At 70.7% G+C, this 57,173-nt stretch carries 51 protein-coding genes (2 of these 51 cut by a window edge); 17 read left to right on the top strand and 34 right to left on the bottom strand.

All coding sequences use genetic code 11. The annotated features are described in order from the left end of the window. The 3 genes from FNV62_RS27975 to FNV62_RS27965 all read left to right on the top strand — a co-directional run. Positions 1-624: the 3' portion of an ABC transporter ATP-binding protein gene (locus tag FNV62_RS27975; protein ID WP_275902436.1), read on the top strand. It extends 342 nt beyond the left edge of the window; 624 of the gene's 966 nt are visible here — the last part of the coding sequence; its start codon lies off the left edge, out of view; the stop codon is at positions 622-624. Continuing rightward, positions 621-2,246 carry an ABC transporter permease gene (locus tag FNV62_RS27970; RefSeq protein WP_144315687.1) on the top strand — a complete coding sequence of 542 codons (1,626 nt, stop codon included), beginning with the start codon at positions 621-623 and terminating at the stop codon, positions 2,244-2,246. Before FNV62_RS27975 ends, FNV62_RS27970 begins: the two co-directional genes overlap by 4 nt. Before the next feature lie 68 nt (positions 2,247-2,314). Continuing rightward, a complete protein-coding gene (locus FNV62_RS27965; protein WP_143627474.1) occupies positions 2,315-2,554 on the top strand; it encodes a hypothetical protein in 240 nt (79 codons plus the stop codon). Here the strand turns inward: FNV62_RS27965 and FNV62_RS27960 are convergent. From FNV62_RS27960 to FNV62_RS27925, 8 genes are all read right to left on the bottom strand, one after another. Beyond that, positions 2,538-3,803: a cytochrome P450 gene (locus FNV62_RS27960; protein WP_143627473.1), complete on the bottom strand. Its 1,266-nt coding sequence runs from the start codon at positions 3,801-3,803 to the stop codon at positions 2,538-2,540. The genes FNV62_RS27965 and FNV62_RS27960 overlap by 17 nt on opposite strands. Positions 3,804-3,938: 135 nt before the next feature. Continuing rightward, on the bottom strand, positions 3,939-4,613 hold the full coding sequence (locus tag FNV62_RS27955; RefSeq protein WP_054231357.1) for a response regulator: 675 nt from the start codon (positions 4,611-4,613) through the stop codon (positions 3,939-3,941). Continuing rightward, positions 4,610-5,959: a sensor histidine kinase gene (locus tag FNV62_RS27950; RefSeq protein WP_179858232.1), complete on the bottom strand. Its 1,350-nt coding sequence runs from the start codon at positions 5,957-5,959 to the stop codon at positions 4,610-4,612. The genes FNV62_RS27955 and FNV62_RS27950 overlap by 4 nt, the downstream gene beginning before the upstream one ends. Positions 5,960-6,071: 112 nt before the next feature. Beyond that, complete coding sequence (locus FNV62_RS27945) at positions 6,072-6,746, bottom strand: response regulator (protein ID WP_143602428.1); 675 nt, start codon at positions 6,744-6,746, stop codon at positions 6,072-6,074. Next, complete coding sequence (locus tag FNV62_RS27940; RefSeq protein WP_373559501.1) at positions 6,743-8,149, bottom strand: sensor histidine kinase; 1,407 nt, start codon at positions 8,147-8,149, stop codon at positions 6,743-6,745. The genes FNV62_RS27945 and FNV62_RS27940 overlap by 4 nt, the downstream gene beginning before the upstream one ends. 9 nt (positions 8,150-8,158) lie before the next feature. Then, positions 8,159-9,370 (bottom strand): acyltransferase family protein, encoded by a 1,212-nt coding sequence (locus FNV62_RS27935; protein WP_143627471.1) that lies wholly within the window; start codon positions 9,368-9,370, stop codon positions 8,159-8,161. 130 nt (positions 9,371-9,500) lie between these two features. Then, a complete protein-coding gene (locus FNV62_RS27930) occupies positions 9,501-10,544 on the bottom strand; it encodes an alpha/beta hydrolase (RefSeq protein ID WP_375336769.1) in 1,044 nt (347 codons plus the stop codon). Between the two features lie 271 nt (positions 10,545-10,815). After that, positions 10,816-11,694 (bottom strand): alpha/beta hydrolase, encoded by an 879-nt coding sequence (locus tag FNV62_RS27925; protein ID WP_054231354.1) that lies wholly within the window; start codon positions 11,692-11,694, stop codon positions 10,816-10,818. Between the two features lie 184 nt (positions 11,695-11,878). On the opposite strand from FNV62_RS27925, the gene FNV62_RS27920 reads away from it, so the two are divergent. After that, positions 11,879-12,559, top strand: a complete 681-nt coding sequence (locus tag FNV62_RS27920; RefSeq protein ID WP_079090315.1) for a TetR/AcrR family transcriptional regulator — start codon at positions 11,879-11,881, stop codon at positions 12,557-12,559. A gap of 55 nt (positions 12,560-12,614) precedes the next feature. On the opposite strand, the gene kynU is transcribed toward FNV62_RS27920, so the two are convergent. The 11 genes from kynU to FNV62_RS27865 form a co-directional block, all read right to left on the bottom strand. Further along, positions 12,615-13,853 (bottom strand): kynureninase, encoded by a 1,239-nt coding sequence (gene kynU, locus FNV62_RS27915; RefSeq protein ID WP_144315686.1) that lies wholly within the window; start codon positions 13,851-13,853, stop codon positions 12,615-12,617. Beyond that, a complete protein-coding gene (locus FNV62_RS27910) occupies positions 13,846-14,694 on the bottom strand; it encodes a tryptophan 2,3-dioxygenase family protein (RefSeq protein WP_054231351.1) in 849 nt (282 codons plus the stop codon). The genes kynU and FNV62_RS27910 overlap by 8 nt, the downstream gene beginning before the upstream one ends. Before the next feature lie 216 nt (positions 14,695-14,910). Next, the gene (locus FNV62_RS27905; RefSeq protein ID WP_054231350.1) at positions 14,911-15,324 is read right to left on the bottom strand and encodes a DUF3151 domain-containing protein; all 414 of its coding nucleotides are present in this window, start codon (positions 15,322-15,324) and stop codon (positions 14,911-14,913) included. A gap of 100 nt (positions 15,325-15,424) precedes the next feature. Beyond that, complete coding sequence (locus tag FNV62_RS27900) at positions 15,425-16,942, bottom strand: MFS transporter (RefSeq protein WP_143627469.1); 1,518 nt, start codon at positions 16,940-16,942, stop codon at positions 15,425-15,427. Positions 16,943-17,068: 126 nt separating this feature from the next. Next, a complete protein-coding gene (gene fbaA, locus FNV62_RS27895) occupies positions 17,069-18,091 on the bottom strand; it encodes a class II fructose-bisphosphate aldolase (protein WP_060901612.1) in 1,023 nt (340 codons plus the stop codon). Positions 18,092-18,275: 184 nt separating this feature from the next. Continuing rightward, positions 18,276-18,824, bottom strand: coding sequence for an orotate phosphoribosyltransferase (pyrE, locus tag FNV62_RS27890; RefSeq protein ID WP_054231347.1), 549 nt, complete (start codon positions 18,822-18,824; stop codon positions 18,276-18,278). A gap of 10 nt (positions 18,825-18,834) precedes the next feature. Continuing rightward, positions 18,835-19,623 carry an aldose 1-epimerase gene (locus tag FNV62_RS27885; RefSeq protein WP_143608801.1) on the bottom strand — a complete coding sequence of 263 codons (789 nt, stop codon included), beginning with the start codon at positions 19,621-19,623 and terminating at the stop codon, positions 18,835-18,837. 95 nt (positions 19,624-19,718) lie between these two features. Then, entirely contained in the window at positions 19,719-20,576 is an 858-nt protein-coding gene (locus FNV62_RS27880; RefSeq protein ID WP_143602424.1) for an SRPBCC family protein, read from the bottom strand. 68 nt (positions 20,577-20,644) lie between these two features. After that, the gene (locus FNV62_RS27875; RefSeq protein WP_143627467.1) at positions 20,645-22,288 is read right to left on the bottom strand and encodes a polyamine aminopropyltransferase; all 1,644 of its coding nucleotides are present in this window, start codon (positions 22,286-22,288) and stop codon (positions 20,645-20,647) included. A 193-nt stretch (positions 22,289-22,481) separates the two neighbouring features. Next, the gene (locus FNV62_RS27870; protein WP_054231344.1) at positions 22,482-23,003 is read right to left on the bottom strand and encodes a DUF2617 family protein; all 522 of its coding nucleotides are present in this window, start codon (positions 23,001-23,003) and stop codon (positions 22,482-22,484) included. Positions 23,004-23,397: 394 nt separating this feature from the next. Continuing rightward, positions 23,398-23,559: a hypothetical protein gene (locus FNV62_RS27865; protein ID WP_164657643.1), complete on the bottom strand. Its 162-nt coding sequence runs from the start codon at positions 23,557-23,559 to the stop codon at positions 23,398-23,400. Between the two features lie 235 nt (positions 23,560-23,794). Between FNV62_RS27865 and FNV62_RS27860 the strand changes: the two genes are divergently transcribed. The 3 genes from FNV62_RS27860 to FNV62_RS27850 all read left to right on the top strand — a co-directional run bounded on the left by FNV62_RS27860 (position 23,795) and on the right by FNV62_RS27850 (position 28,467). Then, the gene (locus tag FNV62_RS27860; RefSeq protein ID WP_164331766.1) at positions 23,795-25,846 is read left to right on the top strand and encodes a PA14 domain-containing protein; all 2,052 of its coding nucleotides are present in this window, start codon (positions 23,795-23,797) and stop codon (positions 25,844-25,846) included. Positions 25,847-25,946: 100 nt separating this feature from the next. Then, on the top strand, positions 25,947-27,161 hold the full coding sequence (locus FNV62_RS27855) for a pyridoxal phosphate-dependent aminotransferase (RefSeq protein WP_143627463.1): 1,215 nt from the start codon (positions 25,947-25,949) through the stop codon (positions 27,159-27,161). A gap of 106 nt (positions 27,162-27,267) precedes the next feature. Beyond that, positions 27,268-28,467, top strand: coding sequence for a hypothetical protein (locus FNV62_RS27850; protein ID WP_376224618.1), 1,200 nt, complete (start codon positions 27,268-27,270; stop codon positions 28,465-28,467). Positions 28,468-28,482: 15 nt separating this feature from the next. Here FNV62_RS27850 and FNV62_RS27845 read toward each other — a convergent pair whose 3' ends face one another. Then, positions 28,483-29,019: a YbjN domain-containing protein gene (locus FNV62_RS27845; RefSeq protein ID WP_054231341.1), complete on the bottom strand. Its 537-nt coding sequence runs from the start codon at positions 29,017-29,019 to the stop codon at positions 28,483-28,485. A gap of 173 nt (positions 29,020-29,192) precedes the next feature. Beyond that, the gene (gene clpB / locus FNV62_RS27840; RefSeq protein ID WP_054231340.1) at positions 29,193-31,778 is read right to left on the bottom strand and encodes an ATP-dependent chaperone ClpB; all 2,586 of its coding nucleotides are present in this window, start codon (positions 31,776-31,778) and stop codon (positions 29,193-29,195) included. Positions 31,779-31,922: 144 nt separating this feature from the next. Between clpB and FNV62_RS27835 the strand changes: the two genes are divergently transcribed. Continuing rightward, positions 31,923-32,336 carry a pyridoxamine 5'-phosphate oxidase family protein gene (locus FNV62_RS27835; RefSeq protein WP_164331764.1) on the top strand — a complete coding sequence of 138 codons (414 nt, stop codon included), beginning with the start codon at positions 31,923-31,925 and terminating at the stop codon, positions 32,334-32,336. A 414-nt stretch (positions 32,337-32,750) separates the two neighbouring features. Here the strand turns inward: FNV62_RS27835 and FNV62_RS27830 are convergent, their stop codons facing one another. Beyond that, entirely contained in the window at positions 32,751-33,047 is a 297-nt protein-coding gene (locus tag FNV62_RS27830) for a (2Fe-2S)-binding protein (protein WP_054231338.1), read from the bottom strand. Between the two features lie 345 nt (positions 33,048-33,392). On the opposite strand from FNV62_RS27830, the gene FNV62_RS27825 reads away from it, so the two are divergent. Together FNV62_RS27825 and FNV62_RS27820 are read left to right on the top strand one after the other, a co-directional pair. Next, positions 33,393-34,376: a helix-turn-helix transcriptional regulator gene (locus FNV62_RS27825; protein ID WP_097285591.1), complete on the top strand. Its 984-nt coding sequence runs from the start codon at positions 33,393-33,395 to the stop codon at positions 34,374-34,376. Positions 34,377-34,399: 23 nt separating this feature from the next. After that, on the top strand, positions 34,400-35,419 hold the full coding sequence (locus FNV62_RS27820) for a helix-turn-helix transcriptional regulator (RefSeq protein ID WP_097285590.1): 1,020 nt from the start codon (positions 34,400-34,402) through the stop codon (positions 35,417-35,419). Here the strand turns inward: FNV62_RS27820 and FNV62_RS27815 are convergent. After that, positions 35,352-36,416, bottom strand: a complete 1,065-nt coding sequence (locus FNV62_RS27815; protein WP_082416918.1) for a helix-turn-helix transcriptional regulator — start codon at positions 36,414-36,416, stop codon at positions 35,352-35,354. The two genes, FNV62_RS27820 and FNV62_RS27815, sit on opposite strands and share 68 nt — an antisense overlap. Positions 36,417-36,776: 360 nt before the next feature. On the opposite strand from FNV62_RS27815, the gene FNV62_RS27810 reads away from it, so the two are divergent. From FNV62_RS27810 to FNV62_RS27800, 3 genes are read left to right on the top strand one after another with little or no spacing between them, the layout of a single operon-like run. Further along, entirely contained in the window at positions 36,777-38,366 is a 1,590-nt protein-coding gene (locus FNV62_RS27810) for a circularly permuted type 2 ATP-grasp protein (protein ID WP_143627459.1), read from the top strand. Then, positions 38,363-39,295 carry an alpha-E domain-containing protein gene (locus FNV62_RS27805; RefSeq protein WP_054231334.1) on the top strand — a complete coding sequence of 311 codons (933 nt, stop codon included), beginning with the start codon at positions 38,363-38,365 and terminating at the stop codon, positions 39,293-39,295. The genes FNV62_RS27810 and FNV62_RS27805 overlap by 4 nt, the downstream gene beginning before the upstream one ends. A gap of 5 nt (positions 39,296-39,300) precedes the next feature. Next, on the top strand, positions 39,301-40,155 hold the full coding sequence (locus tag FNV62_RS27800; protein ID WP_225900399.1) for a transglutaminase family protein: 855 nt from the start codon (positions 39,301-39,303) through the stop codon (positions 40,153-40,155). Positions 40,156-40,188: 33 nt separating this feature from the next. Here FNV62_RS27800 and FNV62_RS27795 read toward each other — a convergent pair whose 3' ends face one another. Beyond that, the gene (locus FNV62_RS27795) at positions 40,189-40,836 is read right to left on the bottom strand and encodes a Uma2 family endonuclease (protein WP_143627457.1); all 648 of its coding nucleotides are present in this window, start codon (positions 40,834-40,836) and stop codon (positions 40,189-40,191) included. Positions 40,837-41,044: 208 nt separating this feature from the next. After that, positions 41,045-41,584, bottom strand: coding sequence for a hypothetical protein (locus FNV62_RS27790; RefSeq protein ID WP_225900398.1), 540 nt, complete (start codon positions 41,582-41,584; stop codon positions 41,045-41,047). A gap of 47 nt (positions 41,585-41,631) precedes the next feature. Between FNV62_RS27790 and FNV62_RS27785 the strand changes: the two genes are divergently transcribed. After that, positions 41,632-41,967: a hypothetical protein gene (locus FNV62_RS27785; protein ID WP_143627455.1), complete on the top strand. Its 336-nt coding sequence runs from the start codon at positions 41,632-41,634 to the stop codon at positions 41,965-41,967. Between the two features lie 153 nt (positions 41,968-42,120). Here the strand turns inward: FNV62_RS27785 and FNV62_RS27780 are convergent, their stop codons facing one another. The 6 genes from FNV62_RS27780 to FNV62_RS27755 form a co-directional block, all read right to left on the bottom strand. After that, complete coding sequence (locus tag FNV62_RS27780; protein ID WP_054231332.1) at positions 42,121-43,248, bottom strand: sugar ABC transporter substrate-binding protein; 1,128 nt, start codon at positions 43,246-43,248, stop codon at positions 42,121-42,123. A 567-nt stretch (positions 43,249-43,815) separates the two neighbouring features. After that, positions 43,816-44,262, bottom strand: coding sequence for a heat shock protein transcriptional repressor HspR (locus FNV62_RS27775; RefSeq protein WP_054231331.1), 447 nt, complete (start codon positions 44,260-44,262; stop codon positions 43,816-43,818). Between the two features lie 4 nt (positions 44,263-44,266). After that, positions 44,267-45,451: a molecular chaperone DnaJ gene (gene dnaJ / locus FNV62_RS27770; RefSeq protein WP_054231330.1), complete on the bottom strand. Its 1,185-nt coding sequence runs from the start codon at positions 45,449-45,451 to the stop codon at positions 44,267-44,269. Positions 45,452-45,484: 33 nt separating this feature from the next. After that, positions 45,485-46,153, bottom strand: coding sequence for a nucleotide exchange factor GrpE (grpE, locus tag FNV62_RS27765; protein WP_060897053.1), 669 nt, complete (start codon positions 46,151-46,153; stop codon positions 45,485-45,487). Next, on the bottom strand, positions 46,150-48,000 hold the full coding sequence (gene dnaK, locus FNV62_RS27760) for a molecular chaperone DnaK (RefSeq protein WP_054231328.1): 1,851 nt from the start codon (positions 47,998-48,000) through the stop codon (positions 46,150-46,152). The genes grpE and dnaK overlap by 4 nt, the downstream gene beginning before the upstream one ends. A 95-nt stretch (positions 48,001-48,095) precedes the next feature. Next, positions 48,096-49,163: an MraY family glycosyltransferase gene (locus FNV62_RS27755; RefSeq protein ID WP_054231327.1), complete on the bottom strand. Its 1,068-nt coding sequence runs from the start codon at positions 49,161-49,163 to the stop codon at positions 48,096-48,098. A gap of 280 nt (positions 49,164-49,443) precedes the next feature. Here FNV62_RS27755 and FNV62_RS27750 point away from each other — a divergent pair, with 280 nt between their 5' ends. Then, a complete protein-coding gene (locus tag FNV62_RS27750) occupies positions 49,444-51,711 on the top strand; it encodes a (Fe-S)-binding protein (RefSeq protein WP_143627453.1) in 2,268 nt (755 codons plus the stop codon). A 175-nt stretch (positions 51,712-51,886) separates the two neighbouring features. On the opposite strand, the gene FNV62_RS27745 is transcribed toward FNV62_RS27750, so the two are convergent. Continuing rightward, positions 51,887-53,518: a subtype B tannase gene (locus FNV62_RS27745; protein ID WP_143605510.1), complete on the bottom strand. Its 1,632-nt coding sequence runs from the start codon at positions 53,516-53,518 to the stop codon at positions 51,887-51,889. Positions 53,519-53,865: 347 nt separating this feature from the next. Here FNV62_RS27745 and FNV62_RS27740 point away from each other — a divergent pair, with 347 nt between their 5' ends. Further along, a complete protein-coding gene (locus FNV62_RS27740) occupies positions 53,866-55,200 on the top strand; it encodes an FG-GAP repeat domain-containing protein (RefSeq protein WP_143627451.1) in 1,335 nt (444 codons plus the stop codon). Positions 55,201-55,334: 134 nt separating this feature from the next. After that, entirely contained in the window at positions 55,335-56,351 is a 1,017-nt protein-coding gene (locus FNV62_RS27735) for a Yip1 family protein (RefSeq protein ID WP_079089577.1), read from the top strand. Positions 56,352-56,515: 164 nt separating this feature from the next. On the opposite strand, the gene FNV62_RS27730 is transcribed toward FNV62_RS27735, so the two are convergent. Both FNV62_RS27730 and dcd read right to left on the bottom strand, forming a co-directional pair. Continuing rightward, positions 56,516-57,031, bottom strand: coding sequence for a phosphoribosyltransferase (locus FNV62_RS27730; protein ID WP_143627449.1), 516 nt, complete (start codon positions 57,029-57,031; stop codon positions 56,516-56,518). Between the two features lie 23 nt (positions 57,032-57,054). After that, on the bottom strand, positions 57,055-57,173 hold the end of the coding sequence (gene dcd, locus FNV62_RS27725; RefSeq protein WP_054231394.1) for a dCTP deaminase. The gene runs 457 nt beyond the window's last position; 119 of the gene's 576 nt are visible here — the last part of the coding sequence; its start codon lies off the right edge, out of view; the stop codon is at positions 57,055-57,057.

Raw genomic sequence — 57,173 nt, 5'->3', positions numbered from 1 at the left:
CGGCTGCGCGGGGGGCTCGACCGGGCGCGCCGGGCGGAACTGATCGAGCGCTTCGAACTCGACCCCACCAAGAAGGGACGCACCTACTCCAAGGGCAACCGGCAGAAGGTCGCCCTCGTCGCCGCCTTCGCCTCGGACGTCGACCTGCTGATCCTCGACGAGCCCACGTCGGGTCTCGACCCGCTGATGGAGGAGGTCTTCCAGCGGTGCGTCGAGGAGGAACGCGACCGCGGCCGGACCGTCCTGCTCTCCTCGCACATCCTCAGCGAGGTGGAGGAGCTGTGCGACCGCGTCAGCATCATCCGCAAGGGCCGCACCGTCGAGAGCGGCACCCTCGCCGACCTGCGCCATCTGACCCGTACCAGCGTCACCGCCGAACTCGCGGGACCGCCCAACGGGCTGGCGCACCTGCCCGGCGTGCACGACCTGGACATCCAGGGCCACCGGGTCAGGCTCCAGGTCGAGACCGACAAGCTGGACGCCGTACTGCGCTCGCTCACCGACTCGGGCGTACGGTCGCTGACCTCGACGCCGCCGACCCTGGAGGAACTGTTCCTTCGGCACTACCAGGACGACGTCCAGGACGACGTCCGGGTGAACGGCGAAGGGACGATGGCGCGATGACCACCGCGACCACCGCGACCGCTGCCGTACGGGGTGGGGTACGAGCCCGGAGTTCCCGCCAACTCGCGGGGACCGGCACACTGTTGAGGTTCTTCCTCCGCCGCGACCGGCTGATGATGCCGCTGTGGGTCGGCGTGATCGGCCTGCTGGTGCTGTCCATGCCGAACTCCCTGAAGTCCGTCTACGGCACCGCCGCCGAACGCGCCGACCTCGCCCGCCAGATGCTCACCAACAGTTCCCTGCGCGCCACGTACGGGCCGGTGTTCGACGACTCGCTCGGCGGACTCACCGCCTGGCGCATCGGCGGCTACGCCGGTCTGTTCGCCGGGATCATGAGCCTGCTCGTAGTCGTACGGCACACCCGCGAGGAGGAGGAGAGCGGGCGCCAGGAACTCCTCTCGTCGGCGATGGTGGGGCGCCGGGCCCCGCTGACGGCGGCGCTGCTGGCCGCCCTCGTCGCCAATGGCGTGCTCGCGCTGCTCATCGCGGGCGGGCTGGCAGGGCAGGGCGGTGCCGGGGCGTTGGCCCTCGGGCTCGGCGTCGGGGGCGTCGGCATGGTCTTCGCCACCATGGCGGCGATCGTCGCCCAGCTCACCGAGAGCGCGCGGCTCGCCAAGGGGCTGACGGGCGGGCTGCTCGGCGCGGCGTTCGTGCTGCGGGCGGCGGGCGACTCGTCGACGAGCGACGGTTCCTCCGTGCTGACCTGGGTGTCGCCGCTGGGGTGGCTGGAGAACGAACGCCCCTTCGCGCATGAGCGGTGGTGGGTGCCGGCGCTGTTCGTCGCGGCCATGGTGATCCAGGGCGCGGTCGCCTACGAACTCGCCGGGCGGCGCGACGTCGGGATGAGCTTCCTGCCGACCCGGCCGGGGCCCGCACGGGGGCGGCTCGGGTCGGCCGGGGCGCTGGCCTGGCGACTGCAGCGGGGGGCCGTGCTGGGGTGGAGCCTCGGGTTCCTCGCCGCGGGGGCCGCCTTCGGCGGGATCACGAAGGGGGCCGCCGATCTCGTCGGGAGCAACGCCAAGACCCGGCAGATCATCGAGCGGATGGGCGGTCAGTCCGGGATCACGGACGCGTTCCTCGCGGCGATGGTCGGCATGCTCGGGATGGTGGCCGCGCTGTACGTCGTCTCTTCGGTGCTGCGGTTGCACGGTGAGGAGACCTCGCAGCGGGCGGAACCGGTGCTGGCGAACGCGGTGGGGCGGCTGCGGTGGGCCGGCGGCCATCTGGTCGTCGCCTTCGGCGGCGCGGCGCTCATCATGACGCTGGGCGGGCTCGGCCTCGGACTCGGGTACGGCCTTGAGCTCGGGCCCGTGCTCGGCGCCTGCCTCGTCCAGGTCGCGGCGGTCTGGACACTGGGCGGACTTGCGGTCCTTCTCTACGGGGTCTCGCCCCGGCTGGCCCCCGGCGCCTGGGGCGCGGCCGGGGTCGCCCTCCTGCTGGGCTGGATCGGCCCCGCCCTGAACGTCCCCCAGGCCGCCATGGACCTCTCCCCCTTCGGTCACCTCCCCAAGCTGCCGGGCGGGGAGATGACATGGACACCGGTACTGATCCTGACGGCGATCGCGCTGGCCCTGACCGCCACGGGGCTGGCGGCGTTGCGGCGACGGGACATGAGCACCTGAGGGCGGGCGCGCGTGCCTGGTGCGGGGACCCGGGAACCCCGGGTCCCCGCACCACGTCCATGAGGGTCATGGGGCAACGGATGCAGGCCGCGGGCGGATGTCTGATCGCTGCCGTCGGCGCGGGGGCGGGGCTGGCGGTCTGGGCCGTCAACAGCCGCGACCGGTTCCAGCGGTTCGAGCAGGGCCCCGACTGGAGCGTGCTCTATGCCGAGCTGCCCCTGACGGTCCTCGGCGGGACGGCCGCCGCGCTGGGACTCTGGGCCCTCGGACTCCGCCCCCTCGGCCGACGGGTCAGAGCACGACGCTGAGCCCCTCGAGCCCGCGGATCACGAAGTTCGGCTTGCGCTCCGGCTCCGCGGCAAGGGCGAGCGTCGGCGCCTTCTCCAGCAGAGCGCCCAAGGACGCCGCCAGTTCGAGGCGGGCCAGCGGGGCGCCGATGCAGTAGTGGATACCGGCGCTGAAGGAGATGTGGGGGTTGTCGGAGCGGGAGAGATCCAGACTCTCCGGGGACGCGAAGACCTTCGGGTCGTGGTTGGCGGAACCGAAGAGCAGCGCGATCTCCGCACCCCGGGGAACGGTCGTGCCGTCGATCTCGATGTCCTCCAGAACCCACCGCTCGAAGAGCTGGAGCGGGGTGTCGTAGCGCATCAGCTCCTCCACCGCCGTGGGGATCAGCGAACGGTCGCCACGCAGGGCCGCCAACTGGTCGGGGTTGCGGAACAGCGCCCACCACCCGTTCACCGTCGCGTTCACCGTCGCCTCGTGCCCCGCGTTCAGCAGCAGGACACAGGTGGAGATCATCTCCTGTTCGGTCAGGCGGTCGCCCTCGTCGTGCGCGGCGATGAGCCCCGAGATCAGGTCGTCGCCCGGCTCCTTGCGGCGCGCGGCGATCAGTTCCCGGAGGTACTCGGTGAACTCCACCGACGCCCGGACCGCCTTCTCCGCCGTCTCCTCGGAAGGGTTCAGCTCGTACATCCCGCAGATGTCCGCCGACCACGGCCTGAGCGGCGCCCGGTCCGACTCCGGGATGCCCAGCATCTCGGCGATCACGGCCACCGGGAGCGGCTCGGCGACATCGGTGAGCAGATCACCGCCGCCGGCCGCCACCAGGCCGGCGACCAGCTCGTTCGCCAGCCGGTCCACGTACGGCCTGAGCTGCTCGACCGTGCGCGGCGTGAACGCCTTGGAGACCAGCCGTCGGATCCGCGTGTGGTCCGGCGGCTCCAGGTCCAGCATTCCGTGGTCGTTGAGGACGTGGAACGGCTCGTGCTCGGGCGGAGGTGCCGTCCGCCCGAAATCCTCGTGCGTGTAACGGTGCTGGTAGGTCCGGCCCAGCCGCCGCTCCCGCAGCAGCGCCGACACGTCCGCGTGGTGCGGGACCAGCCACTGGTCGGTCGGCTCGTAGTAGTGCACCCGGCCACGCTCGCGCAGCTCCGCGTACGCGGGGTACGGGTTCGCCACGAACTCCGGGTTCCAGGGATCGAAGGCCGACGGTGTCCGCGGAGACTGCGGAGGCTGCGAGGACTGCGAGGACTGCGGGGTGTGCGAGGCTGCCATGGGCGGACGCTAGCCCGACTCGGCCCCGCTGAACAGGGGTGTCTCGGCGGCCGAGCCGTCGGCGGGGACCCCCGTACCCCGCCATCGGCCCGGCCGCCGCGCTCCCCCGGTCAGAGGCCACCTGGGCCACCCGGGTCACCTGGGTGTGATCAGCCGCGCCTCGTACGCGAACACCGCCGCCTGCGTGCGGTCCCGCAGGCCCAGCTTCACCAGGATCCGGCTCACATGGGTCTTGATCGTGGACTCGGCGACGAACAGCCGCGAGGCGATCTCCGCGTTCGACAGACCCTGGGCGATCAGGACCAGCACCTCCGTCTCCCGCTCGGTCAGCTCGCCGTAGGCCGCCTGGGCCGTGGCCGAGAGTCTCGGAGCGTCCGAGAGCTTGGAGAACTCGGTGATCAGCCGCTTGGTCACGGACGGGGCGAGCAACGCCTCCCCGGCCGCCACCACCCGCACCCCGTCGGCGAGTTGACGCGCCGAGGCGTCCTTGAGCAGAAAGCCCGAGGCTCCCGCGCGCAGCGCCTGGTACACGTACTCGTCGAGGTCGAAGGTGGTCAGCACCAGCACCTTCGCGGCGCTGTCCGCCGCGACGATCTCCCGGGTCGCCTCGATGCCGTTCATCTCCGGCATGCGGATGTCCATCAGCACGACGTCCGGCCCGAGCTCACGGACCCGCTCGACCGCGTCCCGGCCGTTGACCGCCTCGCCGACCACCTCGATGTCCGGCATCGCGCCGAGCAGCACCGAGAAGCCCTCGCGGACCATCACCTGGTCGTCGGCTATCAGGACGCGGATGGTGCCGTTCGTCATCCGGATTCCTCCGCCGCCCGCAGCGGCACCGGCAGGAAGACCGTCACCTCGTAGCCCCCGTCGTCCGTCTCGCCCGTCGTCATCTCGCCGTCCAGCATCGTGACCCGCTCGCGCATCCCGGTGATGCCGTGCCCCGCGCCGTGGGTGGACTTCACCAGGGTGGTGGTCTGCGCGGGGCCGTTGACTATGCGCAGGCCGAGCCCGCCGAGAACGTAGCCGATCTCGACGCGGGCCGTCGCGCCCGGCGCGTGCCGCAGGGTGTTGCTCAGCGCCTCCTGGACGATGCGGTACGCCGACAGCTCCACGCCCTGCGGGAGTTCGCGCACCGCGCCCGTGACCGTCTTCTCCACGCTCAGACCCGCCTCCCGCACATTGGCGAGGAGCGCGCCGAGGTCGGCGAGGGTGGGCTGCGGGGCGTCCGGAGCCTCGTAGTCCGCGGCCCGTACGACACCGAGGACACGGCGCAGCTCGGTGAGCGCCGCCACCGCGTTCTCGCGGATCGTGACGAAGGCCTGCTCCAGCTCGGGCGGTGGGTTCTCCACCCGGTAGGGCGCGGCCTCCGCCTGGATGGCGACCACCGACATGTGGTGGGCGACCACGTCGTGCAGCTCGCGGGCGATCGTGGTGCGCTCCTCCAGGAGGGTGCGCCTGGAGCGCTCCTGCGCCGTCTCCGACTGGTGGGCCGTCACCTCCTGCTCGGCCGTGCGGCGTACGTGCAGGACGGTGACGACCAGGAGGGCCAGGGCGGAGAGGAACAGCAGCGGAGCCGCGTTGCTCCCCATGTGCCCGGCGCCGAAGAGGGACTCGGACATGAATCCGTACCACGCGGTCAGCACCCACATCCAGGCGGCGGTGCGCGGCCGCGTCCGCAGCGCCACGACCGTCAGCACCACCAGGTGGGTGAGGAAGGCACCCGGCGGCCACGGCCACTCGCCCCAGCTGCCGCTGAACACGGCCGCGAACGGTGTCGCCGCCAGGGAGAACCAGAAGGCTCCGACCGGCCGGACGAGCGTCAGCAGGACCGGGAGCAACGCCAGGAAGCCGGGCACCAGACTCTCGATACCGGGGCCGCCTTGGTTCGCGGTGCTCGCGACGGCCATCGCGAGCAGTCCACACGCCGTGATCACAGCGTGCGGAGTCCAGGCCGCGTACTCCCTGACGCGCTCGGGGAGGCGCCGGGCGAGCGGACCGTCCACCCGCATCCGCGGCAGCGGGCGGTAGGCGAAGGCGTCGTGGAACAGGTCCTGCCGCAGCCCGCGCAGGGCGTCCGCGGCCAGCCGGAACTCCGGGCTGCGGGGCTTGGCCCCGCCCGGCGGCTTCATCTGCGTCTGGGTCGTCTCGGTCACGTTCAAAACGGTAGGCCGCCTGCCGGGTCGCGGTCGTCACCAGTGAGAAGGGTCCTGCGGGATCCGTCTCAAGTACTACGGGTATCCCCCGGGAGGGAGCGGGGTGGCGGGCTCAGTAGCCGGACGGACGCACCAGGCCAGACTCGTAGGCGAAGACCGCGGCCTGGGTGCGGTCGCGCAGGCCCAGCTTCACCAGGATGCGGCCCACATGGGTCTTCACGGTCTGCTCGGCGACGACCAGGCGCTCGGCGATCTCCGCGTTCGACAGGCCCTGCGCGATGAGGGCCAGCACCTCCGTCTCCCGCTCGGTCAGCTCCCCCACGCGCTGCTTGAGCGGGGCGCGGGGTGTGGAGTCCAGGCGGGAGAACTCGGCGATGAGACGGCGGGTGATCCCGGGGGCGAGCAGCGCGTCGCCCGCCGCCACCACCCGTACCGCCTCGGCCAACTGGTCGGCGGACGCGTCCTTGAGCAGGAACCCGGAGGCGCCGGCCCGCAGCGCCTCGTACACGTACTCGTCGAGGTCGAAGGTGGTGAGCACCAGCACCTTGATGTGCGGGGTCTCGCCGGTGATGCGTCTGGTCGCGTCGATGCCACCGAGCTCGGGCATACGGATGTCCATCAGCACGACGTCCGGGGCGAGTTCGGCGACCTTGGAGATCGCGTCCAGGCCGTCGACCGCCTGGCCGACCACCTCGATGTCGGGCTGGGTGTTCAGCAGCACGGTGAAACCCTGGCGGACCATCTGCTGGTCATCGGCGATCAGTACGCGGATGGTGCTGCTCGTCATCGGCTCTCGTCTCCTGTGCGGCCCGAACGATCGACGTCGGTGAAAGGGGGAGGGGAAAGGTCGGTGGAAGGGGCGTCGCCCGTGACCGCGCCGTCGCGCGGCAGGAAGGCCGCCACCACGAATCCGCCGTGCGCGGTCTCGGAGGTCACGAGGGTGCCGCCCAGCATCGCGGCGCGCTCCCGCATACCGAGCAACCCGTGCCCCGCGCCCGGGGACGGCGGGGCGGGACGCTCCGGTCTGGAGTTGATCACCCGCACCTGAAGCCCCCGCGGGAAGTGCCACAGCTCGACACGGACCGCCGAACCGGGCGCGTGCCGCAGCGCGTTGCTCAGCGCCTCCTGGATGATCCGGTACGCCGACAGCTCCACGCCGGGCGGCAGTGGGAGCTGCTCGCCGGTGATCTCCGTGGTGACCTGGAGACCGGCGGCGCGGGTGTTCTCGACGAGGGCGTCGAGGCGGTCGAGCGTGGGCTGCGGGGAGTTGGGGGCGGTACCGGTGCCTGCACCGAGGCCGTACGGGTCCTCGGGGTTCTCGGAGCGCAGCACGCCGAGCACGCGGCGCAGCTCGGTGAGCGCCTCCAGGGCGTTCTGCCGGATGCCCTCCAGGTTCTCCTTCAGTTCCTCGGAGGGGTTCTCGACCAGGTGCGGGGCGACCTGGGCCTGGATGGAGATCACCGACATGTGGTGGGCGACGACGTCGTGCAGCTCGCGCGCGATCCGGCTGCGCTCCTCGAGGAGGGTGCGGCGGGCGCGCTCCTCCTCGGTCTGCGAGGCCTGTTCGACGAGCTGGGTGCGGGCCTCGCGGCGGCCGCGCTGGGCGATTCCGAGGAGGACCACCGCGGCGAAGACCACGACCGCCAGGAACCCCGTCGAGTGGTACAGCTGTCCGCCGACCACGCCCTGCATGACGTACGTCAGCAGGGCGGTCACGGACAGCGCGCCGATGGCCACCCGTGCGGGCAGCCGCAGCGCCAGCAGGAAGAGCACCAAGGCCTGTGCGATCAGCGCGGGCGTACTCCACGGCCAGTCGGGGCGCGACGCCGGGATGTCCGCCATCATGTGCGCCCTGGCCCCGGCGGCGGCCAGGAGCGTGGCACCCAGCGACAGCCACCACGCCGGCACGGGCCGCCGCAGGGCGAGGGCGATCGCGACGCCCTGCGCGGCCCCGGTCACCTCACCCAGCGGGAACCCGAGTCGATAGGTGTCGTTGAGCTCGGCCACGCCCGCGAGTGCGAGCCCGAGCGCGATCAGGTACAGCACCACGTGCGGCAGTCGGCGCAGCCAACGGGGCCGGGACAGCGGGGGCAGCGGGGCCACCGACGGTGACGCGAGGTCGGTGAGGACCTCGCGCAGGAGGGCGCGGATCGGCTCGCTGTCCGGGGGCCTCGGCTCGGCGCTGGTCACGTGATCACCCTAGGCACGGCGGGCCGTTCGCGACCCCGCCGGACCACCACGACGGTGGACGCGGACGACCCGGGAGGGACGACCGGACCGGCGGCGCGGACCCTGCTCGTAGGAGCGAAAGGCGACCCAGCAGACGCCGAGCGCGAAGGCGAAGACCGGAAGCCAGGCGAGGCGGGCAGCCACCCAGCCCAAGCCGTCGGGAACCGTGTGCAGACCGGGCAGCCTCCCCAGCAGCAGGCCCACGGCGGTGACCGCCATCATGGACGTCTGGTGCCAGAGGAATATCGTCATCGCCGACAGATTGACCAGGGCCACCGCGGCCCACGCCAGGGGCCGCCGCAACCACCGGCGCAACGGCTCGCGCAGCAGAAGGGCGAGGCCGCACTGGGCCACGCCGAAGGTGACGGCGGCCAGCGTCGGCGGGTTCAGGTTCGAGACCGCCGCACCCGGCACGCCGACCATCGACGCCGGGTAGCCGGCCCACGTCACCAGCACCACGGTCGCCGCCGCGCCGCACAGGAGCAGCACCCAGCCCGCACGCCGCCGGTCCAACTCACCGCGCGTCCAGGCCGCGCCCAGCGTGTACGGGACCATCCAGCCCGCAGCCACGTTCACCCAGCCGAGCCAGGACGGGCCGCCCAGTCCGAAGCGCATCAGGTCCACGTGGAGAACGACGGCCAGCGGCCACAGCGGGTTGAGCCGGGTGAGCAGGGGCGTCGCGGCCGTCAGTCCCGCGAAGACCAGGAGGAACCACAGCGGGGACAGGGCGAGTTTGACGAGGGTGTGGACCGTGTCGACTCCCGTGCCCGACGCGAGCAGGCCGACGGTGGCCACCGTCCAGAGGGTCAGTACCGCGGCCACGGGTTTGAAGAGCCGCGTGAGACGGGCGCGCAGCCACTGTCCGTACGTCGTGCCACGCGCCCGCGCCGACGCGTAGCTCTTCGTCGCCACATGGCCGCCGACCAGGAAGAACACCGCGAGCGTCTGGAAGACCCAGGAGATGGGGGCCAGCCACGGCATGTGCTGCAACGGGCTCGCCGTGTGCAGCGCGCCGCCGTCCGCGACCAGGGCCGTCACCAGCCAGTGGCCCAGGACCACACCGAGGATCGCGAAGGCGCGCAGGGCGTCGACCGCGCGGTCCCGCTCCGCGGGGGTGGCGGCGTCGACACGGCGGGCGCCGTCTCCTATGGCGTGGGTGGCGGTGCGCAGGGCGGCGGACATGCGGGTGGGGGTGGGGCGTATGGGGGTGGAGGGGGGTGTGCGTGGCTTCGGTGCGGTCGATGCGGTCGGTGGGGTCAGTGGGGTCGGTGGGGTCGTTCGGCGGGTGGCTGCCTCTTCATGAACCGTCGACTCACGCACGGGATACCTCCGAGGTGTCTCCGAGGACGATCCGGGCGAGGTTGTCCAAGGACACGGTGCCCGGTTTGAAGTAGTCGCTGTGGCCGCCGGCGCCCGCCGCGAAGACATGGGCGCCGAAGGCCGGGGACACCGGGTCGGCGCCGAAGCCGACGGTGGTGCCGAAGAGATCGGCGTGGACGTGCGGCACGTTCACGATCCAGTCGTCGGCGCCTCGGGCCGCCCAGATCCGGGCGGAGGTGCGCAGTGCCGACACGGAGTCCGCGCCGGTGCCAGGGCTGCCGATGAGGGCGATGTCGTCCACGTCCAGCCCGCGTGCCGCGCGGCCGCAGACGACCGTTCCGTACGAGTGGCACAGCAGGGAGACGTGCGCCTTCTCGCCGACGACGCCCCGCAGTTCGCGTATGAACCGCGTCAGCGGCGGGGCCGCGTCCTCGGCGCGGCCGGTCGTCAGGACCGTGGTGCTGACCGTGCCCGGTGTCTCGTAGCCGAGCCAGGCGATGACCGCCGTGTGCGGACGTGAGGTGGATCCGTGGGTCCCGTGGGTTCCGTGGCGATGGCCGAGGCTGTTGAGGCGGGCTTGGAGGGCTGCCGCTCCTGCTCGGAAGCGGCCGTAGGTCTCCAAGGTCGTGTCGGAACCCGGGACCAGGACCGCGACGCGGTCGGCGTGGGCGAGGTCGCCGAGGACCTCGACGGCCAGGCCCTGGCCGCGGCCGTCGAAGGTGAGGAAGTGGCGTGAGGGGGCGGCCATGGCGCGGTCCGCGGCGGCACGGGTGCGGTCGCCGTGGGCGGCGGCCATGCGGGACGCCTCCGCGGCGTTCGCCCGGTTCGCCGTGTATGCCTTGTCCAGCGTCGCGGTCGTCGGCGGGGCGAGGGCGGCGGGGGTCGGGGCGGGGATCCGGGGGCGGGCCGCGGCGGAGACGGGGACGACCACGGCGGCCGTGACCAGGGCGGCGAGCAGGGTGCGGCTCAGGCGCCGGAGGAATCGGACGCGAAGGGTGGGGGGTAGGAGCTCTCCCGGTTGAACCGAGTGTGCCAACGGGGCCAACGGGACCGGCTCGGCCGGCTCGGATGGCTGAGGTGGACCGGGCCGCTCAAGAGCCGGATCGGATGGTGGTGTTCGGGTGGCTTGCGCCCTTCCCGCCGCGGTCGGCTTCCCCCGGAGCTCCATGGCGTCCTTCCCATCCGGTCCGCCCGCTCATCGGGCGCCTCTGGATGGGAAGTTACGGATCGTGACGTGTCGCTCGCGTCCCGCCAGGGAGCTCATCTTGGAGGTAGCTCTCAGGTACTACGGGTATGACCGGGGAGCGCTACCAAGCCAGTTGGGCGATCTCCTCGGCCACCACCGCGCACGCGTCCGCCGCCGGGTCGATCAGCGGGAAGTGGCCCACGTCCTCCAGGAGCGTCAGACCGACCACCTCGCCCGCCCTCGCCGCCGCCTCCGCGTACGACTCGGCGACCGCCTCCGGGACGATGACGTCGGTGCGGCCCTGCACGAGGGTCGTGGCGATGCCGGTGGGGAGCAGGAACGCCGGGTCGGCGTACGGCTGTCGCTCCGCGAACCTGGCCCCGCCACCGAGGAGTTGGCGGGAGGCGCCGGAACAGACGTTCAGTTTCTCGGCGACCGTGAAGTCCGCGATCGGAGCGAGGGCCACGACACCGCGCAGCGGGGCGGGGCGGTCGGTGCGCCAAGGAGCGTCGGCGGGCAGGACGTGACGCGCGGCGGCCCACAGGGCGAGGTGTCCGCCGGCCGAGTGGCCGGTGATCACCGTGCGGCGGAGGTCCGCCTTCGGCAGGTGCTCACGGGCGAGCGCCGGCAGCGCGTCGAGTGCGGCCGCGATGTCGTCGAAGGTGTCCGGCCAGCGGCCCGCGACCGGGCCTTCGCCGCCCTGCGCGGGGATCGTGGCGCCCCGGCGGTACTCCACGTTGGCCACGGCGAAGCCCCGGCGGGCCAGGAAGTCCGCGAACGGGGTGATGTGGCGACGGTCGTACGGGGCGCGCCAGGCGCCGCCGTGCAGGACGATCACCAGTGGGGCGGGGACCTCGGGGTCGGGTTCGCGCGGGGTGTAGAAGTCGATCACCTGGTCGGGATGGTCGCCGTACGTGGCGGTGACGTCGGGGTCGACCGGCGGGTGGGAGAAGGCCGAGGCCTCCTCGGCGGCGTCCCGTGCTGCGGCGTCGTCCGGCATGCTCCAACCTCTCAGCGGTGAAACGGATTTGGCGGACCAGGAGTGAATTCGGCCGTTGGCGGGGACGGTATCAGGCCCGTGACGTGCGTCTACACCCGGATGTCACGCTCGGTGAGGGGTAAACGGATCTGGTGTTTCGTTACGCTGGTGGGGTTACTCGAACGGCGTTGCTGAGGAGTCCGTCATGTCCGCCGAGTCCGGCACCGTGGGTCGTGGCGAGCCTGGCACCACGGGTTCTGGTGAACCCGGCACCGTAGGTCCTGGTGTACCCGGCACCGTACGTCCTGGTGGGCGTACCGCCCGGGTTCGTGCGGCCGTGTTGCGTGCCGCGGGGGACGTACTCGCCGAGGAGGGGTTCGCGCATCTCGATCTCGCCGACGTGGCGCGGCGGGCGGAGGTCGGGAAGACGACGGTGTACCGGCGGTGGGGGTCGGTCACGGGGCTCGTCGCCGATCTGCTGAGTGACATGGCGGAGCAGTCGTCGCCGCGTGCGGAGACCGGGTCCGTACTCGGTGATCTGCGGGCCAACGCCGCGTTGGTGCGGCGGACACTGGCTGATCCTCGGCAGGGGGCGTTGTTTCGGGCCGTGATCGCCGCGGCGACGTGCGATGTGCGTACGGCGGAGGCGTTGCGGCGGTTCTATGACGTGCGGGTGAGTGAGTGGGTGCCGTGTGTCGAGGAGGGGGTGGCTCGGGGGGAGTTGCCCGTGGGGACCGATGCGGCGATGGTCGTACGGGCGGTGTCGGCGCCGCTGTATTACTCGCTGCTGACTGTTGGGGTGGTGCCGGACGAGGGGGCGGCCGAGCGGGCGGCGGAGGGGGCGTTTGCTGCGGCGGTGGCGGGGGTGTACGTCGTTGGGGAGTGAACCGGCGTGGGGGACGGCCGGGGGTTGATCGCCCCGGCCGCCCCCTCGCTCGCCGTCAGGTCACCGTTTGCCCCAGCACCCGCGCCGCCCGTTCCGCGTCACCGAAGCCCACGTAGAGGGGGGTGAAGCCGAAGCGGAGGACGTCGGGGTGGCGGAAGTCGCCCACGACGCCCCGTTCGATCAGGCGCTTCATCACCTCGCCCGCGTCCGCGCAGCGCAGGGCGACCTGGCTGCCGCGTTCGGCGTGGTGGGAGGGGGTCAGGGACTCGACGCGACCCCGGGGGACGTACGCCTCGACGCATTCCAGGAAGAAGTCGGTCAGGGCGAGGGACTTGGTGCGGACGGAGTCGATCGAGACGCCCTCCCACACCTCCAGCGCGGCCTCCAGGGCCAGCATGGACAGGATGTCCGGGGTGCCGACGCGGCCCCGCAGGGCGCCCGGGGCCGGTTCGTAGGCGGGGCTCATGCCGAAGGGATCGGCGTGGGAGTTCCAGCCGGGGAGCGGGGAGTCGAAACGGGGCTGGAGGTCGGCGCGGACGTAGAGGTACGCCGGGGAGCCCGGGCCTCCGTTCAGGTACTTGTAGGTGCAGCCGACGGCCAGGTCGACCCCATGCGCGTCGAGGTCCACCGGCAGTGCCCCGGCACTGTGGCACAGGTCCCAGACCGCCAGGGCGCCCGCGTCGTGGATCGCGGACGTGAGGGCCGGCAGGTCGTGCAGACGGCCGGTGCGGTAGTCGACGTGGTTCAGGAGGACCGCCGCTGTGCGGGGGCCCAGCGCGGAGGGGACTTCCGCCGGATCCAGGGGGCGCAGTTCGCAGCCTGTCAGGCGGGCCGCGGACGCCGCGATGTAGCCGTCCGTCGGGAACGTCGTCGCGTCGACGATGATCTCGTCACGCCCGTCGGAGGTCAGGGCGGCCAGGCGGACCGCTCCCACCAGGGCCTTGAAGACGTTCACGCTCGTGGAGTCGCCCACCACGATCTGGCCGGGAGCCGCTCCGACCAGCGGCGCGATGCGGTCGCCGATCCGTTCCGGCGCCGTCCACCAGCCGCTCTCCTCCCAGGAGCGGATGCGCATTTCGCCCCACTGGCGGCGTACGACGTCGTCGACCCGGCCGGGGACCGACGCCGGGAGCGCGCCGAGCGAGTTCCCGTCGAGGTACACCACGTCGTCCAGGACGAACTGCGCGCGCAGTTTGGCGAGTTCGTCGGAGGCGTCCAGCTCGGCGGCCCTGACACCCAGTTCGGACCGCAGTTCGGACCGCAGTTCGGATCGCAGTTCAGACCGCTCAGACATGGGACCTCGCCGTCCACAGCTCGGGGAACACGTTCTTCTGCGCCCGCTTCTCCAGCCAGGCCACCCCGGCGGAGCCGCCCGTGCCGGTCTTCGCGCCCATCGCGCGGCGCGTCGCGACGAGATGGTCGTTGCGCCATCGCCACACCAGTTCGGCGACGTCCGTCAACGCCTCACCGAGGCGGGCGAGTTCGTCGTGCTCGTCGCCCGCGTACAGGGCCGTCCACACCGCCTCCACCTCCGGCGAGGACTCGTAGCGCCGGGACACGTCCCGGACCAGCACGGACTTGGGGACCGCGTGGCCGCGGCGCGCGAGCAGCCTCAGGACCTCGTCGTAGAGGCTCGGTTCGTGCAGTGCCTTCTCCAGTTCCGCGTGCACGCGCGGCGCGCCCCGGTGCGGCACCAGCATGGACGCGGACTTCTCGCCGAGCAGGAACTCCATCCGGCGGTACATCGCGGACTGGAAGCCGGAGCCCTCGCCGAGGGCCGAGCGGTACGAGTTGAACTGGGCGGGGGTGAGTTGGGCGAGGGGCCGCCAGGAGGCGTTCAGCGCCTCCAGCTCCCGTACGGACCGCTTCAGCGCGGCCACCGCGACCGGCACCCGGTCCTCGCGGAGCGCGTTCGCCGCGGTCTCCCACTCGTGGACGATGACCGTGAACCACAGCTCCATGACCTGGGTGGTGACCAGGAAGACCATCTCTCCGGGGTCGTCGGAGAGGGTGTGCTGGAGGTGGGTCAGAACGTCCGCCTGGACGTAGTCCTCGTACGGGGTCGTTCCTTGGAAGTCGAGATGCGGGGTCTCGGGCTCCTGAGCCTCGGCGGGCTGAGCCTGCTGGGACGACATCGCTGTCTCCTGATGCGTACTCCGGGTAGCGGTCCGCCCCTGCCGTTTTCGACACGGGGGCCCCGGTCCCCACCGGGCATCCTCCACAATCGTCACCCGAAACCGCAAGGTCCGCCCGGTCACATCGACCAGGCGGACCCGTACGACCTGCGAGTACACCCGGACGCCCACACGGCGGGTACACCCTGGGAGGGCTCGGCCGTCCCCGGGGAGGACTCAGCCCAGGGTCTGCGCCGCCGTCGGCGAGGAGTCCTTCAGGAACTGGCTGCAGCGCTCGTACTCCTCCTGCTCGCCGATCGCCTGCGCGGCGCGGGCGAGGGCGTGCAGGGCGCGCAGGAAGCCGCGGTTCGGCTCGTGCTCCCAGGGCACCGGGCCGTGGCCCTTCCAGCCGCCCCGGCGCAGGGAGTCCAGGCCGCGGTGGTAGCCCGTACGGGCGTAGGCGTACGACTCGACGACGCTGCCTCGCTCGAACGCGTCGTCGGCCAGCTGGGCCCAGGCGAGCGAGGAGGTGGGGTACTTGGCGGCGACATCCGCGGGCGCCGTGCCGTTCGCGAGGAGCTCGCGCGGCTCCGGGTCGTCGGGGAGGTGAGTCGGGGGCGGGCCCCCGAGGAGGTTCTCGTGAATCGTCATACGTTCCAGTCTGCGGCACTCTCCGGGGGTTGTGCCGTACGGGGTACCCGGTGCCCGAGCAGCCGCCCCGGAGCCACGACGGGCGGCCCCGCCTGCCGCTTCACTGGGGCTGGGGCGGGCGGGGGCGCGAAGGCTCCAGTGGCGGGGCCGTCACACAGCCGTGCGTACGGCACTGGGGGCGCCGGCAGTCGGGGGCCGGGCGGCGCACGGTCGTGAAGGCCAGCACCGCCCCGACGACCAGCACCCCGGCGCACAGGGGCATCGCACGCCGGAAGGCGGCGTTGAAGGCGTCCGCCGAGCGGTACGCCTCCGGGCCCATCCCGGCCAGCAGGGGCAGCGCGGCCACCGCGATCAGTCCGGCCGCGCGGGCCGCCGCGTTGTTGATCCCGCTGGCCAGGCCCGCCCGCCCGGCGTCCACGGAGGCGAGGACGGTCGCGGTCAGGGGCGCGACCAGGGCCACCATGCCCGCGCCCATCACCACCAGCGCCGGAAGCACATCTCCGAGGTACGAGGCGTGCGGGCCCACCCGCAGCATGAGCAGCATGCCCGTCGCACACAGCAGCGGGCCGACGGTGAGGGGGATGCGCGGGCCGATGCGCTGGGCGAGCTCGCCGGAGCGGGCGGAGAAGAGCAGCATCAGGACGGTCGTGGGCAGCAGTGCTGTACCGGCGCCCAGGGCCGAGTAGCCCGCCACGACCTGGAGCTGGAGCGCGGTCAGGAAGAAGAAGCCGCCGAAGGCCGCGTACACGCACACCGTGACGAGGTTGACGGCCGTGAACTGCCGCGACGAGAAGATGTCCGGCGGCATCATCGGGTCGGGTCGGCGCCGCTCGACGTACACGAAGGCCACACCGGCCGCCACGCCCCCGACCGCCGACACCCAGACCAGTACGGAACCGCTCGTGGCCTCGATCAGGGCGTACGTCACCAGGGCGAGCGCCAGGGCGCCGAGTACGGCGCCGAGGACGTCGAAGCCCCGGCCGTGCGCACGGCCGTCGGACGACTCCGGGACGTGGCGCACGGCGATGGGGGCGCAGACCAGCGCCACCGGAACGTTGATCAGGAAGACCCAGCGCCAGCCGGGACCGTCCACCAGCCAGCCGCCCAGGAACGGGCCGACCGCCGCGCCGACGCCGCCGAAGCCCGACCACAGGCCGACAGCCCTGGCCCGGTCGTCCGGGTGGAAGGACGCCTGGATGATCGCGAGCGAACCGGGGGTGAGCAGGGCTCCGCCGATGCCCTGCAGGGCGCGGGCCGCGATCAGTACGCCCCCGGTCGGCGCGAGGCCGCACAGCAGCGAGGCGGAGGCGAACCACACCACACCGAGGACGAAGATCTTGCGCCGTCCGAAGCGGTCGCCGAGCGAACCGCCGAGCAGGATCAGGCCCGCGAGGGTCAGCATGTACGCGTTCACGGTCCACTGGAGTGCCGCGAGGCCCGTGCCCAGGTCACGGCCGATCGTGGGCAGCGCGACGTTGACGACCGTCGAGTCCAGCATGGCCATGCTGGAGCCGAGGACGGTGGTCAGCAGGATCCACTTGCCGGTGGGACTGGAGATCCGCACTTCGGGACCCGGTCCCGCTCCCTCGCCCGATGTCTTCTGCAGAGGCGCAGCCATACTTCGGAGCATACGGAAGGGCCCGGCACCGTGGAGGCGCCGAGCCCTTTCTCGTACGGTCCGGACCGGGGAAACCCGGGTACCGACCGGGGGAAACCGGGTGACCGACCGGGGGAACCCGGGTGACTACTTGAGCTTGTTGCCCGCGGAGCGCAGCATCTCGCACGCCTCGGTGACACGCCCCGCCATGCCCGCCTCGGCGAGCTTGCCCCAGGTGCGCGGGTCGTAGGTCTTCTTGGAGCCGACCTCGCCGTCGACCTTCAGGACACCGTCGTAGTTCTTGAACATGTGGTCCGCGACGGGGCGCGTGAAGGCGTACTGGGTGTCGGTGTCGAGGTTCATCTTCACGACGCCGTTCTCCAGCGCGGTGGCGATCTCCTCGGCCGTGGAGCCGGAGCCGCCGTGGAAGACGAAGTCGAACGGGGACGGCTTGCCGTACTTGGCGGCGACGCCGTCGTTCAGCTCCTTGAGGAGGTCGGGGCGCAGGACGACGTTGCCCGGCTTGTAGACGCCGTGCACGTTGCCGAAGGACGCGGCCAGCAGGTAGCGGCCCTTCTCACCCAGGCCGAGGGCCTCGGCGGTGCGCAGCGCGTCGTCGACGGTGGTGTAGAGGGAGTCGTTGATCTCGTGGCTGACGCCGTCCTCCTCACCGCCGGTCGGGGTGATCTCGACCTCGAGGATGATCTTCGCGGCGGCGGCCTTGGCGAGCAGCTCCTGGGCGATGGCCAGGTTGTCGGCGAGGGTCTCGGCGGAGCCGTCCCACATGTGCGACTGGAACAGCGGGTTCTCGCCCTTGGCGACGCGCTCGGCGGAGATGTCGAGCAGCGGACGGACGTACGTGTCCAGCTTGTCCTTGGGGCAGTGGTCCGTGTGCAGCGCGACGGTGATGTCGTACTTGGCGGCGACGATGTGCGCGAACTCGGCGAGCGCGACGGCGCCGGTCACCATGTCCTTCTTGTGCTGGCCGCCGAGGAACTCCGCACCACCGGTGGACATCTGGATGATGCCGTCGCTCTCCGCCTCCGCGAAGCCGCGCAGCGCAGCGTGCAGGGTCTGGGAGGAGGTCACGTTGATGGCCGGGTAGGCGAACTTGCCTGCCTTCGCCCGGTCGAGCATCTCGTTGTAGACCTCGGGGGTTGCGATGGGCATCTGTCCGCTCCTTGTATGTGCGGGTCTGCGTACCGCTGCTGCGGCACGACGGGACTGGTGCTTTCGGCCCTGACCTAGGGGGGCGACGTCATCGTCGTCCCCATCTTTCCAGACTTGACCGGATGCTCCAGACACCCTGTCCGGGATACGGGACCCCGAGTTCTGCGGGGTCCCGTGCCGGGCGCTAGTCCAGGCCGAGATCCGTCTTGGAGTAGGCGAAGAGGTACGGCACTCCGGCCTTCTCGGCGACGGCCTCGGCGGCACCGGTGTCCCGGTCCACGATCGTGGCCACGGCGACGACCTCGGCACCGGCTTCGCGCAGCGCCTCCACCGCGGTCAGCACCGAGCCACCGGTGGTGGAGGTGTCCTCGACCGCCAGGACACGGCGCCCCTTGACCTCGGCACCCTCGATGCGACGCTGAAGGCCGTGGGCCTTGCCTGCCTTGCGCACGACGAAGGCGTCCAGCGTCTTCCCGCGCGCGGCGGAGGCGTGCAGCATCGCGGTCGCGACGGGGTCCGCTCCGAGGGTCAGACCGCCGACGGCCTCGTAGTCGATTTCGTCGGTCAGGTCGAGCATGACCTGACCGACCAGCGGCGCGGCCACACCGTCGAGCGTGATCCGGCGAAGGTCGATGTAGTAGTCGGCTTCCTTGCCCGACGAAAGGGTCACCTTGCCGTGCACCACGGCCTTGTCCTTGATCTGCTGCAGCAGCGCGCCGCGTACGTCACTCATGTCCGCCAGCTTAGAGGCGCCGCCAGCTCCAGGTCATGGTCGCCTCGACGGGGTCGATGGGGGTGACCAGGCGCGGGTGGGTGTTCAGCCCGTTGGGCGGGCCGGTCTGCGGTTCGACGCAGACGGCTGCCTCCTGCTCGTCGTACACCACCACCCACTGCTCCCTGCTGGCCACCTTCAGCTCCAGCTGCCCCGGCCAGGTGAGCGTGACGTCGACGCCGTCGGGCATGCCGAAGCAGTCGTCCCAGGGGCTGGGCTTCGGTTCGATGCGGTGGCCGGTGGGCAGGTGGTCCTCGCCGCGTTCCTCCTGCCAGGCCGGGGTGAAGTCGACCTGGACGTCTTCTCGGCCGAGGTTCCTGTTGAACCACGGGTGCCAGCCGACCTGGGCGGGGAACGAGTCCTCGTACGTCTCCACGGACATGGTGACCGTGAAGGCGTCCTCGGTCAGGGTGAAGAGCTGGGTGACGCGGCCGGGGTGGGGCCAGGGGGCCACGAGGTCGTACGTGATCACGGCCTCGGACTTGCCGGTGCGGGCGGTGCGCCAGGCGCCGTCCCGGGCGGTGCCGTGGATGGCGTGCGGTGGGGCGTTGAGCGGCATCTGCTGGATGGTGGCGCCGTCCAGGAAGCGGCCGTCGCGGATTCTTCCGCACCACGGGACCATCGGGAAGCAGCCGAACTTATGGCCCTGCCGCAGTAGTTCGACGTCGCCGATTCGTAGACTGCCGATCCGTCCGCCGTTGCCGGGTGTGACGGTCACTTCCGCGTCGCCCGCGGTCAGCGTGATGTCTTCGTTACTCACGGAGTTGACCCTACTGGGCCGGATTCCTTGTTGGGGTTGTCGGCCGCGGGACGGTGGGGGCTGGTCGCGCAGTTCCCGCGCCCCCAAGGGCGCCGTCAGCGGCGTTTGCGCAGGGCTCGGGTGACGGCGATGGCCGAGGCCAGGGCGACGGCCGCGGCGGGGGCCGCCCAGCGGAGCGTGGCGCGGGCGTCGGCGGTCTCCGGCGCCGGGACGGGGGCGTAGCGGCCACGCGGCGGGGCGTGGTCCACCTCCTCCGCGCTGCGGCCGATCATCGTCCGCCGCGCATGCGCCGCCTCGGCCACGGCATCCTCCCTGTTCACACGGCTCGGGGCGGGCGGGGCCGGTTCCTCCTCCTCGAAGAGGGCGGAGGGCTCGGCCTCCGGGGCGGGCTCGACCTCCGCTTCCGGCTCGGCCTCCGGCTCCCGGTCAACCTCCGGCTCCGGCTCCGGCTCCCGTCCCTGCTCAGTCTCCCGTTCCGGCTCCCGTTCCGGCTCCCGTTCCGGCTCCCGTTCGGCCGCGGCCGGTGGCGTCTCCGGCACCTCCGCCAAGTTCTCGACGAACCGGTTCAGCAGGCGGCCCGTGGTCGCGGAGACCGCGTCCGGGGGGAGGTCCGCCACGCGGCCGTCCGCGGTGGTGGTTCCGGTGATGGTGACGGTCGTGCCGCCGTCGGAGGGGGTGAGGGTGAGCACGAGGGCGAGCTTCACGGTGCCGGGGCCGCGCGCCTCGGTGGCGTCGCCCTCGACGGCGTACGAACCGTCGTCCCTCGCGGTGACCCGGACCGTCCCCCGGTAGGTGATGGTGTGGCCGCCGACGCGGACTTTCAGGCGCCCGGAGACGGGCGGCGTCCCGGCGTCCTGCTGGAGTCCGGGGACCGCCCGGGCCACCCGTACGGGATCGGCCAGCGCCTCCCTCAGCCGTTCGGCCTGAACCGGAACGAACACCTCATGCTCCATGTCGGCCGAGCCTACCCAGGACGGCCCGCACCGCACCCTCGTATCCGGGGATTCGTCCGTCCGCCGTCTCAGTCGGCGTAGCGCGGATGGACCAGTGTGGAGGGGGCCAGACCGGGTACGCGGGTACGCCACGCGGCGTAAGCGTCGGCGGTGAGGGACGGCTGCGTGAGCGTACGCAGGCGTGGGCCGTGCGGGTCGAGGCGCAGGGGCGTGCCCGTGGCGGAGGCCAGGATGAAGCCCCAGTCGCGGGGGGCGCTCGACGCGCCCGCCGTCCGGTCGGGGCCGGCCGCGAAACCGGAGTCCCGGCCGCCGACGCGGTAGGGGGTGGTGCGCAGGCCGGCCGCCCGGAGTGTGGACTCGACCGTCCAGAAGACGCGGGGGCGGGAGGACACGGGGCCCGCGTGGACGGCCAGGCGGCCACCGGGGGCGAGGACGCGGCGCGCCAGGCCGTAGAACTCCTGCGAGTACAGCTTGGTGCTCGCCGTGATCCCGGGGTCGGGCAGATCCGAGATGACCACGTCGTACGTCGACGCGGCCCCGCGCAGCCAGCCGAAGGCGTCGGCGGTGAACACGTGCACGCGCGGGTCGCCGAACGCGTGCGCGTTGAGCGCCGACAGGGCCGGGTCGGTGCGCGCCAACCGCACCACCCCGGGGTCGAGTTCGACCACGTCGACGCGGCGCACGCCCGGGTCGCGCAGTACCTCGCGGGTGGCGAGTCCGTCGCCGCCGCCGAGGACGAGCACGCGCGCGTGGGGGCCGTTCATCGCGGGGTGGACCAGCGCCTCGTGGTAGCGGTGCTCGTCGCGGCCGCTGACCCGCAGGCGTCCGTCGAGGAAGAGGTCGAGCGGGCGGCCCTGCGTGCCGCCGGTGAGCACGACCTCCTGGACGCCGGTCTGCAGGGCGACCCGTACGTCCTTGCCGTAGACGGCGCGCCGGGCCGCGCGTTCGAAGTCGCCGACATGGGCGGCGGCCGCGGCGAGCAGGGCGAGGACCAGGACGTTGGCGATGAGCAGGAACCAGCGTCCGCGTCGGCTCAGGTCCCCGCGGAACAGGCCCAGTACGAGGGCTCCGCCGGCCAGCGCGTTCACGGTTCCGGTGAGCAGCGCGCCCTCCAGCTGCCCGAGGAGAGGGAGCAGGAGGAAGGGGAAGGCGAGGCCGCCGACGAGGGCGCCGACGTAGTCCGCCGCGAAGAGGTCCGCCACCGCACCGCCCGGGTCCTGGCGGCGGATGCGCTGTATCAGCTCCATGAGGAGGGGGACTTCGGCGCCGATGAGGAGGCCGATGGCGAGGGAGAAGGCCGCCAGGAGGTAGCGCGAGCCGCTCGTCCACACTCCGCCCCAGTCGCCGGTCCACGCGAACACCGCGTACAGGGCCATCGCGCTGCACCCGCCGATCAGGGCGAGCGCCGCCTCGACGGCGCCGAAGCCGGCCGCGGCGCGGGGGCGCAGGCCTTTCGCGGCGAGGGAGCCGATGCCCATGGCGAAGACCATCACGGAGAGGACCACGGAGGCCTGGGTGACCGAGTCGCCGATCAGATACGTGGCGAGGGCGACGAGTTCGAGTTCGTACACGAGTCCACAGGCCGCGCAGACGAACACGCCCGCGAGGACCAGGAACCGCCCGATGCCCGGGCGGACGGGCAGCCGCGCCTGGCCCTGGACGCCCCAGGACGGCGGCGCGCCGGGGGGAGCAGGCGCGTGCGGTTCGATCACGCGTGGAACGCTACGTCACGCCACCACGACGCTTCGTCACCCACACGTGTGGAAGTGCCGTCCCGATGTGTGGCGTCCGGCGCTGACGACGAGTTCATCGGCAGGCGAGACGGCTGCCGAATCGGCAGGCGAAGCGGCGGGCGAAGCGACAGGCGAGACCACAGGCGAGACGACAGCCGAAGCACCACCCCCCTCACAGCACCGCCGCCGTCACCCGTACCCCCACCCTCGTGCGTGTCGCCACCAACTGGCCGTCCTGCGGGTAGGCGTGCCACGTACGCCAGTGGACCTGCCCCTCGTGGCGCTGGGCGAGCAGCGCGGTGAAGGCGTGCGGACTGCCGGGGAAGACGCCGGCGAGCCCGTTGGGGTGGTCGGAGACCAGGGCGAGTAACTCCTGCGCCCGCCCCGCGAAGGACCCGCAGGAGAGCGTCTCGACGCGCGCCGCGAACTCGTACTCCCAGTCACCGACCCGCTTGGCCACCCCGAGCGGAAGCGGCGTGCTGCTGCCGGCGATGCACGCGACGGTTTCCGAACAGCTGCCCCGCTCCTCCTCCAGGAGGACCTGGTGGGACGCGCCGAGGAGCCGCAACTGCAGTCTCGCCCCGTCGAGTTCGAGGTCGAGGGTGGCGAGCGCGGGGAGCGGTTCGCGCCCCAGGGCCCACGCCAGGTCGGCCGCGCGCGTGTCGGTGTACGAGGTGTTCAGGGTCGTGAGCATGGGTCGGCTCCGCTAGCACGCAAAAAAGGGAGGTGGGGATCCGGCGCACCCGGTCGGTACCTCGGTACCGGGGGATCGGCCCGGTCAGCCCGGTCTGCCCTGTGGGGAAGGGACGATCCGAGGGCTGCTTTGGTGGTTTAGAGGGAATCATGAACTGTGGCGCCGTCACAGCGTTTTTACCCAACTTCGTGGGGTTTCCATCCCCCCGAGGGCTCCACAGTTCAACTGTTCAACTACGGCGTGCGCCGGGGCGCGCGGAACGAAGCGCCCCGGCGCACCGCAAGGGGCGCGGGACGGTGACGTCTTCGGCTCCATCGCGCGGGCGCGACCAGCCCCCACCGACCCGCGACAGAAGCCCCTCCCTCGCCCCCGCGCCCCACACCCCCGGCGAGGCTCAGCTGCCGGAGCTGTCCGAGGACCGGCCCCGCGAGCGGCGACCCCGCGCCGAACCCGACGAGCTCTTCGAGAGCCCGACCTTCTTCCGGCCGCGGACAGCGGCACGCAACGACACCACGAACAGGATGAAGACAACCGCCAGGATGAAGCCGATGAACATGGCGTCACCCTCCTTTCGTTCCCCCGAAGCGACCCCCCGTGGGCGCCTCGCTTCTTGCGTGCCAGGGGGATGCCCTCGCGTCTCACCAGGCAAAGCAGAGTTGAGGAAGTTCAGAGGATTCCGCAGCGTCAAGAGGTGAGCGGCGGGGCAACCCTGCCCTCGCCTCATGGGTCACACAGGCGTCACCTGTTTCACCTGTTTCCCACTTGGTCCGGAAGGGGCCCCACTCTCTGTGATGACTCGTACCCGGCTGACCGCGCTGGCCGCGACGGCCACCCTCGCCGCCACCGGCGGCCTGATCACCGCCTCCCCGGCCTCCGCGGCCGTCACCTGCACCTCTCCCGTCTGGAGGGCGCAGTACTTCGGCAACTCCACTTTCAGCGGCACGCCGAAGCTGACCGCCTGCGACTCCGCCATCGGCGAGAACTACGGGTACGGCGACCCGACCGGCGTCACGCTGCCCAAGGACAACTTCTCCGTCCGCTGGTCCCTCACCCGGGACTTCGGCTCCGGCGGCCCCTTCCGGTTCTCCGCCGCCACGCAGGACGGCATGCGCGTCTACGTCGACGGCGCGCGGAAGATCGACCTGTGGAAGAACGTCTCCACCACCGCCCGCAAGACCGTCGACCTGACCATCCCGGCCGGCAAGCACGCGATCCGCGTGGACTACGTTGCCTGGACCGGCTATGCCCACGCCGCGTTCACGTACGCCCCGCGTACCGAGGCCGCCGTCGACACGGTCAAGCCGCTCGCCCCGACCGGCCTCACCGCCGCGTACAACCGGGACACCACGAAGACCACCCTGCGCTGGGCCGCGAACAAGGAGATGGACCTAGCCGGTTACCGCGTGTACCGCCGGCTGAGCGCCACCCAGTGGGCGAAGGCCGGCGGCCCGTCGCTGCTCACCTCCCCGTCGTTCGTGGACGCGACGCCCGCCACGGGCCAGACCTTCCTGTACGAGGTCCGCGCCGTCGACAAGGCGGGCCGCGAGTCCGCCGGCAGCCTCGACGCCACCGCCGCGACCGTGGACCGCACGGGCCCGGCGGCGCCGACCGGTCTCACGGTCACCGGCGACGCGTGGTGGGCCACCCTGGCCTGGCAGGGGGCCGCCGACGCCGCGAAGTACGAGGTGTACGCCGCCTCCGCGGCCACCGGCCCGTTCGAGCTGCTGGGCACGACGACCACGACGTCGTACCGCACCGACGCACCGGTGAACACCGCCCGGTACTACCGGGTCCGCGCCCTCGACGCGCTCGGCAACCCGTCGGCGTACGCCGCCGTCACCGGCGACGGCGTCGACCGGACGCCGCCGATGTCCCCGACCTCCCTCGGCGCCGTCGTCCGCGTCGGCTACACCGAGGTGTACTGGAAGCAGCCCGACGGCTTCTACGAGGACTTCGACAACGGCGGGACCTACCGCGTCTACCGCTCGACCGGCAAGACCCTCGATCCGGCCGCGCTCACCCGCGTGACCTGCGCCGAGGAGAGCGACGAGACCAGCACCGGCGGGAAGTGCTACGACCTGGGCATGCCCGCGGGCACGTACGTGACGTACGCGGTCGTGGCGGTGGACCCGGCCGGCAACGAGTCGGAGCTGTCCGCCCCGCTCGTCGTCCGCACCGGCGACCGCGTCGCGCCCGGCCCGGTCACGGGCGTGAAGGCCACCCCGCGCGCCGACGGCGTGCTGGTGAGCTGGGCGGCCTCGACCGAGGACGACGTAGATCGCTACACGGCCTGGAACGGCGTCCGGCAGGCCGACGGCACCGTCAAGTGGCTCAGCTCCACCTCCTGCACGGAGGGCACGAGCGACCCGCTCGCGGTCCTCTGCGGCGACCTGCCGGACGGCGAGACCTCCGTGTACGCGGTCGTCGCCAACGACCGCTGGGACAACGCGCTGCCCCCGAGCGACTCGAAGGTCACGGTCGTCGAGGCCACCGAGCTGGACGTCCGGCCGTCCGTGACGGTCACCCGGGACTGGGACCTCGGCAGCATGGGCTACGACACCCTGATCGGCGGACCCGGCGTGAAGGGGCCGTCCATCAACTGGGGGTGCGACAAGGCGGGCGAGTGCGACAGCGTCGCGGGCTACCGGGTCAACCGATGGAACGCGGCCACGAAGGCGTACGAACCGCTGCACGCCGGACTGCTGCCGACGGGGACCCGTGCCTACACGGACACCACGGCCGCACGAGGGACCACGCACTTCTACACGCTGGAGGCGGTACGCGCCGACGGCAGCGTCGCGGGCACGCACGTGTGGAGCTGCGTCTTTCAGGACCGCGTCTAGTCTCTGCCGTCCGCCCCTGGGAAAGAGAGGGCGCCTTGGGTACCGGCGCAGGTACCGAATCATGAACGTAAGTTGAGGAAGTCCAGAGCTTCGGCGCAGGATGACCGGCATGACCTCCAACGGCCGCCGCCCCCTCCTCAACCGCCGACTCGCCGAGTTCGGCACGACGATCTTCGCCGAGATGTCGGCCCTGGCCCTGAGCACCGGATCGATCAACCTGGGCCAGGGCTTCCCCGACACGGACGGGCCCGAGGAGATCAGGGAGGCGGCCGTACGGGCGCTGCGCGACGGGCGCGGCAACCAGTACCCGCCGGGCCCCGGCGTGCCCGAGCTGCGTACGGCGATCGCCGCGCACCAGAAGCAGCGGTACGGGCTGGCGTACGACCCGGACCGCGAGGTGCTCGTCACGGCCGGTGCCACGGAGGCCATCGCGGCGTCGCTGCTCGCGCTGGTCGAGCCCGGTGACGAGGTCGTCGCCCTGGAGCCGTACTACGACTCGTACGCGGCCAGCATCGCGATGGCGGGCGGGACCAGGATCCCGGTCACCCTGCGCCCGCACGAGGAGACCCGCGAGGGAGTCACCCACCGGCGCTTCCGGCTCGACCTCGACGAGCTGCGCGACGCGGTCACCGACAACACCCGGCTGCTGCTCGTCAACACCCCGCACAACCCGACCGGCACCGTCCTGACCCGCGAGGAGCTCGGGGAGATCGCGAAGCTCGCCGTCGAGCGGGATCTCCTCGTCATCACGGACGAGGTGTACGAGCACCTGGTGTTCGACGAGGCCGAGCACCTGCCGCTGGCCTCCTTCCCGGGGATGCGGGAGCGGACGGTCACCATCGGCAGCGCGGGGAAGACCTTCTCCTTCACGGGGTGGAAGGTGGGCTGGGTGACGGGCACACCGGACCTCGTCGCCGCCGTACGGTCGGCCAAGCAGTTCCTGACGTACGTGGCGTCGGGGCCGTTCCAGTACGCCGTGGCCGAGGCGCTGGCGCTGCCGGACACGTACTTCGCGGCGTTCCGTGCGGACATGCTGGCCAAGCGGGACGTGCTGGCGGCCGGGCTCACGGAGGCGGGGTTCAAGGTCTTCCAGCCGGCGGGCACGTACTTCATCACCACCGACATCCGGCCGCTCGGCGAGTCCGACGGCTTCGCCTTCTGCCGCGCGCTCCCGGAGCGCGCCGGGGTCGTCGCCATCCCGAACGCGGTCTTCTACGACCACCGGGAGGCGGGCGCGCCCTTCGTGCGGTTCGCGTTCTGCAAGCGGACCGAGGTGCTGGAGGAGGCGGCGAAGCGGCTCAAGGCGGCCTGGTAGCACGGCGGCCCGGGACGGTGGGGACGGCGCGCCGAAGTGGGGGAAACCGCACCCTCCCAGGCGTGTAAAGCTCGCAAATACCCCGTAAGGGACGCACAGTTCGGGTGTGACCCACGCCAGTACCCTTCCGGCCCCCGCCGCCCCGAAGCCCGGAGACGGGGGGCGCGGCCGTCCGACGCGCCCCGCGCACGGCCTGCCCCCTCTCGCGCAGGCGCTGGCGCTGTTCGCGACGGCGCGACTCGTCGGCGTTCTCGTGCTCGCCGGAACCGCCTGGGCGGGCGGCAAGCGCCCCCTCGCCCTGCTCGGGCGATCCTGGGACTCGCTCTGGTATCTGGGGATCGCGGCGCACGGCTACGGACGGACCCAGTACTTCAGGACCACCGTCGTCCACAGCGACCTGGCGTTCTTCCCGCTGTATCCGGGGCTGATCCGCGTCGTCACGACGCTGACCGCGCTGAGCGGCGGCGCGGCGGGGCTGCTGGTCGCCTGGACCGCCGCCGCGGTCGCCGCCTGCGGGATCTACGCGATCGGGGCCCGGCTGCACGGCCGCGCCGTCGCCACCGCGCTGGTCGTGCTGTGGGGCCTGCTCCCGCACTCGATCGTGCTGTCCCTGGCGTACACCGAGCCCGTCCTCACCGCCTTCGCCGCCTGGTCGTTGTACGCGGTGCTCACCGGGCGCTGGCTGTGGGCGGGCACGCTGGCCGCGCTCGCGGGCATGTCGCGGCCGAACGGGCTCGCGGTGGCCGCGGCGGTGCTGGCCACGGCGGCGTGCGAGGTCTGGCGGCGGCGCGGACGGGTTTCCCACAGGCTGTGGACGGGCGCCGCGCTCGCGCCGGTCGGCTGGGGCGGCTATGTGCTGTGGGTGGGCCGACGCGAGGGCGATCCGCTCGGCGGCTATTTCGAGGTGCAGCGGTTGTGGGGCTCGCGCTTCGACTTCGGCGCCGGTTCACTGCGCTTCGTCCGGCATCTGCTGACGCACGGCGACCGTTTCGTGTTTCCGATGACGATGGTGGTCGTGGCGGCGGCCATGCTGCTGTACGCGCTGCTGATCGCGGACCGTGCCCCGCTGCCCCTGCTCGTGCACAGCGGGGTACTGCTGCTGATCGCGCTCGGCGGCTCCGGGTTCTTCGAGTGCAAGCCGCGCTTCCTGCTGCCCGCGTTCCCGCTGCTGCTGCCGCTGGCCCGGGCGTTGGTCCGCACGGCAAGAGCCCGGCCCTGGCACGCCGTCCTGGTGGTCGGCGCCCTGGCCGGGCTCTCGTTCGCCTACGGCGCGTATCTGGTCGTCATCGCGCACACGCCGCTGTAAAACCTGGTGGGAGGACTACTCCTCTTCGTCGTCCTCGGGCTTCTCCTCCGCCTCGTTGACTTCCTGCTCGAGGCCGAGCTGCTCGACGAGCCACTTGTCGAACTCGATGGCGGCCCGCACCCAGCTGACCGTCGACGAAACGAAGTGCTCGAGGGCGACGCCGGTGCCGATCAGCATCTGTGCCTCGCCGATCAGGCGGACAGTGCCGTCGTCGTGCGTGTGGCTGTAGACCTTCGGCCACAGCGTGCGGCGGTTCCAGTCGTCGATGGACTCCAGCAGAGTCGGCTTCTCGTCGATCTGGTGCGGCCGGTCGTAGAACGTCCGCACCGAGAAGACCTGCTGGTCGCCCTCACCGCGGAACATGAAGTACGTACGGAACTCCTCCCACGGCGCCGCGAGGTCACCCTCGTCGTCGACGACGTACTTCAGCTCCATCTGATCCAGGAGCTGCTTCACGAGGTCCTGATCCGGGACGACGGGGCCCGCCGGTCCGCCGGGCTGCGGCTCGGGCTGGCCCCCGAAATTCGGAATCGAGGACGGGTCGATGCTCACCGTGTATTTCCCTTCGTACGGATGCTGCCATCCTCCCCCATCACGGGCGGTCAGTGGCAACCCCCACAGGCAAAGGCACGGACACCACCACCAGGAGTGTGTATCCGCTGCGGCCAGTGACGACGGCGCCGCCGGGACCGCGCCGTCGACCGCTGGGAATCAGCCCGTCCGGGCTACTGCGCGACCCCCACGATCAGGCCGTCCCCGAAGGCGTCCACCCGGACCGTGTCGCCGTCCTTGACCTCGCCCGCCAGGATCTCCTTGGCGAGCCGGTCGCCGATCGCGGTCTGGACGAGGCGGCGCAGCGGCCGGGCCCCGTACGCAGGATCGTTGCCCTCGTCCGCGAGCCAGGCCAGGGCCGCGTCGCTGACCTCCAGGGTGAGCCGGCGCTCGGCCAGCCGCTTGGCGAGGCGGCCGATCTGGAGCCCGGCGATGCGCTCGAGCTCCTCCTTGTTGAGGGCCGAGAACACCACGAGATCGTCGAGGCGGTTGAGGAATTCTGGCTTGAAGGAGGCCCTGACGACTTCCAGGACCTGCTGCTTCTTCTCCTCCTCGGAGGTCAGCGGCTCGACCAGGAACTGGCTGCCCAGGTTCGAGGTCAGGACGAGGATGGTGTTGCGGAAGTCGACCGTGCGGCCCTGTCCGTCGGTGAGCCGTCCGTCGTCCAGCACCTGGAGGAGGATGTCGAAGACCTCCGGGTGCGCCTTCTCGACCTCGTCCAGCAGGACGACGCTGTACGGGCGCCGGCGCACGGCCTCCGTGAGCTGGCCGCCCTCCTCGTAGCCGATGTACCCGGGCGGGGCACCGACCAGCCGGGCGACGCTGTGCTTCTCGCCGTACTCGCTCATGTCGATGCGGATCATGGCCCGCTCGTCGTCGAAGAGGAAGTCCGCGAGGGCCTTGGCCAGTTCGGTCTTGCCGACGCCGGTCGGGCCGAGGAAGAGGAAGGATCCGGTGGGCCGGTCCGGGTCGGCGATGCCGGCGCGGGTACGGCGTACGGCGTCGGACACGGCCTGGACGGCCTCGCTCTGGCCGATCAGACGGCGTCCCAGCTCCTCCTCCATGCGCAGGAGCTTCTGGGTCTCGCCCTCCAGGAGGCGTCCGGCCGGGATGCCCGTCCAGGAACCGACCACGTCCGCGATGTCGTCGGGGCCGACCTCCTCCTTGACCATGGTGTCCCTGGCGGCTTCCTCCTCCGCCTCGGAGGCCTCCTCCAGGTCCCGCTCCAGGGTGGGGATCTCGCCGTAGAGCAGCTTGGAGGCGGTGTCGAAGTCACCGTCGCGCTGGGCACGCTCGGCCTGGCCGCGCAGCTCGTCGAGCTTCTCCTTCAGCTCGCCGACGCGGTTGAGGGACTGCTTCTCCTTCTCCCAGCGGGCGGTCAGGCCCCGCAGCTCCTCCTCCTTGTCGGCGAGGTCGCGGCGCAGCTTCTCCAGACGCTGCCGGGAGGCGGGGTCGGTCTCCTTGTCGAGGGCCAGCTCCTCCATGCGCAGCCGGTCCACCGCGCGCTGGAGTTCGTCGATCTCGACGGGGGACGAGTCGATCTCCATGCGCAGCCGGGAGGCGGCCTCGTCGACGAGGTCGATGGCCTTGTCGGGCAGGAAGCGGGAGGTGATGTAGCGGTCGGAGAGGGTGGCCGCGGCGACCAGCGCGCTGTCCGCGATCACGACCTTGTGGTGGGCCTCGTAGCGGCCCTTGAGTCCGCGCAGGATCGCGATGGTGTCCTCGACGGACGGCTCGGCGACCAGGACCTGCTGGAAGCGGCGCTCCAGGGCGGGGTCCTTCTCGATCCGCTCGCGGTACTCGTCGAGGGTGGTGGCGCCGACCATCCGCAGCTCACCGCGGGCGAGCATCGGCTTGAGCATGTTGCCGGCGTCCATGGCGGAGTCGCCGCCCGCGCCCGCGCCGACGACCGTGTGCAGCTCGTCGATGAAGGTGATGATCTGCCCGTCGGAGTCCTTGATCTCGGCGAGGACGGTCTTCAGCCGCTCCTCGAACTCACCCCGGTACTTCGCCCCGGCCACCATGGCGCCGAGGTCGAGCGAGACGAGCCGCTTGTTCTTGAGCGACTCGGGCACGTCGCCCTTCACGATCCGCTGGGCGAGCCCCTCCACGACGGCGGTCTTGCCGACGCCGGGCTCACCGATGAGGACGGGGTTGTTCTTGGTGCGCCGGGACAGCACCTGCACGACCCGGCGGATCTCCTGGTCCCGGCCGATGACCGGGTCGAGCTTCCCGTCGCGCGCGGCGGCGGTGAAGTCCGTACCGAACTTTTCGAGCGCCTTGTACTGGCCCTCGGGATCCGGGGTCGTCACCCGGCGTCCTCCCCTGCTCTTCTGGAACGCCTCAAGCAGCTTCTTCGCACTGGCGCCCTGCTGGGAGAGTACGTCGCCGCTCGGGCCGCCCTTCGCGGCGATCCCGATGAGGAGGTGCTCGGTGGAGAGGTACTCGTCCCCGAGTTCCTTGGCCTTGTCGGCCGCCTCGGCGATGACGGCGAGCAGTTCGCGGTTGGGCTGCGGCGGCGCGACGGTGGATCCGGTCACGCTGGGCAGGCCGGCGAGGACACGCTCGGCCGCGGCCCGTACGGCGGCCTGGTCGGCGTCGACCGCGGCCAGCAGGTCGGTGATGTTCTCGTTCTCCTGACCACCGAGCAGCGCGAGCAGCAGGTGGGCAGGGGTGAGGTCGGGGTGCCCCTCGGACACGGCCCGGCTGGTGGCCGCGTTGATCGCGTCCCGGCTCCTGTTGGTCAGCTCGGCGTCCACGTTCGCGTTCTCCTCCTCAATACGACCCTGATGTACGACTCTCATGTACGGACTGACTCAACCAACGTACACAAAGTTGAGTCTATTCCACTCAAGGACGGCCGGGAAGCCATGGCACTCACGGGTGGGGATACATTTCCGACCATGAGCGCATACCCGGTGGACCCCCACGATCCCGACCCCGCGTACCTCACCTTCTGGCGGGAACGCCATCTGTGCACCCTCACCACCCTCCGGGCGGACGGCAGCCCGCACGTCGTGCCCGTCGGGGTTACATACGACCCCGAGGCGGGCCTGGCTCGGGTGATCACCAACAAGTCCAGCGCGAAGGTGGGGCACGTACTGGCCGCGGGGGCGCAGGGGGCGCGCGTCTCGGTCTGCCAGGTGGACGGACGCCGGTGGGCGACGCTGGAGGGGCGCGCGAGGATCGCCGCCGACCCCACGCATGTCGCGGAGGCGGAGCGGCGGTACGCGGAGCGGTACGGGAGGGTGCCCTCGCCGAACCCCGACCGGGTGGCGATCGAGATCACCCTGACCTCGGCGATGGGACACGGCTGACCGACCCCGGGCCCGGGGTCCGGCCGACAGGCCGCGGGCCCGGGGTCCGACCGACCGACCCCGGGCCCGGGGTCCGACCGACCGACCCCGGGGCGTGAGACCTGGCCGACCGACCCCGGGCGTGCGACCCGGCCGAACGACCCGGGCGCGGAATCCGGCTGACCGGCCCCGATCCCGGGCGCGGGGTCCGACTGACCGGCCCCCGGCGTGCGACCCGGCCGACCAGCCCCCGGCGCGGGACCCGGGCCGCGGGCGTGCGACCCGGCTGGTTTCAGCCGTTGTGGAGATGGCATGGAGATGGGCGGATACGTGGATCTTTCGCCCAAAACTGCAGCGGCGTCACCGTGTTCAGGTCACGGTGACGCCGCTGCGGGGGGAAGTACCTGCGCGATCTACTACGACGGGGGAATCGCGTCAGGCACTGCGGGGGGTGGCTGAGATGGTCCTTACGTCCGGGACTTCCGGCTCGTCCAGCTGGTGGTCACGCTGGTCGAGGTTCACAAAAATCATTCCGTACCGAATGGCACACCGCACGGGCTGCGGCGCGCCGCGCGGGCGCCGCAGACACCGGTACGCCCGGACGTCCTCGTCGTCATCCCGGGTGACGACGACCGGCTCTCCGAACACCGTCACCATCAACGAGTCGCCACTGTGGGGAATGGCGGTGGCCAGGTCGATGAAGTGCCATCCAGAGCGGTAGGCGGTGGCCATTTCTCGACGGAAGGAGCGGTCGTCGGGTGGAGTGGTCACGTCAGCCTCCAGCTCCCTCTGCCGTGTCCACGGGCGTGGTGGACACGGCAACCGCCGGCCACTTGCTGTCCGCTCGCATGTCGCTCTTCGTACCGGATAGGCCACTCAGAGCTCCGATGGCCACAACGGCAGAGAAGGCAGCGACAAGCACCGAGCGAAGCATTCTGTTACGCATAGTCGGCTTCGTCCTCACTTGAAGGTCCCCTCTTCCCCCGTCGGATACGACGATGGCTCATTCGGGCACGTCATGGCCACACAATCGGTGCATCATGTTCCTGCACGTTCAGGACCCTGGGGGGTGGAGATTTGACAACGAATCGGACTAAAGCGACACATCCCCATGCGGTGACCGAACTGTGTGAGGAAGGTGGCCGACTTTATGCGCATGCCCTGCGCACCGGACGTATCGCCCGCGAAGACGTAAAGTCGGCTTCCTGTCTGATGGAATTGTCCCTTCTTCACCCTGATCCCGACGACCCGGACTGGCTGCGACCCGTACCTCCGGCAGTCGCCCTGGCTCAGCGGCTCAACCCCCTAGAGCAGGAGATAGCCGAGCGCAGGCGCTGGTCAATCGAACTGTCCGATGCTTTCGAGCCGTTCATGGCGCTCAGCACCCAGACGACGGCGACCACACACTCGATCACGGTGCTGGAGGGCGGCGACCGCATCAACGCGGCGCTCAACCTGGCCACGGCCCAGTGCCAGACCGAGATGCTCACGGTCCAGCCGAGCAACCGGTTCTCCGAACGCAGCATCCTCCAGGGGATGGAGCGCGACCGGCCGCTGACCGAGCGCGGGGTGCGCATCCGGACGCTCTATCAACACACGGTCCGCTACGACCTGGAGCGGCTGGCCTACGTGGAGCAGCTCTCGAACGGCAAGGTGGAGTACCGCACCATCGACGAGCTGGTCGAGCGCCTGATCATCTGCGACGAGACCGTCGCCTTCATCCCCACCCGCGACGACCAGCAAGTCGCCCTGGAACTCCGCAACCCGGGACTCGTCCGCTACCTGATCAAGGTCTTCGAGTTCATGTGGGGCCGGTCCGTCCCGCTGAGCGCCGGCGCCCCCTACGAGACGGCCCCCGACGGCATCACGGAGATCCAGCACTCCATCGCCAAGCTCCTCGTGGAGGGGCACGTCGACGAGGCCATCGCCCGCCGCCTCGGCATGAACGTCCGCACCTGCCGCGCCCACATAGCCAAGCTGGCCACCGCCCTCGGCAGCGGCAGCCGGGCCCAACTCGGCTTCCTCATCGCACAGTCGGGGATCCTGGACCAGGATCGCTGAACCAGCGAGGAGGTGCACCACACATGACAGCCGAGGCACACAGCCACGGAGTGGACGAGATGTGCGAGGCCGGCCGCACCCTGTACGAACGCGCGTTGCGCAACGGCGGCGTACTCGCCCATGAGGCCACGGACGTCCCCTGCCTGATCGACCTCGGCCTGCTCCACCCGAGCATCGAGGACCTGGAGTGGCTGGAACCCACGGCCCCGGCCGTCTCACTCCACCAGCTGCTGCGCGACATCGAGGACCGCATCGCGGACGAACGGCGGCGCGAGGCCCGGCTGGCCGCCGTGTTCGAGCCCCTCATGCGTATCGACGGCCGGCACACGTCGTCCGCGTCGGACACCCCGATGCTCAGGGTCCTCAGTGGTTCGGACCGGATCAACCGGGCCATCACCGAGGCCATGGCCGAAGCGACCCGGGAACTCCTGTGCATCCAGCCGCACACCGGCCACACCGGTCGGCGCAGCGCGGTGGCGCAGGCCCGCTCCCTGACCCGCGACCAGGATCTGCTGAGCCGCGGAGGCCGCATCCGCACCCTCTACCAGCACACGCTCCGACACGCCCCGTCCCTCCTCGCCCGCTATGAGCAGCTGAGAGGCGACGCCGAGGCCCGTTCGCTCGACGAGGTCACCGACCGGCTCATCGTCGTCGACTCCACCATCGCCTTCATCCCCGCCAACAAGGACGGCTCCCTCGCCCTGGAAGTCCGCCACCCCGCCCTCGTCGACTACTTCGTCACCACCTTCGACCGCCTCTGGCGCCTGGCCATCCCCATGTACCCCCAAGCCGTCCAACGCCCGTCCCTCAACGGCATCACCCCACGCCAGCGCGCCATCGCCGGCCTCCTCATAGAAGGCCACACCGACTCCACCATCGCCGACCGCCTCGGCATGAACGTCCGTACCGCCCGCGTCCACATCGCCAAGCTCGCCGCGACCCTGGGAAGTGAGAGCCGGGCGCAACTCGGCTATCTCATAGGCCGGTCGGGGATTCTGGAACAGGATCAGGAACAGGACCAGGAGCCGAGCCAGGAGCGGTGAGTGTCTGGAGTTCCGGGGAACGCGGCGGCCCGTCCAGCCCCGCCTGCGCGATCCGCACCCCCAACTGCGTACGGCTCGCCGCGCCCAGGGTCTCCGAGAGGCGCGCGATGTGCGCGCGGCAGGTACGGACGCTGATCCCCAGCCGCTCCGCGACCACCGCGTCCTGGTGTCCCTCCGCCAGCAGCGCGGCGATGGACCGCTCGCGGTGGGTGATGCCGTCGATGCCGGTCTCCGGGAGCGGCGCGGCGAGCGGGATCGCGAGGCGCCACAGCCGCTCGAAGACCGTGACCAGGTAGTCGACGAGGGCGGGGTGGCGCAGTTCCAGGGCGATCGTGCGGTCCGCGTTCGCCGGGATGAAGGCCACCTTGCGGTCGAAGAGGATGAGGCGCTCGACGACTTCGTCGAGGGTGCGGGCCTCCGCCGCGTCGCCCATCAGCTCCATGTAGTTGTGCAGGCCCTGGCCGTGCCGGGCCACGTGCGTGTACAGGTCGCGCATCCGCACGCCCCGCCGGCGCATCTCCAACGCCCGGTGCAGTCCCTCGGAGAGTTCGTCCTCGCGGCGGATGCCGCCGGGCTGCACGGTGAGCACCTCGGTCGCGCACGCCTCGGTCGCCTCGTCCATCGCGGCCCGGATCCGCGGCAGTCCGTCGAGCACGCGGATCGCCACGCCCTCCGTGGGTGCCTGGACGCGCCCGCCCAGACCGGCGTACCACTCGAACGCGGCCACCGCGTCGCCCACCCGCGTCTGGCTCGCGCTGACCTCCTCGTAGACCCCGCGCAGCAGCCGTGTCATGACCTCCTGCGGCGAGGTCGGCACCAGCCACCCCATGTCGTCGGGGTCCGGATGCAGCAGCGCCAACTCGACAAGACAGGGCACCGTCTCGGCGTCCTCGCGCGGCACGCGTCCGCGCCGCACGGCCCGGGAGTACACCCGGTCCCCGGCCTCGCACAGTCGGTCAGCGCCGTGCGGATGCCTGTCCCTCCTGTGCCCGGCCATCTTCCACCCCTGGCTCCAGCATCCTCGCGATGCGACGCCTCCGCGCCGTCCGCAGCGCAACTATGCGCGGACCCGACCGCCATCGCAACACGGCTGCGCCCTTCGCACGCCCCCTCTCGCCCATGTACGTACGGAAATATCCCCACCTCCGCACGGCGCTCTGCAACAAGATGACGGTGGTCGGGGTGCACGACCCGGTGCCATGGTGGACCCGGTTCACCGGGACGACACGGCGTCCTGGCCCGCCCTGGCCGGACACTCCTCGTCCGGCCAGGGCTCCGCGGCCCCTGTCCGGATCGCGTGAGCTGCCGGAAATCGTCGAGTGATCGGTACGTTACGTACCGCACCTACCGTCGGGCCATGGCGGACATATTTGACGCGTACGCGTTGGCCGATGCGTGGGACGAGATGTTTGAGCGGCCGGGTGAAGTCAGGACCGCCTATGAGCCGGTACTGGCCGCCCTGCAGCCGATCGAACCGGGTGAACTGCGCTTCCGGGCCGACCAGATGGCCCGCGCGTTCACCGACCGTGGCGTGACCTACGCCTTCGCGGGCGAGGAGCGCCCCTGGCCGCTGGACCTGGTCCCCAGGATCCTCGACGCCCTCGAATGGGACCTCGTCCAACGAGGGGTCTCCCAACGGGTGAGGGCCCTGGAGGCCTACCTCTCCGACGCCTACGGGCCCGGCCGCGCCTTCGAGGACGGGGTCGTGCCCTGGCGTCTCCTGCTCAACTCCCCCCATTTCCACCGGGCGGCGCACGGGATCGAGCCACCCGGCGGCGTACGGATCCACGTCGCCGGCATCGATCTCGTACGGGACGAGGCCGGGGACTTCCGGGTCCTGGAGGACAACGTCCGCGTGCCGTCCGGGGTCTCGTACGTCATCGAGAACCGGCGCGCGATGACCAGGATCTTTCCGTCCCTCTTCGCCGAACAGCACGTCGTCCCCGTGGACGGCTACGCGCAGAGACTTCTGGCGGCCCTGCGCGCCGCCGCGCCCGACGGGGTCGACGACCCGAGGGTCGTCGTCCTCACGCCCGGCCCCAGCAACGCCGCCTACTTCGAACACGCCCTGCTGGCACGGCTGATGGGGGTGCAGCTGGTCGAGGGGCACGATCTCGCCTGCCGGAACAACCGTGTCTGGATGCGGACCACGCGGGGCGAGATGCCGGTGCATGTCGTATACCGACGGCTCGACGACGACTTCCTCGATCCGCTGCACTTCCGGCCCGATTCGGTGATCGGCTGCCCGGGCATCCTCAGCGCCGCCCAGGCGGGCACCGTCACGCTCGCCAACGCCGTGGGCAACGGCATCGCCGACGACAAACTCCTCTACACGTACGTACCCGATCTGATCCGGTACTACCTCGGCGAGGAGCCCGTTCTCCCGAACGTCGAGTCCTACCGTCCGGACGAACCGGGCCAGTTGGACGCCGTCCTCGACCAGATCGACCAGCTGGTGATCAAGCCGGTGGACGGGGCGGGCGGCCAGGGCATCGTCATCGGACCCAAGGCCGACCGGGACACCCTGGAGCGCACCCGGGCGGCCGTCGCCGCCGACCCGCGTGGCTGGATCGCGCAGCGGCCCGTGGCGCTCTCCACCTCGCCCACCCTCGCGGGCGACCGGATGGCGCCCCGCCACATCGACCTGCGCCCGTTCGCCGTCAACGACGGCACGGACGTCTGGGTACTGCCCGGCGGCCTCACCAGGGTCGCCCTCCAGGAGGGCAACCTCATCGTCAACTCCAGCCAGGGCGGCGGCTCCAAGGACACCTGGGTGCTGGCGGAGGGCCCCGCCGAGCTCCCCCGAGTTCTCGACTTCGCTCGAACAGAGGGGACCCCGATCGCCGAGGACCCCGACGGCCGCGGCACGGCGTTGGACGTGGTCCCGCGCCAGCTCGGACCCGACGGCGCCCGTGGCGTCGTACAGGAAGGGGCACAGCAGCAGTGAACGACGTGATCCTCTCCCGCATAGCCGAGGCCCTGACCTGGACGGGCCGTTACGTCGAGCGGGCGGACGCCACCGGCCGCATCCTCGACGCCTACCTCCACCGCCTCCTGGAGGATCCCTGGCGCGACGAGGACGTGGCCTGCCGCTCCCTGTACGCCATCCTCGGTGTCGACGCGGGCTCCGAACGCGTCGACATGCAGCAGGTCCTGGACCAGCTCGCCTTCGACGCCCGCTCCACCTGCTCCATCGAGGGCGCGCTCGGAGCCGCCCGCCTCAACGCCCGCAGCGCCCGCGAGGCCGTCTCCTCCGAGATGTGGGAGTGCCTCAACTCCACCTGGCACGCGCTGGCCGACCAGCGCCTCGCGGCCCGCCGTACGGGCCCGTACGCGTACCTGGAGCTGGTACGCCGCCGGGCCGCGCTCTTCTTCGGTCTCGCGGACTCCACGATGAGCCGCGACGACAGCTGGCGTTTCGTGGTGCTGGGCCGGAGCCTGGAGCGGGTGGACATGACCGTACGGCTCCTCTCCGTCCGCGTGCTGGACGCCGCCCACGCCCCCGACTGGCCGACACTGCTGAGCGCGAGCGGCGCGGACGAGGCGTATGCCCGGGTGTACGGCGGTTTCGGTGACACCCCGAGAGTGGCCGAATTCCTTCTCCTCGACCGGGACTTCCCCCGGTCGGCCCTGCACGCGCTCACCACCGCCGAGGAGTGCCTCGCCGCCCTCGGCCGTCCCCGTCAGGACCCGGCCCGCCGCCCGATAGGCCGTATGAGAACCCGCCTGGAATACCTGGACCTGGCGGCCCTGGAGGAACAGCTCCCCTTGCTCCTCCGCGACCTGCAACAAGCGTGCACGGCCTCGGCGGAGGCGGTGGCGGAGAGGTTCTTCCCGTACCAGGGGCCCGTCGAGTGGGCCCAGGAAGGAGCGTGAGCGCGATGAGCACTCCCGTGACACGCCGGCTGCGGATCCGGCACACCACCCGCGTCTCGTACGCGCAGGCCGCGGTCTCCTCCCACAACGAGGTCCGCATGACCCCCCTGACGCTCCCCGGCCAGACGACCCTGGACGCCAGGGTCACGGTCAACCCGACCACGCCCACCTGGTCGTACTGGGACTACTGGGGCACCCAGGTCACGGGCTTCGACCTGATGGAACCGCATGAGGACCTGACCATCACGGCGTCGAGCCTGGTGGAAACGGCCCCACCGGGCCCGCAGGCCCCCGCGCCGACCTGGGCGGAGGTCGCCAGGACGACGGCGAACTCCCGCCTCCTGGAGTACACGTCCCCGACCGGCCGTACGACGGTGACGCGGGAGTTGGTGGAGCGGGCGAGGTCGGCGTCGACGGGCCTGGATCCCCACGAGACGGCGGTCGCGGTCTCGGCCATGGTCACCGACCAGGTCTCGTACCTCCCCGGCGCCACCGGCGTGAACACCGGCGCCATGGAGGCCTGGGCGCAGGGCGCGGGCGTCTGCCAGGACATCACCCACCTGACGGCGGCCCTCCTGCGCGGCCTGGGCCTGCCCACCCGCTATGTCTCGGGCTACCTCCACCCCGAACGCGATGCCGAACTCCACCGCCCCGTCGCCGGCCAGAGCCACGCCTGGATCGAGTACTGGGCCGGCGACTGGACCGGCTACGACCCCACCAACAGCACCCGGGCCGACGAGTCCCACGTCGTGGTCGGCCGCGGTCGCGACTACGACGACGTCACCCCGCACAAGGGGATCTACCGGGGCGTGGCCGGGGGCCCACCGGAGGTGACGGTGGAGTTCACGCGGGTGGCGTGAGGGGGAGGTATCCCCGGGGGGTCGGGCGCGGGCTCAGCTCCGCTTGGGCCCGGTGATCGTCTCCCCGATCACGAACCCCTTGGCGGGGCCTTCGGGGATGGTGACGTCGGTGCCGTAGTAGACGCGGTGGATGTCTTCCCAGTCCGCCTTGTCGGGACGCGGGCCGGTGCACAGAGTGACCGATCCCTGAGCGTCGTAGTCATCGATGCCGACATAGGTCGGAATGCCGGCGCGAGCGTATTCGCGAAGCTTGCGGACCCGGTCTCGGTCCTGGTTGCGCTTACCAGGGGAAACGACTTCCACGATGGGGTAGACGGCCTCGGCCCTGACACCGAGGTCGTCCTCATCACCCCAGGGTTGCGTGTCCTCCGGTGCGACGAAGGCGTCGGGGATCCACGCCTTGCGCCTGTGGATCACGTTCACGCCCTGATGGCACGCGTATTCGCCACCGTCCAAGAACTTGTCCAGGGCCCTACGCACACGATTGGTGATCAGGCCGTGCGAACGGCGGGCGGTGGGCGACACCTCGATGGCTCCCTCGATGATCTCAGCGCGGTAGCCCTCGGGGAGTTCCATGGCCTTCCATGCCTGCCACAGGACCTCGTCGAAGTCGGAATCGTTCTCGGACTCGGTCCTGACCTCAGACATGGTCTCGGGCCTCTCGTGCGCAAGAGCGGTCATGGCGGCATCACCTCCTCAAGTGTGGGCTCGGCGTCCATGGGGCACAAGCAACGCGATCACGGTAGGTACGGCGACAGGGCCGACCAGGGGAACCGGCTCCGGGTCCCCCGATGCGGTGAGGACGGAACGATCCGCCTCCGGGAAAGCGACGAACCCGGCACCGTACTCGCCACCACCCCGGAGGGGCTCGCCGCACTCCTCGAACATCTCAGGCCGAGGCCCAACTCGTGAGCAGGGCCTCGCGTGCCGCCCGCCAGGGCGTCACGCCGTCGCCCTCGACACTTCCCCACTCCAGCAGCCGCGCCACGTCCGCCGTACCGTCCACGAACCGGTTCAGCAGCGCCACCGACAGCTCGTACTCGGACTGGACGTAGCCCCCGACGGCCGCGGTGTACACCGTCAGCTCGGCCTTCTCCTCGTCCGTCCGTACGTGGAGTTCGAACGCGGGCGGTGCCTCACCGCCGCCCGTCGCCATGTCGAGGACCGTGTCCATCACGTTGTTCACCAGCCACCGGGTACTGGAGCGCACCTGCACGTCGTGAACGGTGACCTCACGGACGTCGGCCCAGGACCAGAACCCCTCCTGGCCCGTGCCCACGGCCTGAAGCCCCTCGGGGGTGAGCCGCACCCCGCGCCCGTACCCCTCGGGCTCGGCGCCCACGTACACGCTCTCCTTGGTGATCCAGAACAGGCCGATCATGGCCACGGGCGCCTCCAGCACGACGAGCACATCCAGTACGACAAACACGGTCGCCCTCTGAGACACCGGCGGGCCCGGATTGGTTCAGCCGGGACGTGAGGGTCAGGACTGTCGAACACGACGCCGTCGAACCGCGTGCGGACGGGGCGACGTTGGTGACCACCGTGCCCGTGCCGCCGCGGACGGAACGGAAGGACCGCTGGACGACATCCCGCGATCGGAAGGTGCAATGGGCGTTCGGCGCGCTGTTCGCGCTGGGGACGGCCCTCGCCGCGGCCGCCGGGGAGTGGACGTTCAGGGGAAGCGGCCGGCTCGTGGCGACCGATCCGGAGCGGATCGAGGTGACCTACGACCCTGGCGCCCCGAAGCGGATGACCGCGCGCGACGGGCCCGTCGTACGCACGCTCTCCGTCCTGCTGTCCGCGCTCTAGGCCCTGAGCGGCGCAGCCGCTCCAGTGACAACGGCGACGCGCCGCCAGGCAGTCTGGCAGTCGATGGGGCGCTGACCCCTGATCCGACGAACGCGCGGGAGCCCCTTGTCCAGGGCTCCCGCGCGTTCGTCAGGGAAGTTCGTCAGTCCACGACTACTTGAGGCCGATCGCCGTGCAGTCCGCCTTGGTCGAGGAGGTGCAGATCTGCTTGACGGTGTAGATGCCGTCCTGGATCACCGTCTCCTTGATGTTGGCCTTGGTCAGGGCGACCACGGGCATCAGCTGGGAGGGGATCTTCTTGTTCGTGGGGCTGTCGACCTTGTCGCGGGTGAGCGCGTCGAACTCGATGCCCCGCCCCTGGACCTTCGCCACAGCCATCTCGGCGGCCGCGGAGGCCTCGTCGGGGTAGGACTTGTAGACGCTCATGTACTGCTCGCCCCGGACGATCCGCTGCACCGCGTCCAGCTCGGCGTCCTGACCGGTGACCGGCGGCACCTTGCTGACGCCCATGGTCTTCATGGCGTCGATGACGGCGCCCGCGAGGCCGTCGTTGGCGGAGTAGACACCGGCGATGTTGCTGAGGCCGATGGCCGAGATGGCCTTCTCCATGTTGGCCTTGCCGACGGCCGGGTCCCAGTCCTTGGTGTCGTACGTCTTGGAGATGACGACCTTGCCGTTGAGCTCACCCAGGGCGCCCGACTTGAACTGCGCCGCGTTCGGGTCGGTGGGCGAGCCGTTCATCATGACGATCTTCTTCGAGGAGGCGTCGGTGCCCAGCGCCTCCAGGAGCGCCTTGCCCTGCACCTGGCCGACGAGCTCGTTGTCGAAGGAGATGTACGCGTCGATCGGGCCCTGCGCCAGACGGTCGTAGGCGATGACGGGGATGCCCGCGTCCTTGGCCTTCTGCACGTCGCTCGCGATGGCCTTGGAGTCCACCGCGTCGACGAGGATCACGTCGACCTTGTCGGCCACCATCTGCTGGAACTGCTGGCTCTGCTTGGTGGCGTCCTGAGCCGCGTTGGCGTAGTCGACCTTGCCCTTGTTGTTGGTGAGCTTGGCGACCTGCTGCTCGATGATCGGGTAGTCGAACTTCTCGTAACGGGTGTTGGCCTTCTCCGGGAGGAGCAGGCCAACCGTGATGTCGTCACCCTTGGTCGGGCTCGCCTTGGTGCTGCTGCCGCCGATCCCGTCCACGACACCGCAGGCGGCAAGGGAGACGGTCATCGCGGAGCAGGCCAGGGCTATGGCGGTACGACGAAGCCGGGTGTTACGAGTGTTCACATCAGGTGCCTTCCGGGCGAGGTAGCTGCTTTGCGACCCAGGTGGCTGAAAGCCAACGCGGCGATCACCTCAGCGTCAAGGAGTAACCACTTAACGAGATGGCAACAGCATTCTGTGTTCCCCAAGTGAACACGATGGGAAGGGGGTGCGCCGCCACTTCCACAGAACCCCTCTGATTGACTTGCGTCACTCGCTCCCTGGCGGCATACAACCCTCCCCCAGTCCGCGAGTCTCGAAGGTGGCCGCACACGTCGCAGCACGAAACAGGGGAAGCATGAGACCAGTTGGGCGGAGCGGACCGGCGCTCGCCGCGACGCCGACGATCGCCACCACCGGGGGCCTGCTCGCCGTCTCGGGGGCGCCGGCCTCCGCCGCGAGCAGCTGCGCATCACCGGTGTACAAGCGGCAGTTCTACGTGAACACCACCTTCTCTGACACACCGAAGAAAACGGACTCGACCTCACCCCACCGGCGACTGGACGGTCACCGAACCGGCGCGGTGAGCCGAGGAACGCCGAAGGGGGTGGAGAGGTCGACGACCTCTCCACCCCCTTCGGTACGTGGGAGCTAGTCCGACTGCCTTTTCGGCCGCCAGACCACCAGCGCGCTCGTCTGTTGGACCTCCTGGTACGGGACCAGGTCGCGGCGGTACGAGGCGTGCACCGCGGCCTCGCGCTGCTGCATCGCGGCAGCGGCGCCGTCCAGGGCCGATTCCAGTTCCGCGACGCGGGACTGGAGGGCGGCCACCTGGTTCTCCAGCTCGATGATGCGCTTGATGCCGGCCAGGTTGATGCCCTCGTCCTGGGACAGCGCCTGCACCGTGCGGAGCAGTTCGATGTCGCGGGCCGAGTAGCGCCGGCCCCGGCCGGCGGTGCGGTCCGGGGAGACCAGGCCGAGGCGGTCGTACTGACGCAGGGTCTGCGGGTGCAGGCCGGAGAGCTGGGCCGCCACCGAGATGACGTAGACCGGGGTCTCCTCGGTCAGTTCATAGGGGTTTCGACGACGGCCGTCCATCTGCTCATGCTCCCTTCGCGGCCTGGAACAGCTCCGCCCGTGGGTCCTCGCCCGCGGTTGCCTCGCGATACGCCTCCAGGGCGTCGCGAGCCTTGCCCGACACGTCCGTGGGGACCGCGACCTCGACGGTGACCAGGAGGTCGCCGCGCGTACCGTCCTTGCGGACGGCACCCTTGCCGCGGGCCCGCATCGTACGGCCGTTGGGCGTGCCCGGGGGCAGTTTCAGGGTGACCGGGGGGCCGCCCAGGGTCGGTACGCGCACCTCGCCGCCGAGTGCCGCCTCCGCGAAGGTGACGGGCACGGTGACGGTGAGGTTGTCGCCCTTGCGGCCGAAGACCGGGTGGGCGTCCACGTGGACCGTGACGTACAGGTCGCCTGCCGGGCCGCCCCGTTCGCCGGGTGCGCCCTTGCCGCGGAGGCGGATGCGCTGGCTGTCGCTCACTCCCGCCGGGATGCGGACCTGCATCGTGCGCGAGGACTTGGCACGGCCGCTGCCGTGGCAGATCTCGCAGGGGTTCTCCGCGATGAGACCGCGGCCCTTGCAGTCCGGGCAGGGGTCCGTGAGCGAGAAGCCGCCGCCGGAGCCGCGCGCGACCTGGCCGGTGCCGACGCACGTCGGGCACACGCGCGGTGTGCCGTTCGCGTCGCCGGTGCCCGAACAGGCCTTGCAGGGCGCCTGGGACGTCATCCGCAGCGGGACCGTCGCGCCGTCCACCGCCTCGGTGAAGCTGAGCGTCACCTCGGTGTCGATGTCCTGGCCGCGCCGGGGCTGGGTCCGCGTACCCGTGCCCGCGCCGCCGCGGTTGAACAGGCCCCCGAAGACGTCACCGATGCCGCCGCCGAAGCCACCGGCACCGCCTGCTCCGCCCTGGGCGCCGCCTCCGAAGAGGTCGCCCAGGTCGAAGTTGAAGTTGCCGCCGCCCGCGCCGGGACCCGGACGGAAGCCGCCGTTGCCGAAGAGGGCGCGTGCCTCGTCATACTCCTTGCGCTTCTTGGGGTCTCCGAGCACGTCGTTCGCCTCGGAGATCTCCTTGAAGCGCTCCTCGGCCTTGGCGTTGCCCTTGTTGGCGTCCGGGTGGAACTCGCGGGCGAGCTTCCGGTACGCCTTCTTGATCTCAGCCTCGGTGGCGTCCTTGGGGACGCCGAGGACCTTGTAGAAGTCCTTCTCGATGAAGTCCTTGGTGCTCATCCTCGACGCCCCTCCTCTCTCATGCGTTCAACGTCAGCCCTCGTCCGGGCCACCGCTCTCCTTGTCGTCGGCCGCCTCGGCGGAATCCTGGGAGTCCGCCTTGCCGGTCTGCGCCCCCGGCTGGGGTTCGGCGACCGCCACCCGCGCGGGGCGGATGGTGCGCTCGCCGATGCGATACCCCGGCTGCAGAATCGCCACGCACGTCGTCTCCGTGACGTCCGGCGCGTACGAGTGCATCAGGGCCTCGTGGATCATCGGGTCGAAGGGCTCGCCCTCCTTGCCGAACTGCTGGAGGCCCATCTTCGCCGCGACGGTCTCCAGCGACTCGGCCACCGACTTGAAGCCGCCGACCAGTTCGCCGTGGTCCCGCGCGCGGGCGATGTTGTCGAGCACGGGCAGGAGCTCGGTCAGGAGGTTCGCGATGGCGATCTCCTTGACCGCGATCCGGTCGCGCTCGACCCGGCGGCGGTAGTTCTGGTACTCGGCCTGGAGCCGCTGGAGGTCCATCGTGCGCTCGCCGAGCGCCGTACGGACCTGGTCCAGCTGTGCGGTCAGACCGGCCATCTGTGCTGCTGATGCGTCCCCGGCCGGGGCCGCCGCCTCCTCCGTGGAGGGGGTGGCGGCCTGCGGCTCGGCGTCGTCAGGGGTGGCGCCGGAGGGGACGTCAGGCTTCTCGTCGAAGCCCGGGGTCTCCTCCGTCACGCGGCACCGTCCTTGCGCTCCTCGTCGACGATCTCGGCGTCGACGACGTCGTCATCGGCCTTGGCCTGCTCGGCACCGGGGGCACCATCGGCGCCACCGGCGGCCTGCGCGGCCTGGGCGTCGGCGTACATGGCCTGGCCGAGCTTCTGCGAGACCGCGGCGACCTTCTCCGTGGCCGTGCGGATCTCGGCGGTGTCCTCGCCCTTGAGCTTTTCCTTCAGCTCGGCGATGGACGCCTCGACCTCGGTCTTGACGTCACCCGGGACCTTGTCCTCGTTGTCCTTGAGGAACTTCTCGGTCTGGTAGACGAGCTGCTCGCCCTGGTTGCGGGTCTCGGCGGCCTCGCGGCGCTTGTGGTCCTCGTCCGCGTACTGCTCGGCCTCCTGGCGCATCCGGTCGACCTCGTCCTTCGGCAGCGAGGAGCCACCGGTGACGGTCATCTTCTGCTCCTTGCCCGTGCCCAGGTCCTTCGCGGTCACGTGCATGATGCCGTTGGCGTCGATGTCGAAGGCGACCTCGATCTGCGGGACACCGCGCGGGGCCGGCGGCAGACCGGTCAGCTCGAACATCCCGAGCTTCTTGTTGTACGCCGCGATCTCGCGCTCGCCCTGGTAGACCTGGATCTGGACGGACGGCTGGTTGTCCTCGGCGGTGGTGAAGATCTCGGACCGCTTGGTCGGGATCGTCGTGTTCCGCTCGATGAGCTTCGTCATGATGCCGCCCTTGGTCTCGATGCCGAGGGACAGCGGGGTGACGTCGAGGAGCAGGACGTCCTTGACCTCACCCTTGAGGACACCGGCCTGCAGGGCGGCGCCGATGGCGACGACCTCGTCCGGGTTGACACCCTTGTTGGCGTCCTGACCGCCGGTCAGCTCCTTGACGAGCTCGGCGACGGCGGGCATGCGGGTCGAGCCACCGACGAGAACGACGTGGTCGATCTCGGAGAGGTTGATGCCCGCGTCCTTGATGACGTTGTGGAACGGCGTCTTGCAGCGCTCCAGAAGGTCCGCGGTGAGCTGCTGGAACTGGGCGCGCGTGAGCTTCTCGTCCAGGTGCAGCGGGCCCTCGGCGGAGGCCGTGATGTAGGGCAGGTTGATCGAGGTCTCGGTGGACGAGGACAGCTCGATCTTCGCCTTCTCGGCGGCTTCGCGCAGACGCTGGAGCGCCATCTTGTCCTTGGCGAGGTCCACGCCGTGACCGGAGCGGAACTGCTGCACCAGGTAGTCGACGACACGCTGGTCCCAGTCGTCACCACCGAGGTGGTTGTCGCCGTTGGTGGCCTTCACCTCGACGACGCCGTCACCGATCTCCAGGAGGGACACGTCGAAGGTGCCGCCACCGAGGTCGAAGACGAGGATCGTCTGGTCGTCCTTGTCCAGGCCGTACGCGAGGGCGGCGGCCGTGGGCTCGTTCACGATGCGCAGGACGTTCAGGCCCGCGATCTCGCCGGCCTCCTTCGTCGCCTGGCGCTCGGAGTCGTTGAAGTAGGCCGGGACGGTGATGACCGCGTCCGTGACCTTCTCGCCCAGGTAGGCCTCGGCGTCGCGCTTCAGCTTCTGCAGGATGAAGGCGCTCATCTGCTGCGGGTTGAAGTTCTTCCCGTCGAGCTCGATCTTCCAGTCCGTGCCCATGTGACGCTTCACGGAGCGGATGGTCCGGTCCACGTTCGTGACCGCCTGGCGCTTGGCGACCTCGCCGACGAGCACCTCGCCGTTCTTGGCGAAGGCGACGACGGACGGCGTGGTCCTGGCGCCCTCTGCGTTGGTGATGACGGTGGGCTCGCCGCCTTCAAGAACGCTGACGACGGAGTTAGTCGTGCCCAGGTCGATGCCGACCGCACGTGCCATTTCAATTCCTCCAGCAATGACTTGAGTGGAACGGACTCAAGTGTGCACCACACTCATTGCTGGGTCAACAGACATGAGTCACGGGGGCTCAAGTCTTATCTCTTGCTTACACGCAGGTGTGCTTGTACACGTGCTCCGACCTGCGGCTTCACGGTCAACCGACTCCCGTACGCGGGGACATGCCGTCCCCCGTAAGTGGGGATCCGAAGCAGCGCGAGCACGGCGACACCGACGCCGCCCGCCACCCACAACGCCGCCGTCGCGCTCACCCATCCCATGTCGATCAGCATCCCGACGAGTGCACCCGCGAAGCCGGTGACCCCCACGACGACCGCGGCGCCCTGGGGCGTGACACCGAGGCGTCGCAGCCGGTGGACGAGATGATCGGGGGCGCCCCGCAGCAGCGGACGCCCGGCCCGCCGCCGCGACACCAGCACCAGTACGGCGTCGGCGGTCGCCACGGCCGTCAGCGCGAACCCGGCGCCCACGCTCGACCCGGCCGCCCGCCCGGCGTGGACCAGTACCGCCGCCGAGGTCAGCACGAACCCGACGAACAGCGCGCCGCAGCGCCCCGGCACGATCCGGGCCGGGGGCCAGTTGTGCATCAGGAACCCGGTCAGCGCGGCGGCCAGCACGCTCAGCAGCGCCGCGAGCCCGTCCATGACCTCGGCGGCCGCGCAGCCGCTCAGCGCGAAGGCGGTCACCACCGCGACCGTCCCCATCACTCCGTCGGCGTGATCGAGCGAGGTGAAGGCATGGGTGGCGAGGGCGATCCAGCCGACGGCCACCACCCCGACCACCGGGCCGAGTTCGTCGTACGGCACGGTCAGCGCGGCGGCGCCGGTCACGACGGCCGCCTGGAGCGGAACCCGCACAAGGGCCGGCGGGGGCCACAGGTCCGCGACGAGTCCGAGGACGCCGACCCCGATCCCGGCGGCCAGCAGCCGTCCGGCCGCCGACCCCAGCGGCGCCACGTCCGTCCAATCGCCGACCCCGGCGACGAACGCCGTGACCGCCACCACCGCGACCCCGCCGAGCAGCGGCACCGCGCGTGCCCTCCGGCGTTCGACCACGCCGAGGCGCAGGGCGAGGAGCCGCAGCAGGGCGGCGAGGAGGGCGGCGAGGAGCAGGGCGGAGGTGGCGGCGGCGATTCCGTACAGCACGCCGCCAATTTAGTGTTAAATGTCGTAAATATGCTGCATATAGCACGATCGGGTTTACGTGTCGGCCGGAGACCGGCAGCTGTCGGCCGGTGACGTGCGCAACTGCCGGTCGGTGACTTCGGCGACTCAGGTGGACCTCAGCGACGCAGATCACCGCACCGCTGGCTACAGTGCGGCGGAAGATATGGGTAGTCTCAGACGGACTGCATAAGTTACCGCTTAGTAATCGGCTGAAGGTCGGCCTTCAGCTCCCTCCCTCGCAGGCCCGAGGAGCCCCCGAATGCAACTCGCCGCGATCATTGTGTCGCTGGTACTCGCCGTGGTCGGCGTGGCGCTGTTCTCCCGCGCCATCGCGCAGATCTACCGGTTCGTACGGCTCGGCCAGGACGTCCCCGCGGGCACCCGCACGGACGACTGGACCGCGCGCACCGTCACGGTGGTCCGGGAGTTCCTCGGCCACACCCGGATGAACCGGTGGGGGGTGGTCGGCGTCGCGCACTGGTTCGTGGCGGTCGGCTTCTTCTCCCTCGTCGCCACGCTGGTGAACGCCTTCGGGCAGCTCTTCCAGGCCGACTGGGCGCTGCCCATCATCGGGCACTGGCTGCCGTACGAGATCTTCGTCGAGTTCATCGGCCTGATGACGACCCTCGGCATCCTCACGCTCATCGTGATCCGCCAGCTGTCCCGGCCCGACCGGCCGGGCCGCAAGTCCCGCTTCGCCGGGTCCAACGTCGGCCAGGCCTACTTCGTCGAGTCGGTCATCCTCATCATCGGCCTCGCGATCATGACCCTGCGCGGCCTGGAGGGCGCCCTCGCCGACGTGCACGGCTACGAGGCCGCGTACTTCGCCTCGTACCCGATCGTCGCCGCCTTCAAGGAGACGAGCGTCGGCACGCTCCAGAACCTGATCTACCTCACCGCGATGATCAAGATCGGGACGTCCTTCATCTGGATGATCACGGTCTCCCTCAAGACGGACATGGGCGTCGCCTGGCACCGCTTCCTCGCCTTCCCGAACATCTGGTTCAAGCGGAACGCGAAGGGCGAGACCGCCCTCGGCGCGCTGCTGCCGATGACGAGTGACGGCAAGGCCATCGACTTCACCGACCCGGGCGAGGACGACGTCTTCGGTGTCAGCCAGGTCGAGCAGTTCTCCTGGAAGGGCCTGCTGGACTTCTCCACGTGCACCGAGTGCGGCCGCTGCCAGTCGCAGTGCCCCGCCTGGAACACGGGCAAGCCGCTCTCCCCCAAGCTCCTCATCATGTCGCTGCGCGACCACGCGCACGCCAAGGCGCCCTACCTGCTCGCGGGCGGCGGCAAGACCATGGAGGGCGAGGAGAAGGCGTCGGCGGAGCAGCTGGCCGACGTGCCCGCCGCGGCGCTCGCCGAGGCCGAGCGCCCCCTGATCGGCACGTTCGAGGAGAACGGCGTCATCGACCCCGACGTGCTGTGGTCCTGCACCACGTGCGGCGCGTGCGTCGAGCAGTGCCCGGTCGACATCGAGCACATCGACCACATCGTCGACATGCGCCGCTACCAGGTGATGATCGAGAGCGCGTTCCCGTCCGAGGCGGGCACGATGCTCAAGAACCTGGAGAAGAAGGGCAACCCCTGGGGTCTGGCCAAGAAGCAGCGCCTCGAGTGGACGAAGGAAGTCGACTTCGAGATCCCGGTCGTCGGACGCGACATCGAGGACCTGTCCGAGGTCGAGTACCTGTACTGGGTCGGCTGCGCCGGCGCCCTGGAGGACCGCGCCAAGAAGACCACGAAGGCCTTCGCGGAGCTCCTGCACATGGCGGGCGTCAAGTTCGCCATCATGGGCGGCGACGAGAAGTGCACCGGTGACTCCGCGCGTCGTCTCGGCAACGAGCCCCTGTTCCAGGAACTCGGCATGGAGAACGTCGCCGCGCTGAACATGGCCTTCGGCGAGGATGACGAGGACGAGTCGACGAAGAAGCCGAAGTCGGCGAAGAAGATCGTCGCGACCTGCCCGCACTGCCTCAACACCATCGGCAACGAGTACCCGCAGCTCGGCGGCGACTACGAGGTCATCCACCACACCCAGCTGCTCCAGCACCTCATCGACGAGGGCAAGCTGCTGCCGGTCACCCCGGTGGACGGCCTCATCACCTACCACGACCCCTGCTACCTGGGCCGCCACAACAAGATCTACACGCCGCCGCGCGAGATCATGTCGGCCGTCCCGGGCCTGCGTCAGCAGGAGATGCACCGCCACAAGGAACGCGGCTTCTGCTGCGGTGCCGGTGGTGCGCGGATGTGGATGGAGGAGCGGATCGGCAAGCGCATCAACAACGAGCGCGTCGACGAGGCTCTTTCGCTGAACCCGGACATCGTGTCCACAGCCTGCCCGTTCTGCCTCGTGATGCTGACCGACTCGGTCAACGGCAAGAAGAACGACGGCCAGGCCAAGGAGTCCGTCCAGGTCGTGGACGTGGCCCAGCTCCTTCTCGACTCCGTCAAGACGCCGGTCGACCCGGCGGGGGCGGCGGAGGCGGAGAGTGAGCCGGAGCCCGAGCCGGTGAAGTAACCGACGTGATCATCCGGACGCCGGTGGGCCGAGCTTCTCGCCCACCGGCGTCCGGCGTTTCCCCGCCCCCGAGTGCTTGGGGGCGGGTAGGGGCGGCGGCGGGGGCGAGGATCCCTTCGGACGGCGCGACGCCGAGCCCGATGGCGTGCGGGCTCGGCGTCGTGGTGGGACGGTGCTACTTCGCGGAGCGCCGCCGCTTCGAGTCGCCCGTCACCTTCGCGATCCACGTGAGGAAGTCACCCGGGTCGACGTTCGAGCCGTGGCCCTCGTCCCAGTAGTAGAGGTGATCGACGTCGTCACCCAGGTCGTCCAGCGCCGCGGCGAGGTTGGCGGACACCGTCAGCGAGGTGTCGGAGTCCTTCGTACCGAGGCGGATCCACCAGTGCCTCGACCGGCCGGGGTTCTCCTCCCCGATGTGGTGCATCGGGTTCATCAGGTCGAGCTTCTCGGGGATGTCGCTCGCGACCCGCTTGGTGCTGAGGCCGGTGGTGTCGTTCTTCGCGCCGTACGCCGTGAAGTGCCGCGCCTCGGTGGTGCCGGCGCCGAACTCGTTGTTCTCGCCCGCGGACAGGTCGAACGCGTCGAAGGCCGGTGTCGTCTTCTTCCGCGCGCCGACGTGGGTGAGGAAGTCGGCCCAGGTGAAGGTCGCCCTGCCGCCGGACCACGTGATGAACGTGTTCGCGGCCAGGTACGTCGCACGGTCGGCCTCCGACAGCGCCGCCAGGTACTTCGTGGCGGACGGCTGGAGGTAGGTCTGCACCAGGTAGTCGTCGTAGTTGCGGGCCGTGAGCGGGCCGAAGCCGTTCAGACCCCGCAGCCTCAGGGATGCCTGGTACTCCGCGAACTGGGCCCGCAGCGCCTTCGACACCGTCTGGTCGACGACCTTGCCGGTGCTCGCCGTGACGTTGGTGCCCCAGTTGAACTCGTACGCGCCGTCGGCGTGCTCGAGGTCCGTGATGGGGCACCAGGCGCCGGTGGCGAAGATCGCGTCGGACGCGTCGGCGGCGCCCAGCTCCTTGAGGTACTTGTCGTAGATCGGGCTGTCGCCGGACGCGCCGAGCAGGGAGGACAGGGCGCCGCCCGCGCTCGTACCGGTGGAGACGATCCGGTCGGTGTTGCCCGGGATGACTCCCTTGTTGGCGCGGACGTAGCGGACCGCGGCCTTCAGGTCGACGATGGCGGCCGGGGCGGTGCCGTAGTACGTGCCGGCGGAGTCGGTGAGGGTCCGGCCGCGCGCGCCGGGCTCCACGACGACGTAACCCGCCGCCAGGCCCAGCTTCCCGAGGTTGACCATCCCGCCCTGGGCGTTCACCATCGCGTTGCCGCCGGACTGCACCTCGCCCGTGCCGGCGCTGCTGGAGGCCGAGGGGCCGGCGGACGCGCTGGGAGAGGCACCGCCGCCGGCGCCGCCCGTGGGCATGCCGCCGGTCATCTCGGCGCCGCCCACGCCGGTGGCGTCCGCCACGGACGACGGCATGTAGCCGCCCACCGCGTTGGCGAAGACGATCGGAGCGTTCGTCGCGTCCACGGCCTTGCCGTCGATCTTGACGGGGACACTGACGTTCAGGCTCTGGTACTTCGCGTCCACCGGACTCGCGACGTAGGTGATGGCCTTCCAGAAGTGGTACACCACCGTGTGATCGGTGCCGTCGGCGTCCGCGATGGTCGTCGTCAGCTCGGCGTAGGCGTCCTTGTCGAAGACCAGGGAATCCGACGCACCCGAGGACTTCGCGCCCGTGCTCGACGCGTTCGCGCTCAAGGCGAAACCACCGGCTGCGGCGGCTCCGGCGGTCGCGCCGATACCCATGACGACGGTCCTGCGCTTCACTGCCCTGTGCTTCACAGAATGCCTTCTCCCTGTTCACGGCGGCCATAAGGCGGCCAAAACGGCTGGTCAGGGGCTCGCGGGCCACTCTTCACGCCGGGTGCCGCCCCCGTTTGTCCGGTCCTTGCGAACGTAAATTGAGCCGCTCGATATTGTCAACAATTCTGTAAAATTCATCGCTGACACACAGCCCTTTCCGAGGTGGCGACACCGCCCCGACACCGCTCCGATGCGGCTCCGGTGCCACTCCGGTGTCGCTCCAATTCCGCTCCCGTCGAATCCGGCGCATCATGGCGAGGTTGTTGTCCATGGGGCGGATGAGGTGAACGGTGGGCGAGCGAAAAGCCGGTGTACGGGCCGCGGCGGTCAGCTGCGTACTGCTGCTCGGGGGATGCGCCGGCACCGGGAACACCGGTTCCGCGCGACATGAACCCGTGACCGTCGCCAAGGCTCCCGCCCAACTCCCCGTCCCCCGCGGCAAGGGCGGCAAGTCCGCCGACGACTTCAACGGCGACGGCCGTCGCGACCTGGTCCTCAACGACCTGGTCAAGGACCCCGACGACGCCCACGGCGACGACGCGGGCATCGGGATCGTCTACGGAACCGGAGCCGCACATGGACTCGCGCCCGGCGCACGGCAGTTGCTCAACCCGGCGCGCCAAGCGGCCCGTACGAAGGGCCAGCCGCCCGCCGTCTTCGACACGGAGGCGAGCTGCGACCTGGACAGGGACGGCTTCACCGATCTCGTCGTGTCGACGGACCCGCCGTACGACGGCCAGGGCCGGCCCCCCGTCCCCCTCCAGATCCTCTTCGGCTCCCCGGCCGGCCTCACCGGCAAGGCGGTCAAGCTGGTCATCCCGGAGGGGGCCCGCGCCGGCAATGACTGGCCCGACCAGCCCGTGTGCGGCGACTTCGACGGCGACGGCGCCGAGGACCTGGTCGTGCACGCCTCGGACGGCCGACTCAGCTATCTGCGCGGCCCGTTCACCAGGAAGGGCGCCCCGCGCGCGGCGGGCAGGCCCCTCCCCTCACCCGGCACCGTGCCCACCGGCCCCGCCCTCGACGTGAACCGCGACGGCTACGACGACCTTCTCGTCCGTACGGCGGAAGGCCCCGCCACGTCCGCGCTCGTCCTCGGCGGCCCGGCCGGCCCCACCCGCACCGGTACCGCCCTGCCGAGCGGCATCGACGTCGCCCTCGGCCGCTTCGGCAGGGGCCGCGCGCTCGACGCGGCGGTCGTCTCGATGGACGGAACGTATCTGCGCTACGACCTCCCCACCGCCGTACGCGACAGCATCAGCACCCCCGGGTCGGTGCTGGACGCCGGGGACTTCGATGGGGACGGCGTGAGCGAACTCGTCTCCAGCGGAGCGGAGTTGCGGATCCTGCGGGGTCGTACGTCCGGACTGTCCGCGACGGGGATGGTGACCGTGCCGCCACCGGCCCGGGGCACCACCCGGGTCCTGGCCGTCGCCGACTTCACGGGGGACGGGCGGGCGGACCTGGTCGTACGGACGTACGACGGGGAGACGAAGGACACGGTCGCGGTGTACGCGGGCAGCAAGGAGGCGCTGGTGACGGCGAAGCCGACGGTCACGTTCTCCACGTCCGAGTTCCTTGGAATGGACTCCCGAACCACCAGCGACACCCACCTCAGGAATTGATCAAACTCACGAACCACCCTTGGCCCCCTTTCAAGGTCTTCTGATCGCCGACCCGGCCGGCTCCTCGCACGACTACTGGTCCTTCAGCCGGGGCCGTGCCCCGTAAGGGACACCCGTGCTCCTCCCCTTAGGGGATGTCACAGCTCGGACCCAAACCCCCCTCCGATGGCCCGCACCCCGCACGTCACAGTGCGGGACCAGGTACGTTCGATTACGTGGCTGGATTCAGGATCGGACGCGGCCGGGACGACCGAGCCCCGCAAGCGCGACCGCAACAACACCGACCGTCGTACGGACAGCAGGCTCCCCAGGGAGGCCAGCAGCCGTACGGCTACCCGCCCGCGCCCTCGCAGCAGCAGCCGTACGGGGGGCAGCAGTACGGCGGCGGGCGGCAGCACAGCGGCGGACAGCCGGGCTGGCCCCAGGCGAACGGTGGCGGAGCCGGCGGCCACGGCGAGCCCGAGTACTTCGGCGACGGTCACCCGCAGCAGGGCCCCGACCCGTACGCGGCGAACAGCCCTGGTCACACCCAGGCCTTCTCGGTCGGCGAGGACCCCTACACCCAGGGCGGGACCTACCGCGCCGGCCAGGCGGCGGCCCCGCCGATCGGCCCCCGTCTGCACTGGAAGGACCTGCTGAGGGGCATCGTCACGGCCCCCAACCACACCTTCCTGCAGATGCGCGACTACACGATGTGGGCCCCGGCCCTGATCGTGACGTTCCTCTACGGCCTGCTGGCCGTCTTCGGCTTCGACGGCGCCCGCAAGGACGCCATAAACGCCACCCTCTCCAACGCCGTCCCGATCGTCCTGACGACGGCCGTGGCGATCGTCATCAGCACGTTCATCCTGGGCGTGGTCACCCACACCCTGGCCCGCCAGCTCGGCGGCGACGGGGCGTGGCAGCCCACGGTCGGCCTCTCCATGCTGATCATGTCCATCACGGACACCCCGCGCCTGATCGTCGCCATGTTCTTCGGCGGCGACGCGTCCTTCGTGCAGCTCCTCGGCTGGGCGACCTGGGTCGCGGCGGGCGCCCTGCTGACCCTCATGGTCAGCAGGTCCCACGACCTCCCGTGGCCGAAGGCACTGGCCGCGTCGGCGATCCAGCTGATCGCGATCCTGTCGATCATCAAGCTGGGCACGTTCTAGCGAGGACGCGCGGTACGCCGCGTACGGTCGAGCACGTACGAGAGGGCCCCCGGCACCGAACCACCGCCGGGGGCCCTCTCCATCCCCTGCGGGACCGAGTCGCCGTTCGGGGAGGGGCAGCGGCTGACGCGTTCAGCCTGCGGAGAAGGTTACGGAACCGCAGGTCAGAGCGCTTCCTTGTTCGCCTTGGGCGCCTCTCCCGACTTATGCACCGGAGGCAACACACTCCAGGGGAAGTTGATCCAGTCGTCGGTCCGCTTCCACACGTACTCGCACTTCACCAGCGAGTGGGGCTTCTCATAGATCACGGCGCTGCGGACCTCGGCGACGGTGTCGACGCAGAAGTCGTGGACGAGTTTGAGCGTCTTGCCGGTGTCGGCGACGTCGTCGGTGATCAGGATCTTCTTGTCGGAGAAGTCGATGGCGTTCGGGACGGGAGCGAGCATGACGGGCATGTCGAGCGTCGTACCCACACCGGTGTAGAACTCGACATTGACCAGGTGGATGTTCTTGCAGTCGAGGGCGTACGCGAGTCCACCCGCGACGAAGACGCCCCCGCGGGCGATGCTGAGCACTATGTCGGGCTGGTACCCGTCGTCGGCGATGGTCTGGGCGAGCTCACGGACCGCGACCCCGAACCGCTCGTAGGTGAGGTTCTCCCGCGCGTCGGACACGCTCATGCCCGCGCTCTCCCCGCTCCCGCTCACACCTGGGTCCGATGGAAGTTGAGGAAGGACCGGGAGGCGGTCGGCCCGCGCTGGCCCTGGTAGCGGGAGCCGTACCGGTCGCTGCCGTACGGGAACTCGGCCGGCGAGCTCAACC

Origin of the sequence: Streptomyces sp. RLB3-17, assembly GCF_007113425.2 — a bacterium.
GTDB classification, from domain to species: Bacteria; Actinomycetota; Actinomycetes; order Streptomycetales; family Streptomycetaceae; genus Streptomyces; species Streptomyces mirabilis_D.
Note: the sequence above shows the minus strand (reverse complement) of the source record. Positions and strands in the feature narration are given on the sequence as shown.

Coding starts and splice junctions, on each gene's coding strand:
- FNV62_RS27830 (WP_054231338.1), bottom strand. CDS start 33,047: ATGGCCACCGCCTACCGCTCTGGATGGCACTTCATCGACCTGGCCACC.
- FNV62_RS27735 (WP_079089577.1), top strand. CDS start 55,335: ATGTCACAGCTCGGACCCAAACCCCCCTCCGATGGCCCGCACCCCGCA.
- FNV62_RS27880 (WP_143602424.1), bottom strand. CDS start 20,576: ATGGAGCATGAGGTGTTCGTTCCGGTTCAGGCCGAACGGCTGAGGGAG.
- FNV62_RS27795 (WP_143627457.1), bottom strand. CDS start 40,836: ATGACCGCTCTTGCGCACGAGAGGCCCGAGACCATGTCTGAGGTCAGG.
- dnaJ (WP_054231330.1), bottom strand. CDS start 45,451: ATGAGCACCAAGGACTTCATCGAGAAGGACTTCTACAAGGTCCTCGGC.
- FNV62_RS27775 (WP_054231331.1), bottom strand. CDS start 44,262: ATGGACGGCCGTCGTCGAAACCCCTATGAACTGACCGAGGAGACCCCG.
- FNV62_RS27815 (WP_082416918.1), bottom strand. CDS start 36,416: ATGGCCGGGCACAGGAGGGACAGGCATCCGCACGGCGCTGACCGACTG.
- FNV62_RS27730 (WP_143627449.1), bottom strand. CDS start 57,031: ATGAGCGTGTCCGACGCGCGGGAGAACCTCACCTACGAGCGGTTCGGG.
- FNV62_RS27810 (WP_143627459.1), top strand. CDS start 36,777: ATGGCGGACATATTTGACGCGTACGCGTTGGCCGATGCGTGGGACGAG.
- FNV62_RS27900 (WP_143627469.1), bottom strand. CDS start 16,942: ATGGCTGCGCCTCTGCAGAAGACATCGGGCGAGGGAGCGGGACCGGGT.
- FNV62_RS27865 (WP_164657643.1), bottom strand. CDS start 23,559: ATGTTCATCGGCTTCATCCTGGCGGTTGTCTTCATCCTGTTCGTGGTG.
- FNV62_RS27820 (WP_097285590.1), top strand. CDS start 34,400: ATGACAGCCGAGGCACACAGCCACGGAGTGGACGAGATGTGCGAGGCC.
- FNV62_RS27955 (WP_054231357.1), bottom strand. CDS start 4,613: ATGACGAACGGCACCATCCGCGTCCTGATAGCCGACGACCAGGTGATG.
- FNV62_RS27870 (WP_054231344.1), bottom strand. CDS start 23,003: ATGCTCACGACCCTGAACACCTCGTACACCGACACGCGCGCGGCCGAC.
- FNV62_RS27935 (WP_143627471.1), bottom strand. CDS start 9,370: ATGTCCGCCGCCCTGCGCACCGCCACCCACGCCATAGGAGACGGCGCC.
- FNV62_RS27905 (WP_054231350.1), bottom strand. CDS start 15,324: ATGACGATTCACGAGAACCTCCTCGGGGGCCCGCCCCCGACTCACCTC.
- FNV62_RS27750 (WP_143627453.1), top strand. CDS start 49,444: ATGCAACTCGCCGCGATCATTGTGTCGCTGGTACTCGCCGTGGTCGGC.
- FNV62_RS27925 (WP_054231354.1), bottom strand. CDS start 11,694: ATGCCGGACGACGCCGCAGCACGGGACGCCGCCGAGGAGGCCTCGGCC.
- FNV62_RS27910 (WP_054231351.1), bottom strand. CDS start 14,694: ATGTCGTCCCAGCAGGCTCAGCCCGCCGAGGCTCAGGAGCCCGAGACC.
- FNV62_RS27855 (WP_143627463.1), top strand. CDS start 25,947: ATGACCGGCATGACCTCCAACGGCCGCCGCCCCCTCCTCAACCGCCGA.
- FNV62_RS27860 (WP_164331766.1), top strand. CDS start 23,795: ATGACTCGTACCCGGCTGACCGCGCTGGCCGCGACGGCCACCCTCGCC.
- FNV62_RS27920 (WP_079090315.1), top strand. CDS start 11,879: ATGTCCGCCGAGTCCGGCACCGTGGGTCGTGGCGAGCCTGGCACCACG.
- kynU (WP_144315686.1), bottom strand. CDS start 13,853: ATGTCTGAGCGGTCTGAACTGCGATCCGAACTGCGGTCCGAACTGCGG.
- pyrE (WP_054231347.1), bottom strand. CDS start 18,824: ATGAGTGACGTACGCGGCGCGCTGCTGCAGCAGATCAAGGACAAGGCC.
- FNV62_RS27960 (WP_143627473.1), bottom strand. CDS start 3,803: ATGGCAGCCTCGCACACCCCGCAGTCCTCGCAGTCCTCGCAGCCTCCG.
- FNV62_RS27970 (WP_144315687.1), top strand. CDS start 621: ATGACCACCGCGACCACCGCGACCGCTGCCGTACGGGGTGGGGTACGA.
- FNV62_RS27945 (WP_143602428.1), bottom strand. CDS start 6,746: ATGACGAGCAGCACCATCCGCGTACTGATCGCCGATGACCAGCAGATG.
- fbaA (WP_060901612.1), bottom strand. CDS start 18,091: ATGCCCATCGCAACCCCCGAGGTCTACAACGAGATGCTCGACCGGGCG.
- FNV62_RS27745 (WP_143605510.1), bottom strand. CDS start 53,518: ATGGGTATCGGCGCGACCGCCGGAGCCGCCGCAGCCGGTGGTTTCGCC.
- FNV62_RS27835 (WP_164331764.1), top strand. CDS start 31,923: ATGAGCGCATACCCGGTGGACCCCCACGATCCCGACCCCGCGTACCTC.
- FNV62_RS27965 (WP_143627474.1), top strand. CDS start 2,315: ATGGGGCAACGGATGCAGGCCGCGGGCGGATGTCTGATCGCTGCCGTC.
- FNV62_RS27800 (WP_225900399.1), top strand. CDS start 39,301: ATGAGCACTCCCGTGACACGCCGGCTGCGGATCCGGCACACCACCCGC.
- dnaK (WP_054231328.1), bottom strand. CDS start 48,000: ATGGCACGTGCGGTCGGCATCGACCTGGGCACGACTAACTCCGTCGTC.